A 57,671-nucleotide genomic window follows, 5' to 3' on the forward strand; every position below is an offset into this window, starting at 1 on the left:
ACCTGGAGCGTCCTCAGATTGAACAGAGTGAGGCAGATAAAATTGAGACAGTAAATTAGCAATCAGTTTTTAAACTGATTACGCTTTTTATTGGCCAATGATTACGTTTCTGGAATAGTATAAATGCCGTCCGAAATGAAACCTATTCATATCAACAAGGGAAAGTTACAATCAGCAGAAAATAGAACTAGTCTTCTTCTATTTTGTTCTGGATTTTTTTTGAAGTAATAAAAATAAGCAGCAAAACAATGGCACAAAGCGCAGCTAATATGCCAATTATTGCAATGATGCTGTTGCCTTCCAATGGCTGCTCAAAGTCTACTATAGTTATATTATAGGCAATAAGCAAAATTGCGAGTATAATGAGTACTACCGTTACTGTCTTGTTCATTCTTGAAAACTATGATATTAAAGATGTACAAATAACCCCCTAACTTTAATTTTAAGGCAAATGTACATTTAATTATATGCTTTGAAAATACTGGTTGGGAAATTATTTGATCTACAATCTTCTTAAAAAAGTATATTTGCGGCAATAAAAAACGGAAATGTTTCAGCTGGGAGATACTATTGTTTCGGAAGAGATTATTGAAAACGACTTTGTATGTAACCTCAATGCGTGTAAGGGTGCGTGCTGTATTGATGGTGAGGCAGGAGCCCCGCTTGAAGATAAGGAAACCGAGATTTTGGTAGATATCTACAGCAAGGTGAAACCTTTCCTAAGGAAAGAAGGGGTTGCCGCTATAGAAGAACAAGGCGCTTTTGTGAAGGGCGAAGATGGGGAATGGGAAACGCCACTGGTGAACAAGAGCGAATGTGCCTACGTCATATTTTCCGATTCCGGAATTGCCAAATGTGGATTGGAAGAGGCTTATAACAAGGGAGCCATAAGCTGGAAGAAACCTATTTCCTGCCATCTTTACCCGGTGCGTGTTAAAGAGTACTCGTCATTAACCGCTGTTAACTACCACAAATGGCAAATATGTGATCCGGCCTGTGCCTTAGGGGATGAACTCCAGGTCCCGATTTACAGGTTTGTGAAGGAAGCATTAATAAGAAAATTTGGAGAAAAGTGGTATGCGGAATTAGAGAAAGTTGCGCAGGAACATACTAAATAGTTGGGACGTGCAGCACTACCTTCGTTCCACTTGGGGTGCCATTATCGTCAAAAAGATCTATAATCTCAACTTCAAAGTTGTTCTGGAAATCTTTTGAGAAATTAGCTAATCTTTCCTTGGTAATATCTATTCCTACAGACTTCCTTTTAAGTACCTTGCTTTCCTTTAGCTTTTCGGCCATGGCTCTTCCGACTCCATTGTCGGTTATAGATATTGTAATAAACCCATTTTTCCCTTTGCCTACATGAAGTTCAATTTTCTTTTCACCCTCTTTAGATGATAATCCATGCCACAAGGCATTTTCAAGGAAAGGCTGAAGGATAAGAGACGGAACTTTTACCAGATGGGGGTCAATTTCCTCATCAATATTAGTTTCAAATATTATTTCATTAGAAAAACGAATATTTTCAATATTCATGTACAAACCAACGGTCTCTAATTCCTCTGCCAAAGGGATTTCCTTAAGCGAAGAGGCTTCCAGAATTTTACGTACGAGTTTCGAGAACTTATTGAGGTAATGAACGGCATTTTTCTTTTCGTTATTAATGATATAGAGCTTAATAGAATTCAATGAGTTGAACAAGAAATGAGGGTTCATCTGACTCCTTAGCATACTCTGCTCCAGGGTTAACATCTTTTTATCGCTCTTAAGCTGGCTTTGTCTGTATAGGATGTATAGCAGAAAAGTAAACAAGGCCAATAACAATGCACTTATTAATAACGTATTTTGATTTCTTCGCAGCCTTAAGATTATTATTTCATTCTCTTTAGCGAGCACGTCAATCTGATTGCTCTTTTTTTCGGACTCCGATAGCGCTATCAAATCGGCTACGTAGCGTCTATTTCTATCATTGGAAATTTTCTTCTCAACATTTCCAGCCTGGATAAAAAATTCTTTAGATTTTTTAAAATCATCCTGCGCTTCCCATAAATCAGCTAAGAAAGAGTATGCCTCTTCCATCTCGCTAAGCAGATTGTATTTTTTGGCCAATTCCAGCCCTTGATTTAAATTGTAATTGGCTTTTTCAGGGTTGTTATTTTGGATGTGTGCCCAGCCTATGTTTATATGTATGGCCGCGATAATCTTCATATCTCCAAGACTTTTAGACAACGCGACTAAGGGTTCAAAGATTTCAAGGGCTTCCTTTATTTTGCCCTGATGTACATAAATATGCCCGATGCCCAAATTTGATAATAAATGAATTCGATCAGAGTTGGCCGCTTCATTGTAAGCCAGCGATTTTTCATAATTTTGATACGCTTCTTCAAGCTTGGCCTGAGCCTCAAGACATTCTCCAATGGCCATATAATTCATGGCGAGCTGCAGCGGATTGCCCAATTCCTCCACAAACGCATTTGATTTCTTAAAATTGGTAATTGCCAGGTCAAATTCGCCTAAAGTCCTATAGATATGGCCAATATTGTTTAGAGAAAGATTTAAATTACTTCTTATATCCACATTGGGGTTCTCAATGTTCTCTGCGAACGTAATGGCTTTTTGGGCACAGTCCAGGGCAGACGGGATGGCCTCTGTTAGCCTATAGACGGCCCCTAACATGGTTAAGCTGTATATTTGAAATTCTGTATTATCACTAGTCTCGGCAATCTCTAAAGCCTTTTTATGCAGGTTAATGGCCTTGTCATATAGTGAATAATCCCGATACGAAACACCTAGTTTATTATAGGCATAAGAGGCACCATGGGAGTAATTTTCATTTAATGAAGCATTAGCAAAATAGCGCATCAAACTGGTGTCTCGTTGTATGTGACTAAGGACAGTTTCGAGTTCATTGTAGGTCTTCGGACTTTTGGAAATAAGGTTTTCAGTGATTTCCTTGAAGTTTTCTGAGTTCTTCTGGGCACCAACTACGTTTACAAAGAGCATCAGAAAAACTAAAAAAGCCCATGAATAATTGGCAACAACAAGGGGTATAAGGGGGAGGTAAGAATTCTTTAACATTTGTAATTCTAGAATTGATTAGAGCAAATCTAAAAAATCGGATTTCTTTTGACGTGAAACGGGAATCTTATGGTTAGATTGTAAAACCACATACCCATCCGTTTTAAGAAACTCCTTAATTTTTGTCAGGTTGATAATATAAGAATTATGAATCCTAAAGAAAGAATCACTAGGGAGTAATTCATTAACCTCTTTTAGTTTTTTGGTCAGAACAATTTTTTGACCATCGGCAAGATAAAGCGTACTGTAGTTCCCATCAGATTCAGCATATAGTATCTCATCGTTCTCCAAAAACAATAATTTGCCATCTGTATTTAGAGTAATTTTCTTGTGTATTGAGCTAGAATTGAAATTAATCAGGATTTTTTCTAAACGTTCAGCGGTATAATTCTTTGCGTTGTGCTTTTTAATTTTAACGATAGTATCTTTTAGGTCGTCCGTGTCTATTGGTTTAAGAAGATAATCTATCGCCTCATTCTTCAGCGCTTTTATGGCGTATTGGTTATAAGCGGTGGTGATCACTACTGGGAAATCCTGGTTTTTCAACTTTTGAATAAATTGAAAACCATCCATGGTGGGCATTTCAATATCTAAAAAAAGACAATCCGGCGTGTTATTATCCAAATAACGCAATGCTTCAAAAGGGTCGGTGAAGGATGCGCCAACATTGATTTCATCGCTGAAATTAGTCAATTCCCAGGAAAGACTTTGCAATGCTTTTATTTCATCATCTACAATTACTGCTTCAATCATTTGGCTGAGAGCTATATAAGGTAATATAACCAAAATTAGTAGTATTGAATGTTAAGGAGACAAAAAAATGTACCAATAGGGTTGTTTTGCGTGTGATTGGTAAAAAATGGATTAGGATTGGAGTTATAGCTAGAATCAGTTAATATTTGTAGTATTTATACTACAAAAAACTATAATAAAAAACATAGGTAACAACATGAATATCAATTACTTATGATTTTATGAATTAGGCGTCAAAAAAAGTCATACCGTTTATACAAAAATTCTTACCAATTATACAAATACTATATGGTTATCAGGGCGAACACTTTACTTTAGAGATATGAATTAGTCCTAATTATGTAGGAAGTTCATATGTTTTTAAAACACCAAGTCATGAAAAAATGCCTCATCTTTTTCACCCTTCTTCTCCTGACTATTGCATTTGCCATAATTATGCAGCAAAATGAACGTCTTCCATCTATTGATGAAGTCGTGATAAATGATGTTGCTTCGGATGATTTGTTGGTTGAAGATAAAACACTTGCCTTAGATTATACCTACTAACCTTCTGAGAACACATTATTATGCCCCGAAACTTTATTAGATCTGTCCGATTAGCAGTTTGGTTTGTAATGCCTTTTGTCTTTACATCTTTTGTTTCACCATTTGAAGAGGGGAATGATAGGGCCCTGGTTGAAGGCAGATATCATCTTACTACCTCAGATAGTAAATCGAAGTTACTGGAAGGGGCCGTCTCATTTAGTACTGCCATAGAGATTTCAGCAAAGGGTAAACCTTTTTCTGTTATCAGACTGGATCTTGAGAATAACGAAAATAAAAAGGCCCACTCCATGGGTTTTCTGATAAGTAAACAGAATTGGAGTAAAGAACTCAGACGGGGGAATTATAAGGTCCCTGTAAAAATAAAAGGCCTAATTAAAGATTTTGAAGGAGTATTTGGATTTGCCGATATAAAAGAGATTGGTGAGCTTCCTTTTTTTGCTGAAAATGGGAATATTAATATTTCTTATGTAGGCCCCGAGCTACTTATAGGTAGTCTGGAAATAGAATTGAAGAATAGTGAGGGGAAACTACTGAATATTAATGGGGAGTTTACCGCCACTAGAAAATAAATAGATTAAAAGAACAGATTTTAACAAGACTAAAATAACACTGTCAGACCTTAAATTCGGCTCTATTGGGAGTAATGTTAATTTTAACATTCCCTCGTGTAATAACGATCTCAAAGGTGTAGATGCTAATTGAATTGCCAGACCAACATGTTGGCCATGGAATTTGCTAGATTATCAGGTTTCGGGGGAACTACCTAGATCAGCATATTATTATGATTCAAAATATTTCTCACCTCAGAGTCGAAAGGTTTGGCGGTATTTTTTTTACCAGTACCATTTCCTTTTTTAGAAACATCCCTATTTTTTAGTTATCTATATTTTAACTTAATTCTGTATATAAGGTAATTTGTAATCACAAACCAGGAAGATTTCTTTTTTATACTTCTTGGTTTATTTTTTTGATTATTTTTTTATACAAATTTTTAAATTTTGGCAAGTCCAGTAAACATCTATTGCCAACCTACATTTCAACATCCCATGTTAAAAACTTTGAAGGCTAATTCAAAAAACTGCCTTTACATTTCGATAACATTTTCCAATCTTTGTCAGTCCCAGCCGTAAGGTAATTTTCATCCTACAGAATAAATTCATTAACAATTAAAAATATATAACTATGTCTGCACAGATTGAACCCATTTTAGAGGAAAACGATGATCGTTTTGTGATTTTTCCAATACAACATCATGATCTCTGGGAATGGTACAAGAAGTGTGAGGCCTGTTTCTGGACTGCGGAGGAGATAGATTTACACCAGGATTTGACAGATTGGTCTAATAAACTCAGTGCAGATGAGCAGTATTTTATAAAACATATTCTGGCATTTTTTGCAGCCTCAGACGGCATTGTTAATGAAAATCTGGCGGAAAACTTTGTAAGTGAAGTGCAGTACACAGAAGCCAAGTTTTTCTATGGTTTCCAGATTATGATGGAGAATATTCATTCCGAAACTTACTCCCTTCTAATAGATACCTACGTAAAAGATGAGAAGGAAAAAGGAATTTTATTTAAGGCCATAGAAAATTTCCCGGCTATTAAAAAGAAAGCAGATTGGGCTTTAAGATGGATAGATTCTCCAAGTTTCGCAGAACGGCTTATTGCATTTGCAGCTGTGGAAGGGATTTTCTTTTCCGGAGCTTTCTGCTCTATATTCTGGTTAAAAAAGAGAGGTCTGATGCCTGGACTTACCTTTTCAAATGAGTTGATTTCCCGAGATGAAGGAATGCACTGTGACTATGCCGTACACCTTCATAATAAGCATTTGATCAATAAGGTGCCAAAATCCAGAATAACAGACATTTTAACCAACGCCTTAGATATTGAAAGGGAGTTTATCACAGAATCTTTACCAGTAAGCCTTATTGGAATGAATTCTAAGTTGATGACACAATACCTTGAATTTGTAACCGATCGTTTGCTGGTAGAACTAGAGTGCGAAAAGGTTTATAATGCGACGAATCCGTTCGATTTCATGGATATGATCTCTCTTCAGGGAAAAACCAATTTCTTTGAAAAAAGAGTTTCTGAATATCAAAAAGCCGGGGTTCTCAACAAAGAGAAAGATACAGATTCGCAGAAGATCAGCTTTGATGCAGATTTCTAACAGATAAATTAATAATTACAAAATTCAAAGGCTTTATAGCCTTGAAGATCAATCATTTACAAGTATCTTTTGTCTTAGGACCTCAAAAGATACGATAACCGACGTATAACCAAAAAATAATTGTAGCAGCATGTTTGTAGTAAAAAGAGATGGAAGAAAAGAGCCGATAATGTTCGATAAGATCACGGCTAGGGTTCGAAAATTATGTTACGGACTCAACGAACGCGTAGACCCTATTAAAGTATCTATGCGGGTTATAGAAGGGCTTTATGATGGAGTTACCACATCAGAGCTGGATAATCTGGCTGCAGAAATTGCGGCTACCCTTACCACAGCTCATCCTGACTACGCCAAACTAGCTGCACGTATTTCTGTCTCAAACCTTCATAAGAATACTAAAAAGTCTTTCTCAGAGACCATGAAGGACCTTTATGAATACATCAATCCCAGAACGGGGAAGAAAGCTCCGTTATTGTCGGATGAAGTGTTTAAGGTAATTTCCGAAAATGCAGATAAATTAGATTCTACTATAATCTATAACCGAGATTTTGGCTACGATTATTTCGGTTTTAAAACATTAGAACGGTCCTATCTTTTAAAATTGAATGGTAAAATTGCTGAAAGACCTCAGCATATGCTAATGAGAGTCTCCATAGGTATTCACCTTGATGATCTGGATGCTGCTATTGAAACCTATGAGTTGATGTCTAAAAAGTATTTTACACACGCTACTCCGACGCTTTTCAATTCAGGAACACCAAAGCCACAGATGTCTTCCTGCTTCTTACTCGCCATGAAAGATGACAGTATAGATGGGATTTACGATACCCTGAAGCAGACAGCAAAAATATCTCAGTCTGCAGGTGGGATAGGATTATCTATCCATAATGTAAGAGCGACAGGCTCTTATATAGCAGGAACAAATGGTACCTCTAACGGAATTGTTCCCATGCTAAGAGTATTCAACGACACGGCCAGATATGTGGATCAGGGTGGTGGAAAACGGAAAGGTAGTTTTGCTATCTATGTAGAACCCTGGCATGCAGATATTTATGATTTTCTGGATTTAAAGAAGAATCATGGGAAGGAAGAAATGCGGGCAAGAGATCTCTTTTACGCAATGTGGATTCCCGATCTTTTTATGCGTAGGGTAGAGGCAAACGAAGAATGGACCCTTATGTGTCCTAATGAATGCCCGGGATTGTTTACTAACCACAGTGAGGAGTTCGAGAAGTTATACCTAAAATACGAAGAAGAGAACAAAGGGCGTAAAACTGTTAAAGCCAGAGAGCTTTGGGAAAAGATCCTGGAATCTCAAATAGAGACCGGGACACCTTATATGCTTTATAAAGACGCGGCCAATAGAAAGAGTAATCAGAAAAACCTGGGAACAATCAGGTCTTCTAATTTGTGTACGGAAATATTAGAGTACACTTCTCCGGATGAGGTTGCCGTATGTAATTTGGCGTCTATTGCCCTGCCTATGTTCATTAAAAATGGAAGTTTTGATCATAAAGAACTTTTTAAGGTAACCAAGAGGGTTACTAAAAACCTGAACAGGGTGATAGATAGAAACTACTATCCTGTTAAGGAAGCTGAAAACTCCAACATGCGTCATAGACCAATAGGGCTTGGCGTTCAGGGATTAGCCGATGCTTTTATCATGCTAAGACTTCCATTCACCAGTGATGAGGCTAAACAGTTGAACCAGGAGATATTTGAAACTTTATATTATGCTGCAGTTACTGCTTCTATGGAAGCTGCAAAAGAAGAAGGATCGTATTCCTCATATGAGGGTTCTCCAATTTCACAGGGTGAGTTTCAACACAATCTGTGGGGTATAAAAGACAACGAACTTTCCGGAAGATGGGATTGGGAAAAATTGCGAAAGAATGTTAAAAAGCACGGGGTGCGTAATTCCTTGCTAGTAGCTCCAATGCCAACAGCAAGTACTTCTCAGATTTTAGGGAATAATGAGTGTTTTGAACCTTATACCTCCAACATCTATACCAGAAGAGTGCTTTCAGGAGAGTTTATAGTAGTAAACAAGCATCTGTTGGAAGATTTGGTAAAACTTGGATTGTGGAACGAAAACCTTAAGCAAGAGTTGATGCGGGCAAATGGTTCTATTCAGCACATAGATATTATTCCTGATGATATTAAAGAGCTTTATAAGACCGTTTGGGAATTGAGTATGAAAGACATAATTGATATGTCAAGACAGAGAGGCTATTTCATAGACCAGAGCCAGTCGCTCAACCTATTTCTGGAAAATGCCAACTACGCCAAACTTACTTCAATGCATTTTTATGCGTGGAAAAGTGGTCTAAAAACCGGAATGTATTATCTGAGAACCAAGGCCGCTGTTGACGCTATTAAATTTACTCTGGATAACACTAAAAAGAAAGAAGTGCCAATTAGCATAGCTGCTGAAGCGGAAGTTACCGCTGCTTCCCCGGAAGCCGCTGCAGCTTTACCGGTAGAAACCACCCCTATTAAAGCTCAGGAGACAGAAGTTGAACCTATGTCTCCGGAAGAGATGAAACAATTGATCGCTAAGGCCAAAGAGGGCCAGGCAGATGATGATTGTCTTATGTGCGGATCATAGTTTCATATACCTGGTAATGAACTTGCCAGGCTAGTGTTTATTGTAAAAAGTACCTCGGAATATACCACCCCACGAATACGGTAGATTTCGGGGTATTTAATTTTAGTAAAACTTAAGATTTAATCAGCAGGCATAAAAAAATTACACAAAAAGCAAGTTGCAATCAGTGGTAATTATGTGAAGCCCGTCTATTTATTAAAATAGGGCCTCAAGACATTATAGGAAATAACAAATAATGCAGAATAGATAAGTAATAGAATGACGTAATTGTCCATATCAATGCCCCTAATGATAAGGTTTTTTATATATACGCAACTTATCAAGAAAAAGATTACGGGAACCTAAATATTTTGTCAACTTAATGTTAAAGTTTGCAGAAAGAACTTAAGTTGGGGAAAAGACAGATCAATTTTTTACGAATTGACGATAAGCCATCCTTACCGCTACCAGTAGCAGGCAATAAACGACGAGTATGTATAGGTAGGTGTCCATTTGGGTTTAGACGCTTCCCAAATAGGGAAACTTTCATATACAACGTTAAAATTGTCGATTTATTGAACGAACATCAAAAAAAAGTAATAAAAAACCTACAGTAAATATGTCTGTACGGCTTATTACAGCTGTTATTAGTATTCCGGGAAGTTTACTGATTAAATTATTATAGAAAGGAATCTACTTCTTTGTAAGCAGCAATTACGGCCTGTTCACCGGCTTTATCCGCTTTAGAATTTCCGTGTTCCATGCCCATTATTCCGTTGTATCCTTTTGAATGGATATATCGAAAAACATTTTTATAATTAATCTCTCCTGTGGTAGGTTCTTTGCGACCCGGATTATCCCCAATTTGGAAGTAGGCAATTTCATCCCAACACGCCTCGATATTCGGAATTAAATTACCTTCCTGAATCTGCTGATGATAGATATCAAAAAGGATCTTACAAGAAGGAGAATTTACTGCCTTGCAAATTTCATAAGCCTGTGGAGACTCGGTAAGGAACAAACCAGGATGGTCTCTGAAATTCAATGGCTCTAAAACCATTATTAGATTGTGAGGCTCTAAAATGGCAGATGCCTGTTTAAGAGATTCTACGACATTGGCAGTCTGATATCCCATAGACAATTTCAAATCTACGTGTCCGGGAACCACGGTCATCCACTTTGCATTAACTCGCTTGGCCACATTAACGGCCTTGTGGATATCATCAAGGAATTCTTTGCGTTTATCTTTATCCCCTGAGGTTAAATTGGGCTTGGTCCAATAAATCTTATTTGCGACAAATACCCCCATTTCCAAACCTCTGTCTTTCATTGTTTCAGCCATCTTTAGCTGAAGCGCCAAATCTCTTCCGCCCATACCATTATCTTCGAGGGCTGTAAAGCCCTGATCCGCCATAAAATTTAGCTGATCAATAGGATCTGCCCCTGCATGATGTTTAAACATGCCCAAATGAGGAGCGTATTTTAAGTTGAACTTATTGGGATTCTCAGGAGAATTATTTTTAGATAAAGCTCCGTAAGCAGATGCACCGGTCAGCGAAATAGCGCCGCCTGAGAGTGCAGTATTACGTATAAAATTTCTTCTTTTCAAATGATTTAATTTATAGAGACCATGCCTTACCTCCAGTAAGTTCTTCTACATCACCACAGGCAACATACTCGCCTGGTACCGGTAAATAAGCCAGGACATTTTCACCAACGTATTCGGAAGTTTTATACCCCCAGATGGTCATGTTTCTTATGTTGTCCGCAAAAGCGTAGATGGCCGCAGTATCATCCAGACTAGCTGTTTCACCTTTAGCCGCCGCCTCCATAAATTCTCCAACAGCTTCCTGGTTGGCTTCTCTCTGCTCTTTACTGATTTTGAGCGTTGCTGCTAATGTAGCTTCAAGATCTGCTGATTCCAATTCAGCTGCATTCTCTTTACCTGAATCCTTAACTGCCTTTTCTATAAACTTTCCGGTGATCATCTTAACAAAATCTTGCTGCTCTTTTTCCATTACCTGATCGGCAAAACGGTCTATAAACAGATTTACCTGAACCTCTGTTGCCGAAGGCGTATCTGTTTTTGGTAAAATGATATCTACGAGTTTCGTAATTACTTCCCCCTCTTCTTTACTAAAGAAATCTGGCGTCCAGGCCAGCACATCTTCATTTTTACAACTTTGAACAAGGCTTAGTAATGTTGGCGTAGCAACAGTATATCCAAGGGCCAGGCCCATATTTCTCAGTGCAATTCTTCTATCCATTATAGTAGTCCTTTTTTAAGTTGTTCTGCAGCATGGTTTGCAGCCCTGGCCGTAAAGGCCATATAAGTTAATGATGGGTTTACACAAGCAGAAGAGGTCATAAATGATCCGTCTGTAACATAAACATTAGGAACATCATGTACCTGGTTGTTGCCGTTGAGTACAGATGTCTTACGATTTCTACCCATACGGGCAGTTCCCATTTCATGGATACCCAGACCCAGAGCTACTGGTCTGTCAAAACCTTCAACATCCCTTAGACCAGCCTTGGTGAGCATCTCAATGGCCGATTCCTGCATGTCTTTTCGCATTGCCCATTCGTTTTCCTTTAAGCCTGCATCAAAAGTAACTGTCGGTAAGCCCCATCCATCTAGTTTGTCATAATCCAAAGTCATCCGATTATCTTCATAAGGAAGTACCTCTCCAAATCCACCCATTCCAAAGGTCCATCCCCCTGGTTTTAGAATAGCGTCTTTCAGATCTTTACCATAAGACATTTCTGCCACAGCCTCATCCCAGTTTCCTCTGGCAGCGCCGCCCTGATAACCAAAACCTCTTTTGTAATCTTTTCTATCCGAAGCACCTCCTAAATTTCTAAAGCGGGGAAGATAGATACCACCGGGTTTTCTACCCTTGTAATACTTGTCTTCAAAGCCATCAAATTTACCTGAAGCCCCAACACCAAGATGGTGATCCATGATATTTCTACCCAATTGATCTGAGTCGTTCCCCATTCCATTAGGAAAGCGATCCGACTTAGATTGCATAAGGATAGAGGTTGATGCAATGGCCGAAGCACAAAGGAATATTACCTTGGCCTTGAACTCAAAAGTTTCTTTGGTAAGTCGGTCTATCACCTTAACCCCCGTAGCTCGTTTGGTGTCCGGGTCGTACATGACCTCATGAACAATAGAATCTGGTCTTAACGTCATATTGCCAGTCTTTTCTGCGGCGGGTAATGTAGACGAAAGGCTACTGAAATAAGCGCCAAAAGGACAGCCTCTGATACAGCGATTCCGGAATTGACAACGAGTTCTTCCCTCAAATTTTTTGTCACTGTTTATATGTGCAACCCGGCCGGAAGTAATTACACGGCCATCAAATTTTTCAGCTACCTGTTCCCTGACATGTTGTTCTACACAGTTTAATTCCATCATAGGTTCAAACTGTCCGTCTGGTAGTTGAGGTAATCCCAAAAGTTCGCCGGAAACCCCAATATAGGACTCCACTTTATCGTACCATGGAGCAATATCTTTGTATCGAACCGGCCAATCAACCGAAATCCCCTCTCGCTGGTTTGCACCAAAATCGAGATCACTGAATCGGTAGCTATGCCTACCCCATTGCAAAGACCTTCCGCCCACATGATAGCCTCGCATCCAGTCGAAACGTTTAATTTCATTATAAGGATGTTCTAAATCATTTACAAACCATCTGGCACTAGCCGGTCTGGTAGTATAACCCGTTCTGTTTTGTTTAGGTTGTTTGGCAATATCCTCACGTGTGGGCTGATTGGCATTGGGAAAATCCCAGGTATCCAAATTTGCCGTTTCATAGTCCTCAATATGCTTTACCATTCTGCCCCTTTCAAGCACCAAGGTCTTGAGACCGTTCTCACATAATTCTTTTGCAGCCCATCCACCACTGATCCCTGTGCCAACAACTATTGCGTCATAGGAATCTTGTGGTTCGTTGTAATAATATTTGCTCATTTATAAAATTGTTTATCCTTTAAATTTATTAAATATAAAATTAATTTTCTACATTTAGCTTTATACTTCATATGAGAGTCGTACTATAACGTTGTAGTAGTTCTAGAAATAAAAATTCAACTAACTAATCATAAAAATGAACAGAATAAATTTAGTCCGGGCGAGTTCCATCTTTGGGATAATTGTATTAATTGCGGTTTTCGTTTCTTGTAAAGAGGCCAAAAAGACCGAGGAGGCAACAACCGAATCTAGTGAAGAGGTTATGAGTTCTGATGAGCCCTTCTTTGAAATTTCTTTGGCCCAATGGTCCATGCATAGGATGATATGGGAAGGGGAAGCAGATCCTTACAATTTTGCGAAAATGGCAAATGAATGGGGTTTCACCGGTTTGGAATATGTCAGCGCCCTCTACAACCCGGAACTGGCAGATGCCAATTATTCTGAGGAGGCCATGGCTGCATTTGTAAAAAGATCTAACGAAGAGGCCGAAAAGTACGGCATGAAAAACCTTCTGATAATGATTGATGGGCAGGGAAACCTGGCGGTTAGTGATGAAAAAGAACGGAATGAAGCGGTTGAGCGCCACCACAAATGGGTAGATGCGGCCGCGGCTATGGGATGCCATGCCATAAGAGTTAACCTTGCCGGCAGCGATGTTCCTGAAGAATGGACAGCGAATTCTATTGACGGCCTTACAAAATTGGCTACTTACGCCAAGGATAAAAACATCAATATTATTGTAGAAAATCATGGTGGGCTATCTTCGAATGCGGCAATGGTCGCCGAAGTAATGAATAAGGTAAACATGTCTAATTGTGGAACACTTCCTGATTTTGGTAATTTTTGTATCAAAAGAAAAGATCCTAAAGATTACGGGGCAGGTTGTGCTGAAATGTATGACATATATAAAGGTGTGGAAGAACTTATGGTGCATGCCAAAGCAGTCAGTGCCAAGTCGCATAACTTTGACGCCGATGGCAACGAGACCGAAATAGATTATGTGAGAATGTTGCAGCTGGTAAAAGATGCTGGTTATTCCGGACATATAGGAGTAGAATATGAAGGAAGTGAGCTTAGTGAAGAAGAAGGGATTCTCGCCACTAAAGAACTGCTCTTAAATGCTGCTAAAAAAGTCAACTAAATCTAACCAGACATCGTGGTATGAAGGTTTTTTTTAACCAACTTTTTGATTACAATTTTTATTGCAATAAGAAGCTTATTGAAGAATGCAATAAGCTCGAAAATGTGTCCGAGAAAAGCATATCTCTCTTCAGTCATATACTGAATGCACACCATATTTGGAATGCCAGAATTCTTGGAAAACCTGCGGAGTATGAGGCATGGCAGGTTCACCCTATTAAAGACTGGGGAGACATACACTATGAAAATCAGCGGAGTTCTTTTGAAATAACGACAAACGCTGATGATTTTGAAGAACGTATCGACTATGAGAATTCAGAAGGAAGACTCTTTACCAATACCTTACAAGATATTTTATTTCACATTATAAATCATTCCACCCATCACAGGTCACAAATATCAATGGACTTTAGAAGCAATGATCTTGAACCTATCCCATTAGATTTTATATTCTATAAAAGATAAATTACACTATGAACAACAAGACGCGTATCCAGCTATCCATAATGATGTTTTTGGAATTTTTTATATGGGGAGGCTGGTTTGTAACTCTTGGATCATTCCTTGGAAATAATTTAAGTGCCACAGGAGCAGAATCAGCAATGGCGTTTTCCACACAATCCTGGGGAGCCATTATTGCCCCCTTTATTATTGGATTAATTGCCGATCGCTATTTTAATGCTGAGAAAATACTTGGAATACTACATATTATTGGTGCCATCCTGATGTACCAGATGTCACAGACAACAGAATTCAGCACGTTTTATCCGTATGTGCTGGGTTATATGATAGCCTATATGCCCACCCTGGCACTGGTAAATTCTGTGTCATTTAATCAGATGTCGGACCCTGCAAAGCAATTCCCATTTATTCGTGTTTTTGGTACCGCCGGATGGATCATTGCCGGATGGATAATAAGTTTTGGTTTTAAGTGGGATGCAATAGAAAATATTCAACAAGGCGCCTTGTCCAATACTTTTTTAATGGTAGCAGTGGCATCAGCATTACTGGGGCTATTTAGTTTTACATTGCCAAAAACACCACCAAGTGTAGACAAAGGACAAAAAGTGGCATTATCGGATATCCTGGGCCTTGATGCTTTAAAACTTTTGAAAGATCGCAACTTTCTGGTCTTTTTTCTCTCCTCGGTATTAATATGTATTCCGCTTGCGTTTTACTATCAGAATATCAGTTTATTTCTTACAGAATACAAGGTTGAAAACTCTACCACATGGGCTACTTTAGGACAAATGTCTGAAGTATTGTTTATGTTATTATTGCCTTTTTTCTTTAAAAAATACGGTTTTAAAAAAACCATTTTGTTTGGGATGCTGGCATGGGTGATAAGGTATGCCTTATTTGCCTTCGGCGATGCGGGAGAGCTGTTTTTTATGCTTGTCATTGGAATTGCACTACACGGCATTTGTTATGATTTCTTTTTTGTCTCAGGGCAGATTTATACAGATTCCAAGGCAGGTGAGAAAGTTAAGAGTGCGGCACAAGGTCTTATTACTCTTGCTACATACGGTATAGGAATGCTTATTGGCTTTTGGGTGGCCGGGAAAATATCGGATAAATATCTAATCGCTGAAAATACCCATAGCTGGCAAGAAATATGGATATTCCCCGCCATTTTTGCAGCAGTAGTATTTGTGTTGTTTGTACTTTTATTTAAGAACGAAAAGATAGAATATAAAACATAGTTAAACATAGAATCTAAAGATTATGCCTAAAAAAATCAGACTTGGAATACTTGGAGGAGGGGGCGACTCTCTGATTGGAGTGCTGCACAGAGTGGCCTCACATATCAATGACAACTATCAAATTACCGGTGCAGTGTTTAACCCGGATTTTAAAATGAATAAGGCATTTGCCAGGGAGATAGATATTCCTCTAAACAGGGTTTATAAAGACTTCGACACCTTTATTGAAGAAGAGATGAAACTCCCGCCAGAGGAACGTATCCAGGTATGTTCGGTGCTCACACCTAACTTCCTGCATTTTCCTATGGCAAAGACCTTACTAGACAATGGATTTCATGTAATCTGTGAAAAGCCAATGACCACTACTTATGCAGAAGCCAAAATACTTCAAAAGGCCCATAAGAAAGCAGGAACGGTATTTGCTCTTACACATACCTATACGGGATACCCTATGGTAAGGCAGATGAGAGAAATGATTAAGGCCGGAGCACTTGGGAAAATACATAAAGTAGATGCCAGATACTACCAGGGCTGGATCAATACCATAATTCACGATAAGAAAAAGCGCTCTTCTGTCTGGCGCCTGGACCCTAAGAAAGCGGGTATTAGCTCTTGTATGGGAGACATTGGGGTGCACGCCTTTAATTTAGTAGAATATACCACTGGTTTAAAGGTAAAGTCTTTATTGTGCGATTTTAATTATTTGTATAAAGACAACAAGATGGATATAGATGGTACCGTACTCATCCGTATGGACGAGCATATTAAAGGGGTAATCAGGGGAAGTCAGGTAGCCACAGGTGAGGAAAACGGATTGGCCATTGCTATTTATGGGGAGAAGGGAGCATTTCGCTGGGAACAGGAAAAACCTAACTTTTTATATAAATTAAGCGATACTGAACCAGTACAAATATATAAGCCTGGTCATGGTTATAATTCCAAATTATCTCTGGATGGCACCAAACTACCAGCCGGGCATCCTGAAGGGATTTTTGATTCCATGGCTAACATATATTTAGGTGCCGCCAAGGCCATTAGGGGCAGAAAGTACAATGATGGAGAATTCCCTACCATGGAAGACGGAGTTCGTGGAATGGATTTTATTGAAGCCACAGTGGCATCCCATAAAGGGGGTAATAAATGGGTGAGATTAAAAAAGTAGGCCTGAAATAGACCCTTGACAAAAACATATCCCTCTATAAAATTCAATGAGTATTTTATGGAGGGGTAATTAATTTTAAAGGTGTTTTATAGATTTCTATTTAACCGGTGTTATTATAAAACTGTAAGACAGATCTGTGGGTAGAATTTGATATTCCTTATGCGGCATTAATCCCCAGCTGTTATCACCTCCAACACCCATTTGTTTATAATCTATATTTATATTGATAAGATCGCGTTCCGGGATATCGTAGGTATGTCTTTGGTTTTTTGTCGGGCCCTCATCAAAATCTGAATTGTACTGATGGTGTGCACTAAACTCAAATGGTTGCCCCGCACTTATTATAATTCCTTTGCCATTGTCATTGGTAAAAGAGACTGTTCTTATATCAGTTCGATTGCCATTTTCCTGCGGCCTGATGTAAGGATAGTACAGCTCTTTAACTTTTGCATTGTAAAGTCCCACTAACGCAGAAGTATTGCGATCCTGGTAATTTTCATGTGGCCCCCTGCCAAACCAATTTACATCATCGTATTGTTTAGCAATAATAAAGTTGGTTCCGAATTTGGGTAAAATGGGAAGGTTCTCTTTAATATTCATCAGTTGATTCCTGACCAAAATCTCACCTTTGTTATTGATACTATAGGTAATGGCAACTTCGCCTTCCACCGCCGGTAATTTGTAAGTCGCAACTACATTTAAACTGTTTTTAACCTTAAAAGGATTCCTGCTTAATTTTATAAGGTCAAGGGAAGTTTCCTGTTCATCATAATTTAATTCAAGGCTGGCAAGAGGCTGTGTCGTTGTAGCCAGCTTCCACTTCTTTAAGAGCTCCGGCATATTATATCCATAATCATTGTCGATTGGAGCACGCCAAAAATTGGGCTGCATCCCTTTAATTATCAAATTTCCATTGCCATAATCCAAAGATACCACACTGCCGTTTTCACTATTAATACCCACTTCAAATCCCTCCCCACTTATGGTAATAATCTCGTCGTTCTTTGCCACTGAGATGCCCTCTGTAGTATTGGTAAATACTGATGGGACAAAGGCTGTGAGCTGAAACTGCTCATATGCTACCAGATGACCTTTTGGCATCAAAGGTGCCGCAGCTTTGGTTTTTGCATAAACGGTTAAATAGTATTCTGAAAACGGGTTCCGGAGAGCAGGCAAACTTACCTGAACAACTTTAGTTGCACCAGGAGTGAGTGCTACCGATGATAATTCACCTTCTTCAACGGGGATACCATTCTCTGTTAATTCCCATGAAAAATCAAAATCGGACAGATCGGTGAAATCGTAGTTATTTTGAATTCTGAGCTGGCCTGTTTTCAGATCCTGATTGTGGAACTTAATATATTGATATACTTTTTTCACTTCAAACAATGAAGGGTGCGCAGACCTATCCGGATTAACTATCCCGTTAAGACAAAAGTTATTATCGTGCTGCAGATCATGACCGCCAAGATCACCACCAAAGGCGTAAAATTCAATTCCATCTTCGTTTTTAGACTTTAACCCCTGATCTACCCAATCCCAGATAAAACCACCTTGCAATACATCGTATTTCTCAATAACATCCCAATAATCCTGCAAATTTCCTACGCTATTTCCCATGGCATGAGCATATTCACATTGTATAAAGGGCCGTTTGGGACTATTTTCGGCATAAGCTACCATATCTTCTATTGTGGCATACATAGGGGCTTGTATATCGGTATTTTCATATTTAGTAGCTCCTTCATACTGTACTGGCCTGGTAGTATCATGCTCCTTTAACCATTCATAAGTGGCCACAAAATTGGCGCCATTACCCGCTTCATTCCCTAGAGACCAGGTGATAATGCTTGTGAAATTTTTATCTCTTTCAAACATCCTGATCGTCCGGTCCAGATGCATAGCTTTCCATTCCGGACGATATGCCGGATGCATCTCTTTTGCCTTCTCATTGTAGTCCAGTCCCTGGTTTGTAGTCCCCATCCCATGTATTTCAATATTCGCCTCATCTACTACATAGAAGCCGTATTTATCGCATAGGCGGTAGAAATATTCATTTTTCGGATAGTGGCTGCATCTGATGGCATTGACATTATTCTGTTTCATGACCTCCAGGTCCTTAAGCGTTAGTTCCTCAGATACAACATGGCCTGTAATTTCATCGTGGTCATGCAGATTTACGCCTTTTAAAAGTACGGCCTTTCCATTGACAAGAAACTGATTGTTTTTTATCTCCACCTTCCGGAATCCTATTTTCTCGGCAATGGCCTCCCGGGTATTCCCTTTTTTATCTGTAAGGGTAATTAAAAGGGTATATAGATTGGGATTTTCCGCATCCCAGGTTTTAATATCGGGCAAGAATTGTTTAAATGATATTTGCTGCTCCTGTTTCTTTAAGGTTTTACTTTGATTCCAAATGGTACTTTCCCCATCTAATAATTTAACCTCCACGGCAAGACCTCGAAGTTTTTCTCCGGCTAGTTTAACATCTAGTGAAAATACTCCATCCTTGTAATCATTTTCAAGGTCACCTACAACACGAAAATCTTTGATGGTATTTTTGTTTGTCGCATAGAGATATACATCTCTGTCTATACCGCTTAAGCGCCAAAAATCCTGATCTTCCATGTAACTGGCATCAGACCACCTGAGAACCTGAACTGAGACTGTATTTAATCCGGGTTGTACATAGTCGGTTATGGCAAATTCTGCCGGGGTTTTACTTCCCTCATTATATCCTACCATTTTACCGTTAACCCATATATACATTGCGCCACTAACGCCACCAAAATGGAGGTATATTTCTTTGTTTTCCCAATCTGCCGGAAGTTCAAAGCTGTGTTTGTAACTACCTACATTATTTTCTTCATGTGGGATAAAGGGCGGATTTTTAGGAAAAGGATAAACAATATTGGTATAAATTGGAATACCGTATCCTTGTAACTCCCAGTTGGAAGGCACAGCTATGGTTGGCCAATCTGCAGTGTCAAAACCGTCTTGATAAAAATCTAATGCTCTCCCCGCAACATTTTTAGACCAGTGAAAACTCCAATCCCCATTGAGCGACATATAAAATGATGAATTCTCCCAGCTGTCATTTTGTAAAGCCTCCCCGGCATTAGGGTACCGATAAAAACTGGCAGTAGGAGCTTCTCTATTTATTTGAAATATCTCTGGATTCTCCCATTCCGGATCTTCCCAGACAGCCGTTTGCGCTAAAGTTACTGCAGTACACATTGTAAAAAAGAGGAGTAAAAAAGATGGCAGATGGTTACGGAACATAATATAAACTTTAATATTTTAAATGATATTTTTTGACAAAACGCTCTCTGTAGACCGCTGTTGAATTAAACAAGTACAGAAAGGTAATTAGGATCTTTCAAAAACTTTCTCAAAAACTTCACATACCACAATCATACTTTCTCGGGGAACCCGCCCAAATGCTGCTAATTCCCTGGTATAGTAATCCCAGTGAACTTCCTTCCAATAGTCTAAAGATCCCTTTTTTTCCCCTTCGAGTTTCGCATAGGAAGATCTGATTGCAAAAAAAGGCTTTAACCTAACAGCCACGGTACGTACAATGCAATTTGCATTACCATCCCAATCTGTTAATACGGTAAAATCACCAATCTTAGGTAACGCCTCTTTCCTGTATTGAAGGCCTAATAAAGAGTGTGAAATTGCTCTTTTTTTTCCAGCCAAAACTAATTTAAGAAGTCTGTTGGCGTCCTCCTCATTATCTCTCAAATGAGTAACTCTTGGTTCATCTGTAAAAGCATATTCCAGATGTTTATCCAGGTAATCGCCCCACATATTTCTTGCTGATGCATTCTTCATAGTTTTTAGTTTGATTTAGGACAATTAATCTGTTTTAAATTGTTCAGTGGCATGATTTGCCACCCTGGTAGTGAAAGCCATATATATAATTGAAAGATTAACACAGTTTGCTGATAAAGAAGAATTCCATGGAGGCCCATCTCCGTATAATTCCTGTTTCCGCAACTCTTACATCATACAGGTTATTTTGATTCATCCTACTATTTTTATTTTTATTCTAAGGTATTTCCTATATTTATGACTGGACTTTTTTTAAGTATACCTTAAGTTATATGCGCCTTTAAATATAGGGCTTAATTCTTAAAATTTGATAAAACATTAATTTCAATAATCCAACTAAACACAAGAATGAAAACAATAAAAGGACCTGCCGTTTTCCTGGCACAATTTGTAGATAGTAAGGCCCCTTTTAACTCTCTGGATGGTATGTGCAAATGGGCTGCCGACCTGGGGTATAAAGGAATTCAAATCCCTACCTGGGAGAGTTTTTTAATAGATATAGATAAGGCAGCGGAAAGCCAGACCTATTGCGACGAGTTAAAGGGAAAAGTAAACTCCTATGGTCTGGAGATTACAGAACTTTCTACTCACCTGCAAGGGCAACTGGTTGCGGTTCATCCTGCATATGATCTGATGTTTGACAATTTTGCACCTGATAGTGTAAAGAACAACCCCAAAGCAAGAACGGCCTGGGCAGTTGATGTGGTTAAAAAAGCCGCTACGGCGAGTAGAAGATTGGGGATTAAGGCCCATGCAACTTTTTCAGGGGCCTTGATATGGCATACCTGGCACCCCTGGCCACAACGCCCACCAGGACTGGTGGAAATGGGATTTGAGGAACTGGCAAAAAGGTGGATGCCAATACTTAATCATTTTGATGAGGAAGGTGTGGATGTTTGTTATGAAATACACCCGGGTGAAGACCTTCATGACGGCGATACTTTTGAGAGATTCCTGGCGGCCACCGGAAATCATAAAAGGGTGAATATCTTATATGACCCAAGCCATTTCGTTTTACAGCAGTTAGACTATATAACCTATATAGACCATTACCATGAATTCATTAGATCTTTCCATGTAAAAGATTCTGAGTTTAACCCTACAGGTAAGAAAGGTGCTTTTGGAGGGTATAATGACTGGGGAGACAGGGCCGGAAGGTACAGATCATTAGGTGACGGCCAGATAGACTTTAAAACTATTTTCTCCAAACTTACTCAATATGGTTGTGATGTATGGGCAGTAATGGAATGGGAATGTTGTATTAAAAGCCCGGAACAGGGAGCCCTGGAAGGCGCCAAATTTATTCAGGACCATATTATAGAAGCCACCGAAAAAACCTTTGACGATTTCGCAGGCGGAGATATAGATAAGGAGATGTTGAAGAAGATATTAGGAACATAAAAAACCACCCGATGAAACGATTGTCCTTAGTTTTATTTATTCTTGTTATAGGCTTAAGTTGTAAAGAGAAAAAAGAAGATAAACCAGTTGATGCTGAACCTCTGGCAAAGGCTGAAGAACAACCGCCACCTCAGGAAGAAGACTGGATAGTTTTATTTGATGGCACTTCTTTTGATAACTGGAAGGGCTATCTGCGAGATGATATTCCGGAAACCTGGAAGATTGAAGATGGCGCAATGGTATTTTACCCTCCGGAAGACAAGCCAAAAGGAGAAAGCTATAATCTTGTCAGCAAAAATGACTATACCAACTTTGTACTTTCCCTGGAGTGGAAAATAGCTGAAGCCGGAAATAGTGGTATTTTTTGGGGGATAAAGGAAGATGAGAAATACGGACAGCCTTATCAAACCGGACCTGAGATACAGGTGTTGGATAATGAAAAGCATCCCGACGCAAAAAACGGGACCACCCATCAGGCAGGTTCCCTTTACGATATGGTGGCCCCATCAGAAGATGTGACCAATCCTGTAGGGGAGTGGAATACATGTATCATCACCATAGACCATAATCAAAACAAAGGGAGTGTGCAGCTGAACGGTAAAGAAATAGTTGCCTTCCCATTAGCCAATGACGCCTGGAATGAAATGGTTTCCAAATCGAAATTTGATGGATGGGAGGGATTTGGAAAATTCACCACTGGAAAAATCGGGGTGCAGGATCATGGAGATCAGGTTGCATTTAGAAACATAAAAATAAAAGAGTTATAGGATGAAGTTAAACCAATGTATTTATATTTTCACTTTGGGCTTTTTAGTTGTGGCTTGCAAAGGTGAGGCACAGGAAGCAGAAGTAAATCAGGAAGCAACCGAAAGTGAGGTTATTATTCATACGGAGTATAGTGGGGAAGAACCTACCAAACCAGAAGGAACAGAATTTTATGAACCCATACCTCCGGTAGTTAATCCAACTGGGAATAATGGGGCTCCAAGTGATGCCATAGTCCTTTTTGATGGTAGTGGTTTTGATCAATGGGTAATGACAAACGACAGTACTGAAGTTGTCTGGCATCTGAATGATGACGGTAGTATGACGGTAAAAGACAAAACAGGAGATATCCAGACCAGCCAGAACTTTGGGGATATTCAATTGCACATAGAGTGGAAATCTCCGGCCGAGGTACAGAGAGACGGTCAGAACCGTGGGAATAGTGGGATCTTTTTATCCGGTTTATACGAAATACAGGTGTTAGATAATAATGATAATGACACTTATGTCAACGGGCAGGTTGGATCTATCTATAAGCAACATGTTCCCCTGGCAAAGGCTTCTGTTCCTACCGGGGAATGGAATACTTATGATATAGTATATCATGCTCCTGAGTTTAACAGCGATGGTCAAAAGATCAAGTCCGGAACAATTACGTTAATCCATAACGGGGTGTTAGTTCAGGATCATGTAGAAATTAAGGGCACAACGCCTTATATTGGATGGCCTAAAAATCCTGTACATGGGGAAGGGCCACTTAAACTGCAAGATCACGGAGATAATAGTCGGGTTAGTTATAGAAATATTTGGATAAGAGAATTGTAGGCCAAATATCGGGATTCAAAAAAGTCAGTACCATTATTTAACTACCTTTGCCCAAATTCACATAGACATTATGATCCAATCCATGACAGGGTTTGGGAAGCACGTGATACAGCTTCCATCAAAGAAAATCACTATTGAATTAAAGTCCCTCAATAGCAAAAACCTAGACATTAATGCACGTATGCCTCCTTCTTATCGAGAAAAGGAATTGGAACTGCGCAAGACAATAGCCAGCTCTTTACAAAGGGGCAAAATAGACTTTAATCTTTATGTTGAAATCACTGGAGATGCAATTAGTGCGGGGATCAATGAGGGGGTGGTAAGGCGGTATATGGAACAGCTCAGAACTATTGCTGAAGGGGAAGACCTTAAACTCCTTGAGATGGCCGTAAGATTACCGGATGCCCTGAAAACAGATAAGGCAGACATAGATGAGGAGGAGTATATGACCATAAAGCAAACCTTGGAATTGGCTTTAACTGAAATCAACAGGTTCAGAACCGAAGAAGGCAAGGTGCTCGAAGAGGATTTTTTGGTTAGGATTACTGCAATAAATCGTCTGTTAGATGAAGTAGTGAAAATAGACCCGGATAGGTTAGCAACCATTCGGGAAAGATTAGATAAGGCAGTTGCCGATCTGAAAACAGAGGTAGATGCAAACAGGTTTGAGCAAGAGCTTATTTACTATCTGGAAAAATATGACATAACGGAAGAGAAGGTGCGATTGAAAAATCATCTGGATTATTTTTCAAATACTTTGAATTCTGATGATTCTAACGGTAAAAAATTGGGGTTTATCTGCCAGGAAATAGGAAGAGAAATCAATACTATTGGTTCAAAAGCAAATTTTGCTCCTATGCAGCAACTGGTTGTCCAAATGAAAGATGAACTGGAAAAAATTAAGGAACAAATGCTTAATGTGTTATAATGAAGGGAGGCAAATTGCTCGTATTCTCTGCGCCCTCCGGCAGTGGTAAGACCACTATCGTAAGGTATTTGTTAGAACAGCCAGAATTAAACCTGGCTTTTTCTGTTTCAGCAACCTCGCGCCCCAGAAGGGTTAAAGAAAAGCATGGAGAACACTATTATTTTATGTCTATTTCAGAGTTTAAAAATCATATAAAAAAAGGTGATTTTTTAGAATGGGAAGAGGTATACAGAGATAATTTTTATGGGACCCTTAAAAGTGAAGTGGACCGTCTTTGGGCAGAAGGGAAGAATGTCATTTTTGATATTGATGTTGTCGGAGGCCTTCGCATTAAAAAGAAATTTCCGAAAGAGACACTGGCAGTTTTCGTAAAACCACCAAGTGTGGACGAGTTAAAAATAAGACTTAAAAAAAGAAGTACAGAGAGTGAGGATAAGATAAATATGCGAGTTGCCAAGGCATCAGTAGAACTTGCAACCGCACCTCAGTTTGATAAGATTATTAAAAACTATGATTTAGACGAAGCTCTGGAAGAGGCCAGGAAGTTGGTACTAGACTTCATAAGTACTCCAGCCACTAAGTCTAATAGTGATAAATGAAAAAAGTAGGTCTTTACTTCGGCACCTTCAACCCAATTCATATAGGGCATCTGGTCATTGCGAATTATATGGTGGAATTCTCAGATTTAGATGAGGTATGGTTTGTTGTTACTCCCAAAAGTCCGTTTAAGACCAAGAAGACACTATTAGATAACAATCACCGCTACCAAATGGTTTATGAGGCCGTGAAGCACTACCCCAAATTAAAACCCAGTAAAATAGAATTTAATTTAACTCAACCCAACTATACCATTAATACTCTGGTTCACCTGGAAGAAAAATATCCTGGAGAATATTTGTTTTCACTCATTATGGGAGAGGATAATTTAAAGAGCTTCAACAAGTGGAAGAACTATAAATTGATATTGGAAAATCACGATCTCTATGTGTACCCAAGGGTATCTGACGGGAAGCATATTGAAGAATTTAGCGGACATCCCAGAATTCATAAGGTAGCTGCGCCAATCATGGAGATTTCATCCACCTTTATTCGCAAAAACCACAAGGAAGGGAAAAACATCAGGGCCATGCTGCCCGAAGGGGTATGGCAATATATGGATGAGATGAATTTTTATCGCTAACGTCTTTCTGATTAAATGGTTATTGACAAGCGATCACTGTTTTATGGTTACTTGTCTGAAAAGAATTTTTTTGTACTCATCTGTTTCGTAAAGTACACCAAGCGTATTACCATCCAGTTGTACCATATCTGAATAGGCCGCAAATCCATTGTGGACTTTAAACACTGTTTTCCAACTCTGGCTCTCATCCGTGCTCAACATAATTATAAGATGCTCTCTTTTTTCTGGGTTGGAAGGGGTAGAGAAGAAGATCATGTTCCTAGCTGTGTTCTCTCTGGGGTACCACCTTAAAAGTGCCGATTGGACAATGGGACTAGGAAATTTATCAGATTCAATTATAGGTTCCTCAAAAGATAGCCCTCCATCAAGGCTGTAGGTTTCCCCTCTGTTTTTAAGATGAGAGCCGCCTAGATGATCCCGGGTATTTACATAAATACGTCCGTCTAGCAATTCAACAATGGTAGTTTCATTGCTTTGCACCGCATCATTTAGATTATTGTCTACCGCACCTATTTTCCAACTATTGGCACTATCATCAGAATAAATAAGTGCCATGCAATAAGCTGAGCTTCCTTTCTTAATACTTATAGCTACTGGTACAACTATCCTGCCCTTATTTGCGCCGTGGCGTAGTTGTATGCCGTGAACAGGGCCCAGGGCATGCCACCGCCAGTGTTGTTGTTTTACAGTCTGGGTAATTTCCCTGGGTGTAGACCAACTAAGGCCATCATCCAAAGAGCTGGTTATATACGCCCTTCTTTGATTTTCTTCCTTGTAATCGGTATGTAGAATGTCATGTTCACTCAGGGTGGTTGTATTGAATAGCAGAATTATTTTGTTCTCCTGTTTCAGGTAGATGGGTACAGGGTTTTGTACCGCCATGGTATCCTGGTCATAAATAAGCTGCAGTGGTGCCCAGGTTTGGCCATTGTCTTCAGACCTTCTTACAACCAAATCTATATCTCCAAAATCGCTGGTAGAATTTTTTCTGCCTTCTGCAAAGGCCAATACAGTTTTATTGGTTTTAATAAGTGCAGGGATACGAAAAGAAAAGTAACCATTTAAACCAGAGAAGTAAGGCATCGAGGTAGATGAGATACTTTGAGAGACATCTTCAAAAGAGAGTTTCTCGCTTGCATCCTCCTGAGAAGTAGTGGTAAACACCACCAAGGTTATTAACAAAAACAATAATTTCCCGTTCATCTCTATTCCTTTATATCGGGAAATTAATGAAAATACCAGCACCGCCAAACAGATACAAAGGGATAAAAAAAACCAGCATCCTTACTACTCAGTCAGGATGCTGGTTTTGGTATGCAGGAATTAATAAACCTACATAAATTCACCATCTTCATTAATCTTAACTCTCATGGTTTTATCGCCATTTTTTAATCTGAGCTTGTAAGTTTGCTTAGCACCTTTGTTATCATTGTATTTTACTCGGTATACATCGCTGACTATCTCCCAATTTGGAAAACGTTCTGCTACTGCATCCCTGACAACAACCGGCAAGGCAACATCTTTGAATTTTTCAATAGTTCTAAGGACATTTCCTTTATCGTCGTATGCTGCTACAATTTTACCTTCGGGAATAAAAAATGATACGGTATAATAATCATAATCATCCTGATAAAAATCTGCTTGTGTTACATCATAAGAAGCAACTTTCCTTTCTAGAAGTTTAACCGGAACAGGAGCTAATCTGGAGTCGACCTGATTTAAATACTTGTAATTAATAGGTTTCACGATAACTTCTGATAACTCTATCGGTTGAGGGTCCTGACAAAAAGCTTGGCTGGCAAAGCCAATAACCATTAGGCCTAACAAAATTTTTTTCATAATATTTATTTTTTAATTTTTAGAATGCTGTTATTGATAATTAACAGTCGATAAAGCTATTGAATCAATAAGTCGTAGGAAATGACATTGCTCAGTTATGCAAAAAACATGCAATGCGTGAGATTTTAATAAAAATCTTTCTTGAAAAGGTTAATTGGCCTTATTGGGTGCTCATCAGCAGCTTGGAGGCCCAAATTTTAGCCTCTTCAATGCTATAGAAAATGTTCACAGGACAATCCATAAATTTTTGCTCCAAAAGTGCAATCCTGTAATTCATCTCGTCGTAAACCACAACGCCATATCCTTTTAAATTGGAGTATACTGTCTTTGCTTCGAGATGCAGGGTAGGATCAAAAGAATACGAATTTATTCTATTAGAGATATAAATCAGGGGAGTATCTGTAGTATAATACTCGAGCGCCTTGATAAAAAGCGGTAAACAATTATCAAAATTAACCACCACCCCTTCTTTCATTTCGGAGACCACCAGATTTGGATAAAACCGGAAAAAACCAATATCCAGTTCCAAGGTCCCAAGCTGCTTATCTGTTAGGGGATAAATCACTTTAAATATGTTTACTCCTGTTAAGTTACGATTTCTGGAATTAAGTTGTTACTGGAAAGGCTTTTTATTTTTGGGAGAACCGAAAATAATCAAATAGGTCTCCCAAAATACCTGGAAAAGAGAAGGAGTAATTGTATTATCTCAATGGCCTTTTATTGATTGGGGAATTACAACTGCCTAGTTTTTATAAATTTTACCGGCGTTATCGTTGTATAATTTTTTAAGCACCTTATCGCTGAGATCTAATCCATAGAGCGGCCAGTGATAAGAAAAGTGTTCCTTTATATAGAAGTGTTCGTCACTACTTTCCAAAATTCTAAAGGTAGTCTGATACATTGAGGAGGACATCCCCATATCGGTGCCGTATAGTAGCCTGTCCTGATACTTTTCAAAAAAAGCTTTGGCATGTCTTGGAATAGGGGCTAGTTCTGCATACCTGGCGCCGATTTCCGCAAATAAGTTGGGATACTTGTCTAGCATCTTCCCGATGATGTTGAGGTCATGACTACAATTTGCCAGATGACAGGCGATAAAAGTTGTCCCCGGATTATCCCGTACTGCATTCTCCAGGGTACCCATAAGCTCCTTATGAAGCAATAAATCCTCATTTGAGGTATCTATTTTCCAGGTGTATGCATTCATTAGACCGTCATTGTGTTTGTCCATAGGAAGGTACATCCAATAGGGGTCTGCAACATGTATACTCACAGGCATCCCTAATTCTCCACATTTGGCAAGAAGTGGTTTCATTCTCGTATCGTCAATATGCATGCCCGGGGCCTCGGTGGGTTTAGAATAAAAAAGACCAGCTCCTTTATCGCCCAGCTCTCCTACTCCTTTGGCGCCGATGGAGAAACAGCGCTCTAATTCCTTAACTGCTTTTTTACTCCACCCTTTGTCATTATAGCCCGTATAATCAAAGCCGCACCAAATTTCAAAACGCTCCCCGAACTTGGAATAGAGGTTATAAATACTGTCAAATGCTTTGCCTGTAGTATAGGTCAGTAAAATAGACTTTTCTACCCCGGCTTTATCCATATTGGAAATCCATTCCAGAATTTCAGATTCGGATTTGGCATATGGGTGTGTATGCACATCTATAACGGGATATTTGGCTGTGACAATCTCTGTTTTTGAGGTATTATAGGCAGAGACTGGTTGAAAATCTTTTAAAAGTAATTCTTCCTGAGCTGCCGCAAGGCAGGGTAGACTGGCAATAATACATATTGCAAGACACTTTTTTTTGATGAGATTTACTTTATAGTACCACATAGTCAATAAGCTATTCTTCCCAATTATCTGTCCTGAAAGGGGAGGCTGGCAAGCCCTCCTTATTGTATAAGTTAGCTTTGTCCGGATTATCTGCCCAGGCATATCTTACAGCTACGGGTGATGCAACATCGGGCGACCAGACTTCTATGGTGTTCCCCTCTATTTTGGCCTCTGCCCATACAAATTTCTTGTCGGCACCCGCAATTGCAAACCCTTTTAACGGGCCATTATCTTTGGTAACGAGCCCACTTCCAATATGATCAAAATGCAAAGTAATTTTGGAATTGGAACTGTCCGTTTTATTTAATTGGGGACCTGAGTAAACCACTTCCTTGTTGTACGCCATTTTTTGAGCGGCCAGTGCAAGTCGTTTGCCAACATCCTGTTTGTTTCTGGGGTGAATATCATTGGCTTCTCCAATATCTATGATTACTGCCTGCCCGGTATATGGCAATTCCAGGGCATTACTTTGTGATTCTCTTAATAATGCCCAATTACTTGGTCCCGGATGGTCCTCGGCAGCCATAAAATTTGCCAATTGGACATATAGAAACGGAAAATCTCCCACATTCCATAAAGTTCTCCAACTTGAGATTAAGGTTTTGAAATGTGTTGTATAGGTTTTGGCATCAACGGCATTACCAGCGTTAGATTCTCCCTGATACCAGAGTGCCCCTTTAATTGGGAACCTGAGTATAGGATGAATCATTTTATTGTATAACAAAGTAGGTTGCTGATTGGCGCCCTGGACGGCAGCATTCATGTTTATCATGCCTACTTTATACTTCCAATCCCCGTGCAGCGCAGTTTTTACTTTGTTAGCTTCGAAGAACATGAGCCCGGAATCTCCGTAAATACCTCCACCGCCACCAGTGTCGTCTACCCTGACAGTTATGGTATTCTTCCCCTCTCTGAGATATTTAGAAGGAACTTCATATACCCTGTTTTCATTATAGGCATTTGTGCTTCCCACCAAATGGCCATTTACCCAGGTTTGATCATTATCATCTATAGCTCCCAGACTTAAAATGCCATCGGAGGCAGTTACTCCTTTTGGAAGGAGAATTGTCTTGCGGAACCAGAAAATACCATCTGTATTTTCCCAGCCCCTTTCTTCCCAAAGGCTTGGGAGTTCCATAGCTTCCCATTGGCTATCGTCATAATTTTTTTTAGCCCAGAGTGCATCTTCATTTTTCATTCCCAGGTCTTCTTCCGGGATGGTAGATAATTTCTCTTTTAATTGTGCGATAAATTCAGCTTTTTCAGCGGCTATTTTGGCTTCTAGTTGAGCAGCCATTTCCTCAGGATCATCAAAGCCCAGATCTTCGGCACGGATCCAGGGCTCTATTCTGCTGCCGCCCCATGAACTGTTTAAGAGACCGATTGGGACATTTTCACTCTTTTGAATTTCCCTGGCAAAGAAATAACCCACTGCGGTGAAATTGCCTAAGGTTTCTGAACTGGCAGTTTCCCACTCGCCATCGGCCAGTTTATCCTCTGGAAATGATGCTGATGAATGCGGAACCTTAAAATGTCGGATGTTAGGATGATTTCCATTTTTTATTTCCAATTCTGAATTGTTGGAGTTGGCCACTACCCATTCCATGTTAGATTGCCCGGAACACAACCATACATCTCCAATCATGATATCAGTAAAGTCTACTGTAGTAGTATTGCTAACGATACTCATTTCATAAGGACCCCCGGCCGGTAGCTTTGGGAGTGTAACTTCCCAATTGCCCTTAGGACTGGCCTTGGTTTTAAATTCTTTACCATTAAAAAAAACACTTATGTTCGAAGACGAGGCCGCTTCTCCCCAAACCGGGATGTTGGCATCTCTTTGCAAAACCATATGATCCGAAAATATTTTTGCAACCTCAAAAGTCTGAGCTGAAATCCCAAAGGGTAACAACCAAAAGGCAAGTAAATAAGAGGTCTTTTTAAGGCAATAGCTGATATCTTTACAATAGGTCATTCCTGTATATTTTGAATCAACCTAAAGTAAGAAAAAATGGGCAGTTATAAGATGTCGTCCTAATTGTCCGGGTTAAATAAAATTACCTCATAGGTGTAATCTCTGATTTCTCCTCCAACATCTACATCTTCTAAGGTGACGGTATATAGTGTATCTTCAGAAACATTGGGAGTAATACCCTCTGGAACCCATACTATGGTACGATCTCCATATTGATTATCCAGAGCTTCGATGTCTAGAGAAATAGATGAACCACTTCCGTCTTTCATGCTAACTTTAGTATTTGTAAAATCGGCATCTTTAATAGAGAAAGACCATCTTGGGAATGCAAACATATCAGGGATATATCCTTCTGGGGGCCATGAAATAAATTCCGGGGCATCTACTGGTGCCGTACCTGCATTGCCTATTACCCATATAGCGTTAGAACTGTCGGTATTGCCGACTCCAATTTCCTGCAACCTGGGCCATAATAACCATCTTCTATGCCCTACCGGACCATTATTAGCACCCTGATCCCGGATATAGGAATCCATGGCCTCAGCATTTTTAGACATGGTTAACAAAGAACTTCCGGCACCATCTTTACCATCTTGAGTAAAGCATTTCCAGGTATTCGGCGGATTGTGTTCTAACCTATTATTTGCCTTCATCATTAAGGCCGCCTGTTGGGCTTTATCACTTTTAGTAGCATCTTCCGCAATGGTATTATGCAATCCAACTGCCATACGGTAATATGAGAGTCGCATATATATTTTATCCTTAATGTCCTGGGGTACATTGCCTGCATTACAATTGGGTTCGTTCCCGGTCCATTGTGCTTCCTGACCATTACTTTTTGAAGGAAGATAATAGTCTTCATAAAGTTTTTTTGCAGCAAGGCGTGCGATATTGTCTGTGGGAATTATAGGTGTGTCGCTCTCTTTTATACTGTCTTTACTGCAAGAGATAAACAAGGTTAAATGTAATAGAGCTGCAGTGCAGAATAATGAAAATAACTTTTTTGAGCTACGCATAGATAAAGACTTGGTAACTCAAATAACGTTCCTTGCATTAAAAAGTTATATAATTTTCGATGAATGGTAGCGGGCTACAACGCCTTTGTCCTGGTTAACTTGTCTGTTCCCAGATAGGTATCGCCTTTATTGTAATACCATGCTCTGATTTTAGGCATTTTTATACCCGATATATTTTCCTCTCCGCTGAGAAGAATATACTCCCCGTCATTTTTAGATTCGTCATGGTAAAACTGGTAGACCTCCATGGCATAGGAAGTAGGATCAAAATAGAAATACCAGGTATCACCCCCAACAGCTTCCTTGTAAGTTACTTTTAAAACCAGGTATTTTTTTCCCTTAAAGATCTTAGATGTTACGTTTGGGTCTATTATGGTGCCAGGGTCTTTAAGTTTCATAGGAAGGCCATAGAGATAGGTATAGTAATCTCTCATTGTTTTGGCCCTGTCACAACTAAGTCTGTATTTTGATGCCTCCTCCTCGGAAATATCCTGAGAGCCATTAAGAGACAATGTACACTCGCCCCTATTCAGAATTTGTACAGTGGTAGTATTATCTCTGCTTGCCTTAAGTTTAAAATATTCCTCAGGCAGATTCATAACGATGTCACTTATTCTATCGCTCTTATCAGGGGCTTCCATAGTGATCGACAGCTCTCCGTGAAAAGAAGGCCACTTATTATTGGGGTCGTGATACTGGATGGCTTTATCAAGTAGTTCTGACCCTGATAGTTCTTGCCCAATTGCACAGGCGGATGACAAGATTAACAACAGGAACAATTTTCTTTTAATCAAATCTTTCAGAATTTCTTAATGGAAAGATACACATTATTTAAAATTTACATTAAATTCATGTTTACTTAACATTCAACAAAAAAGCACCAACAAAAAGACATGCAATACGGACTTACAGACATACTTCAATTAATTGGTGCCCTGGGGCTTTTTTTATTCGGAATGAAAGTAATGAGCGATGCACTGCTGTTGTTAGCCGGAAATAAAATGCGAAGTATACTGGCTACAATGACTTCGAACAGGTTTTTGGGAATAACTACCGGCTTTCTAATAACCTCTATCATCCAGTCGTCTTCTGCCACCACCCTGATGGTGGTTAGTTTTTCAAATGCTTCTTTACTCACCCTGGCAGAGTCTGTAAGTGTAATCATGGGGGCAAATATCGGGACAACCATTACCGCCTGGCTGATTACAATTCTGGGATTTAAAGTTAGTATGAGTTCAATTGCACTCCCTCTGGTGGGTTTCGGTTTTCTTTTTACATTTTCTAAGAAACAGAATAACAAAAATTGGGGAGGGTTTATTATTGGCTTTGCCCTTTTGTTTATCGGGCTGCAGTTCTTAAAAGAGGCCATGCCTAATATTAATGAGAATCCCGAAATCCTTGAATTTCTTGGGCGCTATACAGATATGGGGTTTCTATCGGTATTGTTGTTTTTATTTATAGGCACTTTATTAACCGTAATAATACAATCTTCAAGTGCTACAATGGCCCTTACTTTAATTATGACTGCCCAGGGATGGATCCCTTTTGAATTGGCTGCGGCCATGGTTCTTGGGGAGAATATTGGTACTACAATTACAGCGAATATTGCAGCTTTTGTCGCAAATTATCAGGCGAAGAGAACGGCCAGGGCCCATCTTATCTTTAATATTTTGGGTGTTATATGGATGCTTATTCTCTTTTATCCTTTTTTAAGTATGATAAGCTGGCTGGCGGGGCAGATGGGCTCAGCATCACCTTATGTAGATGCAGCGGCTATTCCTGTTGCCATCTCATTGTTTCATACTGTATTCAACATACTCAATACCTTCTTGTTGGTTTGGTTCATTACCCCAATTGTAAAAATAGTAGAGAAAATTGTCCCTGAAAAGGCTATTGAAGAGGTGCCTATGGAAGTTCCTAAATTTTTGAATAAGAGGATTTTGCGTTATCCTGAAACTGCCATTTCTTCCCTGGAGAAAGAGGCTAAATACCTTTTCGAAAACGCCATTTTTGAAATTGTTGCACATGCCTTAAATTTTCATAGAGGAGATATTATATCCAGTAAAAAGCCAAAAAAAGTGGTCAAGAAATCCACAGAAGATTTTAAAACGGATGTACGGGCACTTTACCTTACCAAGGTCAAAACAATTTACGGTAAAATCATTAAGTATGCCACCACATGCCAGAGTGCCTTAAAGCTTTCAGAGGCACAGAACAGACGTGTTATGGAAATTAAATTTGCAAGTAGAAATATGGTGGAAATCATAAGGGATGTTGGAGAGTTAAGCAGGAATGTTTCACTTTTCTTAAATGCGGAAAACCCTTATATCCAAAAGGAATATAGTAAATTCAGAAAAATGGTAGTAAAGGTACTAAGGGTTATTTATTTGTTCAGAACAGAAGAAGAACCAGATGTATACTATCAGAAACTCCTGGAAATAAGACGTCAAGTTAAGGAGAATAGCCGTAAAGGTAATAGGCAAATAGATGAATTGATTAGAAAAAACCTGATCACCACAGATATGGCTTCTTCTTTGTTTAATGACAACGATAATTTAAATGATCTTGTAAAAAAGCTAATCTCGGTAGCTGAGCTATTGTATGGTAGTAGAGATTCTCTAACAGAAAATGGCGTAAAAGACAAAGATGCTACTGCATTAAAATCAGCCTAATCATAACCTTAGTGCACCCTATTATGAATTTTATTGGAACACATTAGGTTTTCTATTCAACTGTAGCCCTGGGTACGCGAACATCATGTGCTTCATAATACTTTTCCAATAGATTCATGGTTGCTATTACAAAATCTTTGGTCTCTAAAAGCAGAGAGAAGTACAATGTGGTATTTTTAGGACTGGACTCTTCCGTTCTTGTTCTGGCCACCTGCTTCTCTATCCGTTGTGAAACCAATTCGAAAAGTTCCGTTTTACCTTCAAGAAGGGTTCCTATTTGTTCAAAGGATCGTTCATCAAATGCTTTTTTAGTATTTACTAGCAGCTCATCCAATTTGTAATCTATTTCTTTGAGCTCTTTTATTTGGTTGTATTTTAATTTTTTATGATTATTATTTACATGCTTGTGAGTAACCTTTCCAATATATTCCAGAGATTGTGCCATATCTTGCAGATAACCCAGGATATTGATATAGAAATTACTGGCACCTACACTGCCTTCGTCCAGGTTCTTGATAAAATAGAATATGCTATCTCTCAGGTCGTCTATTTCAGCAGCTAGTTTAGCGCCCTGTTTTTTGTTTTTCTGCAGGAGGTCCAGATCTTGTTTGGCGAGACCATTCATGGCATTGGTATAGATCTTATTGCTTCTTTTCAGCACGCTCGAAATGTTTTTGGCGCTTTCATCAATTACTCCTTGAATAGAGCTGCTTTCGGCCCTGTTAAGACTATCTTCTGCTTTTAACACTCGGGATTTCTTGGTGTAAGAAATGTAATTACGGGCAAGTAAAATCACAGCTGCGAACAACAGTATGGCAATTGCTGCACCTTTACCAAAACTGATGATGGCCAGGATGGTACCCGAAGCAATAAATGCAATTATAGCCGTAGCAAACCAACCTCCTATTACATTAAGCACTCCTGCAACCCTGTACACTGCACTTTCACTCCCCCAGGCCCTGTCTGCCAATGAAGTACCCATAGCCACCATAAAGGTGACGTAGGTAGTAGATAAAGGTAATTTATATGAGGTGGCAATAGAAATAAGTATACCGGCTACCATTAGATTGACGGCTGCCCTGACCATATCAAAAGCGGGTAACTCGTGAGTCTTTCCTTTTGGAAGTTGCACTACAAGTTTCTTAAATTGATTATCTACTTTGGCTTGCCATGAAATTGGGGTTACAATTTTGGTATACTTGCCAATAAGAATAGAAAATCTCACCAAAGTCCGTGATAAAAAGTTAGGTTCAAATCGTTCCTTTGCCTCTCCTTCACGGGCCAGATTAATTTCGGTATCTGCAACATAGCGCGCCTTTTTAGACAACCATAGGGTAACCACCATTATAATCCCTGCTAAAAATAACAATAGGGTTGGTGTTGGTACCTTGGTGGCCAATATTCCCATACTAAATTCTGAAGCTGGCACTCCCGAGACTATCCAGGCTTCATAAGATTGCCAGGCCGCTATAGGAACACCAATAAAATTTACAAGATCGTTACCTGCAAAGGCAAGAGCCAATGCAAAGGTCCCTACTCCTATAATTAATTTATAAATATTGGTTTTGGCTGCTACAATTAAAGCATAAGAAAGTAGTGACCAGAACACAAAGCTCACTGCTACAATGAGTAGCACCTGACTTTCCAGGAATTCTGAAATTTTCATTCCCCCGATTATATCAAAGGTCTGCCCTGCATAAGGGGTTCCTTTAATTCCTTTCATAAAAATGAAATAGGTGATTGCAGATAAAGCGGCACCACCAAAAATGGCCCCTACCCATTTCGCCTTTTTCTCAAAGTTAAAAGACAATAGCAACCTGGAAATCCATTGCACAAAAGCGCCGACAGAAAACGCAACCACTACTGATAACAGTATTCCCATAATGATCTGGAAAGCCTTAGCAGTGTTTATATAATTCACCACCTCGGCGAAGCTTCCACCATCGGCGGCGATTTTTATTAAGGACATTGCCACTGCCGCACCCAATAGCTCAAAAACTATGGATACCGTTGTGGAGGTAGGCATTCCGAGCGTATTAAAAAAATCGAGCAGTAATATATCTGTAATCATTACTGCCATAAAGATGAACATGATTTCATTAAAGTAGAACTCACCCGGGTTAAAAATACCTTTCCTGGCCACCTCCATAAGTCCGCTCGAAAAAATGGCACCGCAAGCCATTCCTAAGCTTGCAACTATCATAATCGTTCGGAACGAGATAGCCTTGGAACCAATAGCTGAATTCAAAAAATTAACAGCATCGTTGCTTACACCAACCACTAAATCCGCCACGGCCAGAGTAGCCAGGGCTATAATCATTAATAAGTAAATATTATCCATTGTTGGGTACAATCAAATATTAAACAGCGCTCAGAACAAGTACTATTATTTCAAGGAGTATTATTCATCAATTTCTTTGTCCTGTATGTTTTGGGAACGATGAAATTCCTCATAATACAGATTCAAAATATTCATATTGGCCATAATCAGATCCTTGGTTTCTAATAGGATGCTAAAATATAGTGTAGTATTCTTTGGACTGGATTCTTCTGTCCTTGTTCTCTCTACCTGTTTTTGGATAGACTCCTGAACATTGGTTAAAAGCTCCTGTTTCTCATCTCTAATTCCAGGTATAATTTTATCAAAGGACCTTGAATCAAACACACCCCTAATATCGTCGAAAAGTTGTACCAGTTTATGATTTATATTCAATAACTCTTCGGCCTGTTTTTTCTTGAGAGCTTTATGGTTATTGTTAACATGCTTATGACTTACTTTTGCAATAAGGCTTGAAGATTGTGCCACATCCTGAATACTACCAATAACGTCTATATAGAACTTACTTGCGCCCAAATAGGAATCATCCATATCCTTAATCAGATAGAAGATGTCGTTCTGTAATTCTTCAATTTCAGACTCTAATTTTGTCACTGTAATCTTGGCTTTTTTAAGCTTATCAAGATCCTGATTTACCAGACCATTTATGGTGATATCATTTATTTTACTTACCCGTTTCAGCGCTTTAGAGATATTATCCGCGCTTTCTTCTATAACACCCTGAATAGAATTGCTCTCAGCTCTGTTTAAACTATCTTCTGCTTTTACTTCCCGGGATTTTTTCTTGTGTTGAATGTAATTTCTTGCCAGAAGTAGTACTGCCAATAATAGCAATACCCCAATCATAGCACCTCCGCCTAAATGGATTAGATAGGCAACGGTACCGGCTGCAATAAATGCCATAATTGCGGTAAAAAACCAGCCGCCAATTACGTTTAATACTCCAGCCACACGATAAACAGCACTTTCACTACCCCAGGCCCTGTCTGCTAATGAGGTACCCATTGCCACCATAAAAGTCACATAAGTGGTAGACAACGGCAGCTTCATGGAAGTGGCAATGGAAATCAATACACTGGCAACCATAAGGTTTACCGCGGCACGTACCATATCAAAGGCTGGCAATTCATGGGTCTTCCCTTTGGGTAATTCAATAACCGGTTTTTTAAATTGGCGTTCAATGCGCTCCAAAATGGGATTGGGAATGACTGTGGCAGTATATTTGGAAGCAAGCATAGTAAAACGCACCAGGTTTCTGGACAAGAAATTAGGATTAAAACGCTCTTTAGTTTCTTCCTGTCTGGATAAGTCTATAGATGTTTTTACTACTTTTTTTGCTTTACTGGAGAACCAGAGGGTCAATACCATAACCAGTCCTGCAATCAATAAAAATAAAGTAGGAGTAGGTACTTTTTTACCCAGGGCATCCATTGCAAATTCTGTTGCAGGGACACCAGAAACTATCCAGGCTTCGTAAGATTGCCATGCCGCAATAGGCACTCCAATAAAGTTAACAAGGTCGTTACCGGCAAAAGCCAGGGCCAAAGCAAAGGTACCTACAGCAATGATCAGTTTATAAATATTCTTTTTAAAGACCTGTACAAAGATATAAGAAAGAAAAATCCAGATTAGCAAACCAATTGCTACTATCTCTAATGTTTTTCCTTCAATCAGTGGCTGAATTTCAGCGTAATAATCGGTTCCTTTTAATCCCTTTATAAAAATGAAGTAGGTAATTGCAGTTAAAGCTATGCCGCCAAATACGGCACCCACCCATTTGGCTTTCTTATCAAAATTAAACGACAAAAATACCCGGGAAATGTATTGCACAAGTGCACCCACAGAAAATGCGACCACAACAGACAACAGGATCCCCAAAATGATCTCTGTAGCTTTTTTGGTGTTAATGTAAGTGCCAAGTTCGCCCAGTGAGCTACCATCTGCACCTATTTTAATAAGTGCAACTGCCACTGCTGCCCCTAATAGTTCAAAAACGATAGAGACCGTTGTTGAGGTAGGCATCCCCAGTGTATTAAAGAAGTCTAAAAGTAAAATGTCAGTGATCATTACCGCCATAAAAATGATCATGATTTCACTGAAGTAAAATTCTCCGGGAACAAAAATTCCTTTTCGTGCTACTTCCATCAGGCCACTCGAAAAAACTGCACCTACAGCTATTCCCAGGCTTGCTACGATCATAATCGTCCTAAAAGAAATCGCCTTGGATCCAAGAGCTGAATTCAAAAAATTGACAGCATCGTTGCTAACTCCTACAACAAGATCTGCAACGGCCAGAGCAGCCAGTGCAATCAGCATTAAAAAGTAAATATTTTCCATAATTTTTAGTAGTTGGCTATTGGCAAATATCTATTCTAAACTTACTTCAGATGTTACCAAAATGTTATTTCTGTTTTAGAAATGAATGTCGAATTGTAATCTGTACATTAATTCGTCCCCTCCATTATCAACAGAAAGATAGCTTAAATCTGTCTGAACTTTTAATTTATGTCCTACAATATATTTAGATAACCCTAATGTGTATTGTGTTTCCGGGTTCCTTCCTGTAATGTTTTCATCTAATTTGATATTGGTATATCTCCCGGATATTTCCCAGTCTTTCCGAAGAAGATAGCCGGTCTGCACATTAAGACCATTACCTACCTGGACTACGTCTCCGGTTGCAGTTCCATCAGAGTTTTTTGCAATGGGATCATCGGCGTCCCGATCTGCATATTCAACCATTAGAGAAAATCCCTGATATTTAAACATTGCATCCAAAAATAGGGTATTAATTGTAGTTTCATAAAACCCGATATCATTGGTCATGTAAGAACCCTGATTACTTCTGTTTTTTACAGCATTGTGGTTAGAATCATATGTGGCCGCAAGCATTAACTTTGGCGTTTCCTCTCGCTTTAGATCACTACCGCTATAATCTCCTTTACTTTTAAAACTTCCAAATGGGAGCAATTCTAATCTTGCAGTGTATTGATGCCCTCCTAAATTTCCTATTGTAATATTTCTTCCTTCCCCCTGTGAGATAGCTAACTTTTCTCTTACAAGGAACTTATCTGAAAAGTTGATATGGTGCCTTAGTTGAACGCCCATATCCCGGTCTATATTAAATCTACTATTTACCAGCGACCGGTCTACCTGCTGCAAATTTCCCGAGGATATAACCCGTTCTATATTTCCCGGCAGCTTGGTCTGACCTACCCAAAGTACAAAGTTCTCATAGAAATTATACATGATCACGGCATCGAGTATATATTTGGGTCCGTTACCGGTAAATGCAGAAGCGCCTCCAATATCCCTGTTAGATAACCCCAGCTCCATTTTGTATTTGAGTTTAGGTGTAAAGGCAAAACCATCAAATTTGAGACGTGCCCTGCGCACCAGGAAATTTTGTTCAGGATTGACAAGACCTCCATCCGCCCCTTCTTCCCAGTTGGCGATGCCTAAAAATTGCATTCTTGTTGCAATTTTCATGGTCCAGGTACTGTCTTTGCCCACCAAATTAAAGAGGCCCTTGCCAAATTCTGGGGCATTGGGTTCCTGAGATAAAGCAGTAAGACAAATAGTTAGGGTTAATACTAAAGAAAGTAGTTTAGTTTTCATAGAGGTTATTAGTTTTTGTCATTGCAAATAACCAATATCAATGTTAACTAAATGTTGTCTGAATGTTATATCTTGATGAGGAAGTAGTTGCCAATTCTGTCAAGGAATAATTTGAATGAAAGCCAAAAAAAAACTGCCTTGGCCAAAGGCAGTCATTAGAATTCATGATAATATAGTTGACAAAAACTAATACATTATATGAAATACCTAATTGTTGTGTTTAAACACTTTGCAAAGTTGTGTTATCTACGTGAGTTTAGTGTAATGTGAACATTAAGTAATTATTAAAAATTTCTTTTTTGTTTAACGTAGAGCTACATACTAATTAATCTCGGCAAACGTTCTGAATGTAAATTTAATGTTAAGCAATAGTTGATTTTAAGTTAAAAAACTGTAGTTTTATACTACAAAATTGCAATAAATATGCGCATCATGAATAAATTGGTTTTAGTATTGGCGGTTTGTCTTATGACCTCAATTACCTACGGACAAAAGGAAAAAGAAGTTAAACTAAATAAGGAAACCCAACTTGTAGAAGCTACTTATTATCATGATAATGGAGAGGTTAGCCAGGAAGGAACATTTAATCTTGCCGGCAAACTCCACGGAGAATGGGTAAGTTATAATGAGGAGGGAGTGAAAATTTCCATAGGGTCTTATGCAGACGGTATTAAAACAGGAAAGTGGTTTTTTTGGAATGATGGAATGATGAAGCAAGTAGAATATAATGACAATGTAATAGCAAGTGTTATAAGTAAAGAAATCGATTCTGGGATCACTAATAAACATTAAAGATATTTATATAAATAAAAAATCCGCTGCCTGACTCCAGACAGCGGATTTTTTTATGCCTATTTCTCTTACAAGTATTATTCTTTGTCTTCCTTTTCTTCTTTAGCAAACAACTCTTGACTCGAATTATTTTTTTCACTTAGCAAATCAGCTATGTCTATATCCAATGTTTTGGCAGCCAAATCCGTGACCACATCCGATACCGTATTTTCTTTCACCTCAACCGGGATTTCCTTGCTGTCATAGCCAGCGAAACTAACAGTTAAAATATAATTTCCTGGAGTTACACCTGTAATTTCAAAATTGCCATGAAGATTAGATTGTACTACCGTACTACTACCTTTTATATGAATACTAGCCATCATAAGTGGTTCGTTGTTTACTTCACAATCTGCAATATGGCCCTTTATCGTGCCTAAATCTTGTGAGGACAACACCGCGGAGAACAACAGTGTGCTTAGCAGCAGAAAATATTTCATATACGATTGCTTTTGAGCACAAAGAAATGGCAGCTATGTAAATTTACAGTTATGGGCAGATTAATTATTGGTAAGTTTTATGTTAACATTAAATCCACACAAAGTATTCATAGGCACCTGGCCCTTAAATATTCAATTCAAAAAAAAGAAAACCCCGCGAAAGCGAGGTTTTTACTTTATGAGGTAAATACTATTTTAAAGATTAATTAATTCCTATCGTCCAACCTGCACCCCAGGTAGAAATGTCTGTACCGGTTCCATTACCATCACCAGAAATAAAATCGGCCTCTGTAAATGTATACTCAGTGTCATTTTTTAGTTTGGTAGTAACATTGTTAAAAGTCACATCCATGATGCTGAGGTTTCCGTCTAATACGCCCTGCCCGGTAGGATTATCTCCGGTATCTCCGTCAAGATCAAAGCCTTCATCAAAATCGGTAAGTACAATATTGGTGAATATGCCCTGGGTTCCGGCTCGCAGGCGGATGGCTTCACTTGCATCATTAGCACCTATAACAGTAACATTTGTGATATCCGGCGCAGAATAATATGCCCCCTCATTACTAAAATCAGTATTGTACCCATCACATTCAAAAGCTTTGTCATGAGAAGCTCCATGTTGTACATATACGTCTGTAAGCGTACCTACAAATCCCTCTGTCCAGTCAATAGAATCGTCCTCGGCGTTTACCACAACCAAATGGCTCGCATTTACTGTTCCTCCAAAAAACTCGAATCCGTCATCAGAGCCTTCATAAACCTGAACATAATCTATCGTAGTTCCGGATCCTACTCCGTATACAGACAAACCATTTAACTCCGCATTACCATCAATAGCACCTCCAGCGTATTCAATTCTAACATACTGCAGGGTTCCTGAATTATCTGTGGGGGTATTTCCACCATAAGATAATCCACCTATCTCAGAAGTTGCAGTATCTTCAGAACCATCGGCAGTAGAATTTATAGGTGCTCTGCCGCATATAACAAGTCCACCCCAATCCCCGGAAGAACGATTACCTGCGTTAGAAGTCAGTACTATTGGGTTACTAGCTGTCCCTACAGCGTTAATTTGGGCTCCCTGTTGAATAGCAATATAAGCATTAACCCCAACGGGTTCTGCCTTTATGGTCATCCCTGCCGGGATGGTCAGGGTAGTACCGGCAGCCATGAGTACGGGTCCTGTAATTATATATTCAAATTCAGCATCCAAGGTGAGATTTTCGGTAAAAACCCCACTTAAATTAACTGTGGTATCTCCAGGTTCTTCATTGTCGCCCGAAATATTATTGGTGACACTGTTATCATTTATAACAATATCCGGGGTATCGTCCTTCTCGCATCCGAATATAAGTGAGGCGGCTATACCTAAAAATAAAATCTTGTTTTTCATTGTTTTAAGATTAAATAGAATTAAAATTTATATTTGAGGGTTAGCCCAATGTTAACCCCAAGGTTATACTCTCGTATTGTAATATCACCTACACCTGTGTTTTCTCTAATGAATGAAATATCAGGATTCAGGATATTTTCGACAGACATATTGGCTTCAAAATGTTCGCCTATTTCATTTCTCCAAATAAAACCCAGTGAGGGGACACCTTTTTCTATAATGTTGCCCAGACTACCGGCGCCCAGTGAAAATATTCTATCCGAAAAATAGGAGAACACTGCAGTGGCCTTTGGTTTATACTTACCGAACTCCGGGCTATAGTTAATATCAGCGTTAATGATAAAAGGTGAAGCTCCTTCCAACTCATCCGAATCCCTGTCAAAAGAGGTCCCAAAAGTATTGTCAGAACCTGCGGGAATGTCTTTTAAATCTTGTTTAGTATTGGTATATGCAGCATTAAGGCCAAAGGATAAAATAGGATCGTCATCGGAATTGGATAACACATTTTTACGCAATTCAAGTTCTACACCATAAATGTCTGCCTGCTCCCCGGTTCTGAAATAGCGTTGGGTACCTGTTGCATCTGCTGCTACCACCCTGTTTACAGGATTTTTTATTGTTTTTACAAAGGCGGCTAATGAAATGATTTCGCCTTGTTCCAAAAACCATTCGTACTTCAGGTCATAATTATATACATCTGAATATGTGGGTCCTGTGCCATTTAAGCCACCTAAAAGGTCCGGATTACCACCAATTCTTTGTGTTACTGATTCATAGACAAAAGGTGCAACTTCTTTAAATTCGGGAAAAGATGCAGTTTTGCTAAATCCAAATCTCAAATTGGAATCCTCATTTAATGCATAACGTACATTTAAACTTGGTAGATAAATATTCTCATAAACATTACGAGCACCCGGGTCGTCCGGTCTAATGTTGATAACATCATAGGCCACTTTCTGCGAAAACGACTCAACTCTGAAACCAGGAACCATAGACCATTTTTCTCCCATATTTAATTCTGCAGAGGCAAACACCCCATGAATATCCAGATTTCCTGTATAGCTGTTTTCTGGAAGTCCCGGCCGATTTTTATTGCCAATTTCATTACTGATAGGGTTGAGAACAATTAAATCATATAATCCAGTTTCCTTTGGAATATTAATGTTAGACACATTAAAAATGGAATTAAAATCACTTACGTCCGTTACAGGGGTATTATTCCTGTCTAATATTTCATACCCATACCTGATACTACTAAATCTGCGTTCTTTTGTTCTGCCATTATATCCAAAGTTTAATTTTACATTGTCAGACAGTTCATAGCCTAATTTTATGTAGCTATTTAATTCATCATCATTTATACTCTGAAAGAATCGCTGATTATCAAAAGGAATATTTGTATAAAAAACGGGGTTAGTGGCGTTGTCTCCATCCAATGCAAATTGATAATTTTCCAGGGTAATTCGTTTTCTGTCTGGTTCGTCTGAGAAGACATTATTATAACCTATACCCCAGTCCAATTTAATTTTATCATCAAAAGTATGTAAGCCTGTTAACTGATTAACAAAAATCATATCCTGATTAAACTGCACATTCATAACATAGAAGCCCTCATCGGTATTAATAATTGCGTCTCTGTTTGTTCCTAAACCATTAATCCCATAGTATCCAACGGCATCGGTGGAATTATTAATAAATAAGGAACTGAATTTAATTGAATTGTTGGTGTCTATTCTATATCCGATATTGGATAATGCAGTGGTTGTTGTCCCGTATGCATATTCTCTTACATTCGGAAAGTCTGTTTTAAGTACATTGGTAAAATCCCGGGCAGGACCTTCCTGGATAGCATAGCTGTTTTCAAAAGACGCTGCTCCAAAAAGGCTAATACGAGATTGCTTCCCAACGGTAAAAGAATAACCTCCTTCAATAGCTCCGGAAAAGTTTATGGGTTCCCATGCAGCCTGTGGGTCTAAACCATGGGCCAATATTATGGCAAAAGGATTATTGCTATACCTATTGTAGAAACCAAAATCGCTTGGTCCTTCACTTCGCACAAAATTTTCTCCAGCTGCGTTCGAATTCAGACCACTTCCCAATTGAACTTCAAAGTAACCATTACCCGTGTACTCCTTCGAATCAATATTGACGTTTCCTGCCGCAAAATCTCCATAAAATGAAGAGGAATACGCCTTACTTACAGATACATTTTCTATGATACCCGATCCGAATATATCGAGATCGATATTCTTTTTATTTACGTCATTTGAGGGTAAGGAGAGGCCATTCATTGTTGTATTTTGATATCTGTCGCCAAGACCTCTTACATAAACATTGCTTGAGCCTTGTTGCTTAGATATCCCGGAAATCTGCGAAACTGCTGCGGCCGCATTATCAATACCTTTTAGTTTTAGCGCTTCTGCGCTAATACCCTCTTGAATAACAAGAGCATTTTTTTGCTCCAGTAATAATGCTATTTCTGAATCCTTAGATGTTGATATGGTAAGCACCACCTCGTCTAGTGAAACACTTCCGGCACCCAGTGCCAAATTAACCTCTGTTACTTTGCCGCTCTCTACAACTACATCAGGAATTTCAAGGGTTTCATAGCCCAAAAAGCTAAACACCAAAATATACTTGCCAGGAATAACTTCTGCTATTTCATATAAACCATCAAAGTCTGAGGTGGTACCTTTAGTAGTGTTCTTAATGAGAACATTTGCAAATGCCAGAGGTGCGTTATTTGCCTCTTTATCTGAAAGTAAACCTACGATACTTCCATTTTCCTGTGCATGACCTATTGCATTAAATAGTAATAGAGTAAGTAGTATACTAAAAACTTGTTTCATTGAATAGAATTACGTTTTCAGCCGCAAAGAACGTCAGGCATTGTAAATGTCAGGTTATCTAGATATTATTGAAGTATTGTATTAGTGTTAGTTAATTGTTAGCAGGTTAATTAAATGTAAAGGAGAAGGAATGCGCTTTAGATGCATGCCTGGAGTAATATGGATAAAGAACTGGCTATTTCAAATATGCAGTAATTAATTACTGCTGAAAAGCACTATCTTGCGCCGAAAATCAACTGTATATGAACTGGGAAAAACTCCTTTCCTTAAGGCGTTTTGGGGATACGCATAAAAGACTGCGAAAAGAGCAGGATGAAACCAGATTGGGGTTTGAGGTAGATTACGACAGGGTGATATTTTCCTCAGCATTCAGAAGTTTGCAAGACAAAACTCAGGTGATTCCATTGTCAAAAACAGATTTTGTGCATACCAGGTTAACTCATAGTCTTGAAGTTTCTGTAGTCGGCAGAAGTTTGGGAAGATTAGCTGGAAAAAAAATACTGGAGGTTCATCCGCATATAAAAGAAATTCATGGGTATGGGGTGAACGATTTTGGTGCTATTGTAGCGGCGGCTGCATTGGCGCATGATATAGGTAACCCACCTTTTGGCCATAGCGGCGAGAAAGCCATTGGGGAGTTTTTTACTATGGGAGCAGGTAGGAAATACTGCTCAGAACTTACCGAAAAAGAATATCAGGATATAATAGATTTTGAAGGAAATGCTAATGGGCTAAAGATATTGACCGAGTCTCGTGAAGGGGTGAGTGGAGGTCTTAGGTTGAGTTACGCCACCCTGGGTGCATTTATGAAATATCCCAAGGAATCCCTGCCAAAAAAGCCGAGTAAACATATAGCAGATAAAAAATTTGGTGCCTTTCAGTCGGAACGTGATTTTTTGATAGAATTGGCTGCTGAACTTGGATTAAAACAAACAAGAAAGGGAGATGCTGTTTCATTTTCCAGACATCCTTTGACTTATCTGGTTGAGGCGGCAGATGATATCTGCTATACCATAATAGATTTTGAGGATGGCATTCACTTAGGGCTTATTCCCGAAGATTTTGCCCTGGAATATTTGATCAATTTGGTAAAAGACAATATAAACACAAAGAAATATAATGGAATGGCCCTGAAAGCAGACCGCTTAAGTTATCTGCGTGCATTGGCTATAAGCACATTAATAACAGATGTAACTGCTGTCTTTATGAAAAATGAGGAAAGCATACTTAGCGGCAATTTTGAATCCTCCTTATTAGATAAAAGTATTTATAAGCCCCAGGTTGATGATATTATTAAATTGAGTGTAGAGAAAATATACCGTTCACAGGAAGTTGTGGAAAAGGAGATCTCCGGTTACAGGATTATATCAGACATTCTTGAGGTGTTTACCGCTGCACTTGTAAGGAAAAAGGAGGGGAGGGCCTCTAATTATGATAAGCTGATGATAAGTACATTACCAGAACACTATAGAGAATCCAACAACTCGCTCTACAATATCTTATTAAATACATGTTGCTTTGTTGCCAGCCTGTCTGATGGTGCGGCAGTTCATATCCACAATAAAATTACTGGCAAACAGCTTTAGATTCAAAAACTGTAGGCCATTCCAATGCCCAATGTTTGTTTAAATTGAATACGGGGTTCTCCGGGATCTATTACAGTTCCGTCAGCGGCTTTTTGTTCGTCAAACAGAATATCATCGTCATAGATGACATGGGTGCCGACAGTTGCACTGATATACTCGTTAACGGTAAACTTAAAATTAAGTTCCCAATCGACATCCACGTTGCCAAACGATCTCAAATAATCAGAATAAAGACTTATGCGATGCGTCATAAGAACATTTTTGGTCAAATCTGTCTCCCATTTGTTTGTGATGAGAAAGCCCAGTTCGGCAAATACATTTTCACCTTCCTGTATTACATTTCCATCGTCATCCAACAGCGCTTTCTTGACTCCGAAAGCCCCTTTGTTGGCTAAGGTCTGATCCAGTACATAGGTAGATTTATGTGTAAACGGGGAGATATAAAGATTAAATTTCCCGGCTTCGGTTATATAAGAGGCACCCCCACCAATAAATAAATAACCCGGTGACATAAATCTTGATATTGGCGTATCGCGGTTGGGGTACTTAAACCCGTCGGCAAATTGTGTGTTGAAATTAAGTTTAGCCGAGTAATACCAATTGGTAATGGTATCCTGCCTGTAGCCAAAAGTAGAACTAAGGCGGATAGCATCATCAGTTTTTCGCCATTTACGACCCTCCTGGGCATTCCATCCAAACCTCAATACAAGGTCGTTATTCCATTGAACATATCTGAATTTGTAGTTTCTGACAAAACGCATACTGCCCAGCGCTGACACCGAATTATCCCCACCGGCGTTCCAGTTGACAAAAGCCACTTCACTTAAACTCAGGCCCAATTCATTTTTGTTATCCCAGAAAGAAGGGACCCTAAAGCGCTTAATAGGCTTCAATAAAGGTTTGGTGCTATTAAATGAAATGACCGGATGATAAAGATTAACCCCTCTGGGAACAATTTTTATTTTATCCTGAACAGCCCTGATAACAATAGTGTCTATTGCAATACTATCCAAGTCAACACTGGGCGGAATTGAATCTTGGGCAGTCAAAAAATTGCAAATAGTAAAAACGAGACTAAAAAGAATGCATTTCCCGAGAGAGCAGTTAGGCATAAAGAATATTGTTTATATGTTTTTTTAAGGTTTCAGTATCTATTCCTGCTATTTTGTGTAATTCCCGGACCGAAGCATGTTCAACAAATTGGTCGTCTACACCCAATATGGTAATTGATGTTTTGTATCCAAAATTATTGGCAAATTCTAAAATAGCACTTCCATATCCGCCTATTTTACAACCGTCTTCAATAGTTATGACATGTTTGTAGGATTTAAAAATCTGATGCAGCCTTTCTTGATCCAGGGGCTTTACAAATCTCATATTGTAATGTCCCAGTTTATTCATCTCTTTGTGATCTTTGACAATATCAGCAACCATATTTCCAATATGCCCAATACTGAGAATTGCTATTTCCGTTCCTTTATAGATTTCTTCTGAGGATCCGATAGCTATTTTCTCAAAAGGTTTGCGCCAGGACAAAGTTGTCCCCCTCCCTCTCGGGTATCTAATTGCAATAGGTTGAAGCATCCCCAGCTGTACAGTAAACATGATGTTCCTAAGCTCTATTTCATTCATCGGAGCAAAGATAATAAGGTTAGGAATACATCTGAGGAAGGCCAGGTCAAAAACCCCGTGATGAGTGGCCCCATCCTCGCCAACAAGTCCTGCCCGGTCCAGACAAAAAACAACTGGCAATTCCTGAAGCGCTACATCGTGAATTACCTGGTCATAAGCGCGTTGCAGAAATGTAGAATAGATATTGCAAAAAGGAATCATTCCTGCCGAGGCCATCCCCGCTGCCATGGTCACGGCATGTTGTTCAGCGATGCCAACATCAAAGGCCCTATCGGGGAATTTTTCCATCATGAATTTTAATGAACTTCCGGTGGGCATGGCAGGGGTAATCCCTGTAATTTTGGGATTTGCTGCTGCCAGTTCCACCAGAGAATGCCCAAATACATCCTGATATTTTGGAGGTAAATCATCTTCAGATTTCGGAAGGAGATCACCGGTTTGCTTGTTGAACTTACCAGGGGCATGGTACACTACCTGATTTTCCTCTGCTTTTTTTAATCCCTTGCCTTTTGTGGTAATAATATGTAGCAATTTAGGTCCGTCAACCGCTTTTAATCTGTTTAGTTCAGTGATTAGGGTTTCCAGGTCATGACCATCAATTGGACCAGAATAGTTAAAATTGAGACATTCAAAAATATTCTCATCCTTAGCTGTACCCTTTTTAACATTCGTCAGATATTTTTTTAAAGCTCCTACACTGGGATCAATACCAATGGTATTATCGTTTAAAACAATCAACAGGTTAGTATTGGTAACCCCGGCATGATTTAGACCTTCGAATGCCATGCCGCTGGCAATAGAGGCATCCCCAATTACTGCAATATGTTGATATTGCTCTCCTTTTAGTTTAGCTGCCAGGGCCATTCCCAGGATAGCCGAAATAGAAGTGGAGCTATGACCTGTGCCAAAAGCATCATAACTACTTTCTTTCATTTTAGGAAAGCCACTTATTCCTCCTAATTGCCTGTTGGTAGTAAATACCTCCTTTCGCCCCGTCAAAATTTTATGCCCATAGGCCTGGTGGCCAACATCCCAAATGAGCTTGTCATCAGGGGTGTTAAATACATAGTGCAGCGCAATGGTAAGTTCTACGACTCCCAGACTGGCTCCTAAATGCCCTTCTTTGGCAGCTACAATATCAATTATGAATGCCCTTAATTCTTCGGCAACAGCAGCTAGTTCTTCCTGTTTTAAATTCCGAAGCTCTAGAGGAGAATTAATTATGTTAAGGTATTTCATAACAGGGCATAAAGGTACGTCAAATCAGTATCCTTTCTCCTGTATCTATGGCTGAAAATTGTATTTTTGGCCCTATGGAGATTATTTTGGACGATGCGTACTTTATGAAAAAAGCGCTTGATGAAGCGGAAAGAGCCTACGAAAGAGGGGAGGTCCCCATAGGAGCTGTAGTAGTTGTAAAAGATAGGATTATAGCCAGGGCACACAACCTAACAGAACAATTGAACGACGTTACTGCCCATGCAGAAATGCAGGCCATTACTTCTGCAGCTAATTTTTTGGGAGGGAAATATTTATATGATTGTACGCTTTATGTAACTCTTGAGCCTTGTCAGATGTGTGCAGGGGCCCTTTACTGGAGTCAGCTTCCAAAAATTGTTTTTGCAGCCTATGACCACCAACGGGGGTATAAAAACATGGGAACCAAACTCCATCCAAAGACTAAGGTAGTTGGTGGGGTTTTGGAAAAGGAGGCAGAAGCTTTGCTAAAGCGTTTTTTTATACAAAAGCGCAACCTCAATTAGACTCGTATGACCAAAGAAATATATAAATAAAAAATCCCGCAAAATGCGGGATTCTAACATCTTAAAAGTACCAAATTGTTAGCCAATTACCTGTACTTGTGCGGCAACCATTCCTTTTCTTCCTTCTTCTTCCTGGTATTCTACTTTGTCTCCTTCGTTCAGTTCCACCCCGTTTAAGGCCGTGGCATGAACAAAAATGTCCTTTCCGGTGTCGTCGTTGGTAATGAACCCATATCCTTTAGATTCATTAAAAAATTTTACAGTTCCAGTCATTAAAATAAAATTAAATAAACAAAATATTACTATTCAAAAGTATGATATTTTGATTAAATCGATATAGAATGAAGGGTAAAATTGAGTAAAATCACTGATTTTCAGGCTTTTCGGAATTTTTGCCTTGCATTTTCCTGATATTTTCGTCGGTGAGCATATAGTCTTTAATTTTCTTCCCCTTACTCTCTTTATACAGGAACATGGGCATTGCAATCAGGAAGAGTCCGACCGTACCAAAACCTATACATTTATTGGCCAGTTGCTCGTTATCCTCTTTTATAGAAAAACCGTAGATGATGGCAGCAGCGGAGATTAATACTATGGCTACAATTATATATTTAGTTCGTACTCTCATTTTACTTGCTAAAGTTAATCAACTTTCTTCTGTATGCCGTCAGAAGTTTAGATTTTGAGATAAAACCATGGTACTTACCTTCTTTGATTACAGGAAGGTTCCATGCACCGCTGTCCTGAAATTTCTGCATCACCTCCTGCATGCTGTCAGTATCATAAAATATGTGTTCCGGGGCATTTTGCATAAGGGTTTCAACGCGCATTTTATCGTAAACTGAGGTGTCGAACATAAATTCTCGTATATCATCGAGAAGTACAATTCCTTTTAGTACCCCTTCGGTATCTATTACTGGAAAAATATTCCGCTGAGATTTCGCTACAGAGGTGTGTAACATTTCACCGAGTGTCATGCTTTGCCTTACAGGCTTGAAGTCTTTTTCTATAACATCGTCTAATTGCATCAGAGTGAGTACTGTCTGATCTTTATTGTGAGTAAGCAAAGCTCCAATTTTGGCCAGTTCCCGGGTATAAATGGTATAATCAATAGCATTTTTGGTAATGAGATATGAAATAGCGGCTGTGATCATCAATGGAACAAATAGTTCGTATCCTCCGGTGATTTCAGCAATCAGGAATATTGCTGTAAGCGGAGCATGAAGCACTCCGGCAATAAGACCCGCCATCCCGATAAGGGTAAAATTGCTCTCGCTTACCACTATATTCAGACCGGAGTTATTAATAACCTTTGCAACAACATTTCCCAGGGCACTGCCCATTACCATTGTTGGAATGAATATTCCGCCGGCTCCACCTGCTGCAAAAGTTGTGGTCATTGCAACAGCTTTAAAAATAGTTATTCCAAAAAGCAGGGCGATAACCACCCATATGTTATCTATATATTGGTCGAAGGGGGTAGTTCCCAGGGCCGCCAGGTGATCTCCTTTTAAAAGATTATTGATAAAACCAAAACCTTCACCATAGAGGGGTGGAATAAAATATAGCATAACACCAATGGCCAAACCCCCTACCAATAATTTGTACTTAGGGCTTCTGAATCTTTCAAAAAACTTCAGGATACCAAAGTACATTTTGGTAAAATAAATGGAGGCGAAGGCAGTACCCACGCCAAGTACAATATAAAAGAAGGTATCCCTGATTTCGAACCTGTCGGTGATATTAAAATTAAACAAGGTTTCATCGCCCAGAAAGAAGTAGGATGTAAGCACCCCGGATATTGAAGCCAGTAATAATGGCAACATAGATAACATGGTAAGGTCCAGGCTAAACACTTCCACTGCAAAAATAATTGCCGCAATAGGAGACTGAAAGATAGATGCTATAGCTCCTGCAGAGGCACACGCAATTAACAAAGAGCGGGTCTTTGAGTTCACATGTAAAAGTCTTCCAAAATTGGAACTGATTGCGGCTCCTGACGCAACCGCTGGTCCAAGAAGCCCCACAGACCCTCCAAAACCAACCGTAAGGGGAGCGGTAATTAAGGGGGTGTACATCTTTTTGTAGTTTATGATTCCTTTCTTTTTGGATAAGGCATAAAGAATAGATGAAATAGCATGTTCCAGTTTTGCCCGATGCACAAATTTCACATATAGGTAGACCAGGGTAAGTCCGAGTATAGGAATAATGAAATAGAGTTGATTATTAGAGAACACAATTCCTTTCTCTAATAGGGATGCTATGAAATAGGTGCCATTTTTTAGCACCACAGCCGCCAAACCTGCAAGAAAACCTACAATTACACTTAAAATTTGAATGAAGGTCTTATTAGAAATATGTTTGTACCTCCACTTGAGAAATTTAGTAAACAAAATACTGCTTCGGTTAGGCATGGCACAGGTATACAACTAAAGGTACAAAAACCAATAACTTTGGATGGGTACTTTTAAATCTTCTGCAAATTGGTTTTTCCTCATTGAGAATTTTACTCCTCGGATCGGATGTCAAGTTTTAAATTCAGTTCTTCCAATTGTGCATCATCAATAGTGGCCGGGGCATCGATCATTACATCCCTTCCACTGTTGTTCTTTGGAAAAGCAATAAAATCTCTGATTGTTTCCTGTCCGCCCAATATGGCAACAAGCCGGTCTAACCCAAAAGCAATTCCCCCATGTGGTGGAGCTCCGTATTGAAAGGCATCCATTAGGAAACCAAATTGGGTATTTGCCTCTTCGGGTGAAAAGCCTAAGTGCCTGAACATTGTAGCCTGCACTTCTTTATCATGAATTCTGATAGAACCTCCACCAATCTCGTTTCCGTTCAGTACCAGGTCATAGGCATTGGCCCTGACAGCTCCCGGATCTGTATCTAATAATTCTAACTGACCTGGTTTTGGTGAAGTAAATGGGTGGTGCATAGCATGGTAATTTCCACTTTCCTCATCGAGTTCCAGCAGGGGAAAATCTACTACCCATAGCGGAGCAAATTCTTCGGCCTTTCTCAGGCCTAACCTTTCTGCCAATTCCATTCTCAAGGCGCTTAGCTGACTTCTTGTAGCATTTATTTCACCAGACAAAATACAAATCAGATCTCCTGCATTGGCGTTGGTAATCTCTGCCCATTTTTCAAGGTCTTCCTGATCGTAGAATTTATCTACTGACGATTTATAGGAACCATCCTCATTGCATTTTACATATACCATTCCTTTAGCACCTACCTGAGGCCTTCTTACCCAATCTACAAGCTTATCTATCTCCTTTCTGGTATAAGAAGCACCACCCGGCACAGCGATACCAACAACAATTTCTGCGTCATTAAAAATTCCAAATTCCCGGTGTTTGGCTACTTCATTAAGATCGCCGAATTCCATTCCGAAACGTATGTCGGGCTTATCATTCCCAAACCTTCTGAGCGCTTCATCGTAGGTAATCCTTGGAAAATCTTCGCATTCTATTCCCTTGAGTTCCTTAAGCAAATGTTTTGTCAGACCTTCAAAGGCATTGAGGATGTCTTCCTGTTCCACAAAAGACATTTCACAATCTATCTGAGTAAATTCAGGTTGCCTGTCTGCCCTTAGATCTTCATCTCTGAAACATTTCACTATCTGGAAGTACTTATCCATGCCACCAACCATCAGGAGCTGTTTAAAGGTCTGGGGAGATTGTGGCAACGCATAGAATTGTCCCTGGTTCATCCTGCTTGGTACCACAAAATCTCTTGCTCCCTCAGGAGTAGACTTTATTAGGTAAGGAGTTTCCACTTCAATAAAACCCTGACCAGATAAATACTTTCGTACCTCCATGGTTACCATGCTTCTGAAAATTAGATTGTCCTTTACCGGATTTCTTCTAATATCCAGATAGCGGTATTTCATACGTAAATCTTCCCCTCCATCCGTCTGGTCTTCAATTGTAAAAGGCGGTAATAAGGCCTCATTTAAAATATGAAGTTCTGAAACCAGAATTTCAATATCACCGGTGGGAATATTAGGATTTTTAGAGCTCCTTTCTGTTACAGTCCCTTTAACCTGCAGCACAAATTCCCTCCCTATAGCACGCGCCTTTTCCAGTAGGGCCTTGGAAGAACGCTCCTCATCAAATACAAGCTGAGTTATCCCATATCTATCTCTAAGGTCTATCCATACGACAAATCCTTTATCCCTTGTTTTATGGGCCCATCCGGCCAGGGTTATTTCGGTTTCAATGTGCGATGATCGCAATTCACCACAGTTATGGCTTCTGTACATATTATGTTTATGGTATTACAGCCGCAAATGTAAGAATATATGTGTTGAACCCATTCAATTACATACCAATTTTACAACTAATAATTGCCCTTCTTTTTGATGATTTCATAAAAATAAACCTCAATAATTATGGATATTGAAATAAACTTCTTTAAATTGGGAAAATAATAGCTAATTCAAAACTTACAGACATGAAAAAAATTCTTTTAGGAAGAACATTCCTATGGCTATTTCTTGTGGTACCAATCTTAGGGTTTTCGCAAGGAGTAATCGATGGGAATATTACAGACGCTTCTGATGGTACACCTTTGCCAGGCGTTAATGTGGTAATCAAAGGAACAAGTTCGGGGACTACTTCGGATTTTGACGGAAACTATGAAATTAATATCAACAGTTTTCCGGCAACATTAGTATTCTCCTCGCTAGGCTATGCGGAACTTGAAATGGATGTTACCGGTCCAAGAACTTTAAATGTTTCTCTTAACCAATCCGCGACAGGCCTTGAAGAGGTTGTTGTAACTGGTCTGGGATCATCTATTAAAAGAAGTAACCTAGCCAATGCAGTGGCCACAGTGTCATCTGACGAACTGGTAGGTACAACTGCACAAACTACATTAGACGGTGCCTTATATGGTAAGCTGACAGGTGTAAACATTACATCGTCTTCAGGTGCTCCTGGGGGTGGGTTTGCATTAAGACTTAGGGGAATTTCTTCTATTAATGGAAATAACCAGCCGCTTTATATTGTAGATGGAGTTTATGTAAACAATACAGAAATTCCTTCAGGATTGCGTTTTGCTTCGGGTGCCAACAGGGGTAACGAAGAAAATTCGGCCAACAGAATTGCAGATCTTGATCCTAACGATATTCAGAACATTGAGGTATTAAAAGGAGCTTCTGCGGCTGCCATTTACGGTACACGTGCAAATGCAGGGGTTGTTATCATAACAACAAAACGAGGAAAGCAAGGTAAAACAGATATCAGTTTTAGCCAGGATACCGGTTTCAATAAAATAATTAAGAGCCTTGGACTTCGTCCCTGGACGGCACAGGCAGTTGAAGATGCTTTTGGCGCAGCTGAGGTTACCCTATACAATCAGGCACTTGCTAATGGAGGCCTAATCGACTATGAAGATGCAATTTATGGGGAAACAGGTCTGATAACAGATACAAGAATAAGTGCTCGTGGTGGTGGTGAAAAAACGAAATTCTTTATTGGTGCTTCCTACAGGGATGAAGAGGGTATTATCAGAAATACCGGATTTGACCGATTTTCCATTAGAGCCAATATTGATCATGAGATATCAAAAACTTTTAGTTTTTCGTCCTCTTCTAATTATGTTCGCAGTAATTCGAGTAGAAGTTTTACGGGGAATGAGAATGAAGGTGGTTTAAGTTATGGCTATACCCTGGCGTTTACAAGACCATGGATCAGCCAGTATCCTAATTCATTAGGAGTCTATCCAGACAATCCCAATTATACAGGGAACCCTATATTTGTGAGAGACGAAGCAACAAACGAAGATTCTAATAACAGGCTTATTCAAGGGATCAAGTTTACT

48 protein-coding genes (2 of these 48 running past the window's edge) are annotated in these 57,671 nt (G+C 39.3%); 21 read left to right on the forward strand and 27 right to left on the reverse strand.

Going from position 1 to position 57,671, the window contains the following annotated elements; translation table 11 throughout:
• Positions 1-59, forward strand: the final stretch of a protein-coding gene (locus tag J1G40_RS09095; RefSeq protein WP_265242314.1) for a S41 family peptidase. 1,564 nt of this gene lie to the left of the window's left edge; the window shows 59 of its 1,623 coding nt (coding positions 1,565-1,623); its start codon lies off the left edge, out of view; the stop codon is at positions 57-59.
• A gap of 128 nt (positions 60-187) precedes the next feature.
• Here J1G40_RS09095 and J1G40_RS09100 read toward each other — a convergent pair whose 3' ends face one another.
• Positions 188-391: a hypothetical protein gene (locus J1G40_RS09100; RefSeq protein WP_265242315.1), complete on the reverse strand. Its 204-nt coding sequence runs from the start codon at positions 389-391 to the stop codon at positions 188-190.
• 157 nt (positions 392-548) lie between these two features.
• Between J1G40_RS09100 and J1G40_RS09105 the strand changes: the two genes are divergently transcribed.
• Positions 549-1,118, forward strand: a complete 570-nt coding sequence (locus J1G40_RS09105; RefSeq protein WP_265242316.1) for a DUF3109 family protein — start codon at positions 549-551, stop codon at positions 1,116-1,118.
• On the opposite strand, the gene J1G40_RS09110 is transcribed toward J1G40_RS09105, so the two are convergent.
• Both J1G40_RS09110 and J1G40_RS09115 read right to left on the reverse strand, forming a co-directional pair.
• Positions 1,111-3,078, reverse strand: coding sequence for a tetratricopeptide repeat protein (locus J1G40_RS09110; RefSeq protein WP_265242317.1), 1,968 nt, complete (start codon positions 3,076-3,078; stop codon positions 1,111-1,113). The genes J1G40_RS09105 and J1G40_RS09110 overlap by 8 nt on opposite strands.
• An 18-nt stretch (positions 3,079-3,096) precedes the next feature.
• Entirely contained in the window at positions 3,097-3,831 is a 735-nt protein-coding gene (locus tag J1G40_RS09115) for a LytR/AlgR family response regulator transcription factor (protein ID WP_265242318.1), read from the reverse strand.
• A 375-nt stretch (positions 3,832-4,206) separates the two neighbouring features.
• Between J1G40_RS09115 and J1G40_RS09120 the strand changes: the two genes are divergently transcribed.
• The 4 genes from J1G40_RS09120 (at position 4,207) to J1G40_RS09135 (ending at position 9,154) form a co-directional block, all read left to right on the forward strand.
• Positions 4,207-4,377, forward strand: a complete 171-nt coding sequence (locus J1G40_RS09120) for a hypothetical protein (protein WP_265242319.1) — start codon at positions 4,207-4,209, stop codon at positions 4,375-4,377.
• A 20-nt stretch (positions 4,378-4,397) separates the two neighbouring features.
• Entirely contained in the window at positions 4,398-4,946 is a 549-nt protein-coding gene (locus J1G40_RS09125; RefSeq protein ID WP_265242320.1) for a hypothetical protein, read from the forward strand.
• Positions 4,947-5,559: 613 nt separating this feature from the next.
• A complete protein-coding gene (locus J1G40_RS09130) occupies positions 5,560-6,546 on the forward strand; it encodes a ribonucleotide-diphosphate reductase subunit beta (protein ID WP_265242321.1) in 987 nt (328 codons plus the stop codon).
• Positions 6,547-6,676: 130 nt separating this feature from the next.
• Positions 6,677-9,154 (forward strand): ribonucleoside-diphosphate reductase subunit alpha, encoded by a 2,478-nt coding sequence (locus J1G40_RS09135; RefSeq protein ID WP_265242322.1) that lies wholly within the window; start codon positions 6,677-6,679, stop codon positions 9,152-9,154.
• Between the two features lie 658 nt (positions 9,155-9,812).
• On the opposite strand, the gene J1G40_RS09140 is transcribed toward J1G40_RS09135, so the two are convergent.
• The 3 genes from J1G40_RS09140 to J1G40_RS09150 are packed head-to-tail and all read right to left on the reverse strand — an operon-like array spanning position 9,813 to position 13,112.
• Positions 9,813-10,742 (reverse strand): hydroxypyruvate isomerase family protein, encoded by a 930-nt coding sequence (locus J1G40_RS09140; RefSeq protein WP_265242323.1) that lies wholly within the window; start codon positions 10,740-10,742, stop codon positions 9,813-9,815.
• 10 nt (positions 10,743-10,752) lie between these two features.
• Entirely contained in the window at positions 10,753-11,400 is a 648-nt protein-coding gene (locus tag J1G40_RS09145; RefSeq protein ID WP_265242324.1) for a gluconate 2-dehydrogenase subunit 3 family protein, read from the reverse strand.
• The gene (locus tag J1G40_RS09150; protein WP_265242325.1) at positions 11,400-13,112 is read right to left on the reverse strand and encodes a GMC oxidoreductase; all 1,713 of its coding nucleotides are present in this window, start codon (positions 13,110-13,112) and stop codon (positions 11,400-11,402) included. Before J1G40_RS09150 ends, J1G40_RS09145 begins: the two co-directional genes overlap by 1 nt.
• A gap of 136 nt (positions 13,113-13,248) precedes the next feature.
• Between J1G40_RS09150 and J1G40_RS09155 the strand changes: the two genes are divergently transcribed.
• From J1G40_RS09155 to J1G40_RS09170, 4 genes are read left to right on the forward strand one after another with little or no spacing between them, the layout of a single operon-like run.
• Positions 13,249-14,253 (forward strand): sugar phosphate isomerase/epimerase family protein, encoded by a 1,005-nt coding sequence (locus J1G40_RS09155; protein WP_265242326.1) that lies wholly within the window; start codon positions 13,249-13,251, stop codon positions 14,251-14,253.
• Positions 14,254-14,273: 20 nt separating this feature from the next.
• A complete protein-coding gene (locus J1G40_RS09160; RefSeq protein ID WP_265242327.1) occupies positions 14,274-14,717 on the forward strand; it encodes a DinB family protein in 444 nt (147 codons plus the stop codon).
• Positions 14,718-14,725: 8 nt separating this feature from the next.
• On the forward strand, positions 14,726-15,955 hold the full coding sequence (locus J1G40_RS09165; protein WP_265242328.1) for an MFS transporter: 1,230 nt from the start codon (positions 14,726-14,728) through the stop codon (positions 15,953-15,955).
• A gap of 22 nt (positions 15,956-15,977) precedes the next feature.
• Entirely contained in the window at positions 15,978-17,117 is a 1,140-nt protein-coding gene (locus J1G40_RS09170; RefSeq protein ID WP_265242329.1) for a Gfo/Idh/MocA family protein, read from the forward strand.
• 96 nt (positions 17,118-17,213) lie between these two features.
• On the opposite strand, the gene J1G40_RS09175 is transcribed toward J1G40_RS09170, so the two are convergent.
• Together J1G40_RS09175 and J1G40_RS09180 are read right to left on the reverse strand one after the other, a co-directional pair.
• Positions 17,214-20,399, reverse strand: a complete 3,186-nt coding sequence (locus J1G40_RS09175) for a glycoside hydrolase family 2 TIM barrel-domain containing protein (RefSeq protein ID WP_265242330.1) — start codon at positions 20,397-20,399, stop codon at positions 17,214-17,216.
• Positions 20,400-20,486: 87 nt separating this feature from the next.
• On the reverse strand, positions 20,487-20,954 hold the full coding sequence (locus J1G40_RS09180; protein ID WP_265242331.1) for an ASCH domain-containing protein: 468 nt from the start codon (positions 20,952-20,954) through the stop codon (positions 20,487-20,489).
• Positions 20,955-21,302: 348 nt separating this feature from the next.
• Here J1G40_RS09180 and J1G40_RS09185 point away from each other — a divergent pair, with 348 nt between their 5' ends.
• The 6 genes from J1G40_RS09185 (at position 21,303) to nadD (ending at position 26,053) form a co-directional block, all read left to right on the forward strand.
• Positions 21,303-22,355: a sugar phosphate isomerase/epimerase family protein gene (locus J1G40_RS09185; RefSeq protein WP_265242332.1), complete on the forward strand. Its 1,053-nt coding sequence runs from the start codon at positions 21,303-21,305 to the stop codon at positions 22,353-22,355.
• An 11-nt stretch (positions 22,356-22,366) separates the two neighbouring features.
• Positions 22,367-23,122, forward strand: coding sequence for a DUF1080 domain-containing protein (locus J1G40_RS09190; RefSeq protein WP_265242333.1), 756 nt, complete (start codon positions 22,367-22,369; stop codon positions 23,120-23,122).
• A gap of 1 nt (position 23,123) precedes the next feature.
• Entirely contained in the window at positions 23,124-23,945 is an 822-nt protein-coding gene (locus J1G40_RS09195; RefSeq protein ID WP_265242334.1) for a DUF1080 domain-containing protein, read from the forward strand.
• Between the two features lie 70 nt (positions 23,946-24,015).
• Entirely contained in the window at positions 24,016-24,873 is an 858-nt protein-coding gene (locus tag J1G40_RS09200; protein WP_265242335.1) for a YicC/YloC family endoribonuclease, read from the forward strand.
• Positions 24,873-25,472 carry a guanylate kinase gene (gene gmk, locus J1G40_RS09205; RefSeq protein ID WP_265242336.1) on the forward strand — a complete coding sequence of 200 codons (600 nt, stop codon included), beginning with the start codon at positions 24,873-24,875 and terminating at the stop codon, positions 25,470-25,472. The genes J1G40_RS09200 and gmk overlap by 1 nt, the downstream gene beginning before the upstream one ends.
• The gene (gene nadD, locus J1G40_RS09210; RefSeq protein ID WP_265242337.1) at positions 25,469-26,053 is read left to right on the forward strand and encodes a nicotinate (nicotinamide) nucleotide adenylyltransferase; all 585 of its coding nucleotides are present in this window, start codon (positions 25,469-25,471) and stop codon (positions 26,051-26,053) included. Before gmk ends, nadD begins: the two co-directional genes overlap by 4 nt.
• A 33-nt stretch (positions 26,054-26,086) precedes the next feature.
• On the opposite strand, the gene J1G40_RS09215 is transcribed toward nadD, so the two are convergent.
• From J1G40_RS09215 to J1G40_RS09245, 7 genes are all read right to left on the reverse strand, one after another.
• A complete protein-coding gene (locus tag J1G40_RS09215) occupies positions 26,087-27,256 on the reverse strand; it encodes a sialidase family protein (RefSeq protein WP_265242338.1) in 1,170 nt (389 codons plus the stop codon).
• Between the two features lie 129 nt (positions 27,257-27,385).
• Complete coding sequence (locus J1G40_RS09220) at positions 27,386-27,892, reverse strand: nicotinate-nucleotide adenylyltransferase (RefSeq protein ID WP_265242339.1); 507 nt, start codon at positions 27,890-27,892, stop codon at positions 27,386-27,388.
• A gap of 160 nt (positions 27,893-28,052) precedes the next feature.
• Entirely contained in the window at positions 28,053-28,457 is a 405-nt protein-coding gene (locus tag J1G40_RS09225) for a hypothetical protein (protein WP_265242340.1), read from the reverse strand.
• A 177-nt stretch (positions 28,458-28,634) separates the two neighbouring features.
• Entirely contained in the window at positions 28,635-29,729 is a 1,095-nt protein-coding gene (locus J1G40_RS09230) for an amidohydrolase family protein (protein ID WP_265242341.1), read from the reverse strand.
• A 10-nt stretch (positions 29,730-29,739) separates the two neighbouring features.
• Positions 29,740-31,704 carry a sialate O-acetylesterase gene (locus J1G40_RS09235; RefSeq protein ID WP_265242342.1) on the reverse strand — a complete coding sequence of 655 codons (1,965 nt, stop codon included), beginning with the start codon at positions 31,702-31,704 and terminating at the stop codon, positions 29,740-29,742.
• A 59-nt stretch (positions 31,705-31,763) separates the two neighbouring features.
• Positions 31,764-32,720, reverse strand: a complete 957-nt coding sequence (locus J1G40_RS09240; protein ID WP_265242343.1) for a CAP domain-containing protein — start codon at positions 32,718-32,720, stop codon at positions 31,764-31,766.
• Between the two features lie 74 nt (positions 32,721-32,794).
• Entirely contained in the window at positions 32,795-33,514 is a 720-nt protein-coding gene (locus tag J1G40_RS09245; RefSeq protein WP_265242344.1) for a DUF6503 family protein, read from the reverse strand.
• Positions 33,515-33,613: 99 nt separating this feature from the next.
• Between J1G40_RS09245 and J1G40_RS09250 the strand changes: the two genes are divergently transcribed.
• Complete coding sequence (locus J1G40_RS09250; protein WP_265242345.1) at positions 33,614-35,392, forward strand: Na/Pi cotransporter family protein; 1,779 nt, start codon at positions 33,614-33,616, stop codon at positions 35,390-35,392.
• Positions 35,393-35,444: 52 nt separating this feature from the next.
• Here J1G40_RS09250 and J1G40_RS09255 read toward each other — a convergent pair whose 3' ends face one another.
• From J1G40_RS09255 to J1G40_RS09265, 3 genes are all read right to left on the reverse strand, one after another.
• Entirely contained in the window at positions 35,445-37,733 is a 2,289-nt protein-coding gene (locus J1G40_RS09255; RefSeq protein ID WP_265242346.1) for an inorganic phosphate transporter, read from the reverse strand.
• Positions 37,734-37,793: 60 nt separating this feature from the next.
• Complete coding sequence (locus J1G40_RS09260) at positions 37,794-40,067, reverse strand: inorganic phosphate transporter (protein ID WP_265242347.1); 2,274 nt, start codon at positions 40,065-40,067, stop codon at positions 37,794-37,796.
• 75 nt (positions 40,068-40,142) lie between these two features.
• A complete protein-coding gene (locus J1G40_RS09265) occupies positions 40,143-41,348 on the reverse strand; it encodes an OprO/OprP family phosphate-selective porin (RefSeq protein WP_265242348.1) in 1,206 nt (401 codons plus the stop codon).
• Between the two features lie 432 nt (positions 41,349-41,780).
• Between J1G40_RS09265 and J1G40_RS09270 the strand changes: the two genes are divergently transcribed.
• A complete protein-coding gene (locus J1G40_RS09270) occupies positions 41,781-42,140 on the forward strand; it encodes a toxin-antitoxin system YwqK family antitoxin (protein WP_265242349.1) in 360 nt (119 codons plus the stop codon).
• 77 nt (positions 42,141-42,217) lie between these two features.
• On the opposite strand, the gene J1G40_RS09275 is transcribed toward J1G40_RS09270, so the two are convergent.
• From J1G40_RS09275 to J1G40_RS09285, 3 genes are all read right to left on the reverse strand, one after another.
• Entirely contained in the window at positions 42,218-42,619 is a 402-nt protein-coding gene (locus J1G40_RS09275; protein ID WP_265242350.1) for a carboxypeptidase-like regulatory domain-containing protein, read from the reverse strand.
• A 202-nt stretch (positions 42,620-42,821) separates the two neighbouring features.
• The gene (locus J1G40_RS09280; protein ID WP_265242351.1) at positions 42,822-44,012 is read right to left on the reverse strand and encodes a multidrug transporter; all 1,191 of its coding nucleotides are present in this window, start codon (positions 44,010-44,012) and stop codon (positions 42,822-42,824) included.
• Positions 44,013-44,032: 20 nt separating this feature from the next.
• Complete coding sequence (locus tag J1G40_RS09285; protein ID WP_265242352.1) at positions 44,033-46,861, reverse strand: TonB-dependent receptor; 2,829 nt, start codon at positions 46,859-46,861, stop codon at positions 44,033-44,035.
• Positions 46,862-47,103: 242 nt separating this feature from the next.
• Here J1G40_RS09285 and dgt point away from each other — a divergent pair, with 242 nt between their 5' ends.
• Positions 47,104-48,447, forward strand: coding sequence for a dGTP triphosphohydrolase (dgt, locus tag J1G40_RS09290; protein WP_265242353.1), 1,344 nt, complete (start codon positions 47,104-47,106; stop codon positions 48,445-48,447).
• Positions 48,448-48,449: 2 nt separating this feature from the next.
• Here the strand turns inward: dgt and J1G40_RS09295 are convergent, their stop codons facing one another.
• A complete protein-coding gene (locus tag J1G40_RS09295; protein ID WP_265242354.1) occupies positions 48,450-49,496 on the reverse strand; it encodes a DUF3078 domain-containing protein in 1,047 nt (348 codons plus the stop codon).
• Between the two features lie 55 nt (positions 49,497-49,551).
• Complete coding sequence (locus J1G40_RS09300) at positions 49,552-51,318, reverse strand: 1-deoxy-D-xylulose-5-phosphate synthase (RefSeq protein WP_265242355.1); 1,767 nt, start codon at positions 51,316-51,318, stop codon at positions 49,552-49,554.
• Positions 51,319-51,392: 74 nt separating this feature from the next.
• On the opposite strand from J1G40_RS09300, the gene J1G40_RS09305 reads away from it, so the two are divergent.
• Complete coding sequence (locus J1G40_RS09305) at positions 51,393-51,842, forward strand: nucleoside deaminase (RefSeq protein WP_265242356.1); 450 nt, start codon at positions 51,393-51,395, stop codon at positions 51,840-51,842.
• A gap of 78 nt (positions 51,843-51,920) precedes the next feature.
• Here J1G40_RS09305 and J1G40_RS09310 read toward each other — a convergent pair whose 3' ends face one another.
• The 4 genes from J1G40_RS09310 to aspS form a co-directional block, all read right to left on the reverse strand.
• Complete coding sequence (locus tag J1G40_RS09310) at positions 51,921-52,115, reverse strand: cold-shock protein (protein WP_019671237.1); 195 nt, start codon at positions 52,113-52,115, stop codon at positions 51,921-51,923.
• A 91-nt stretch (positions 52,116-52,206) separates the two neighbouring features.
• The gene (locus J1G40_RS09315) at positions 52,207-52,470 is read right to left on the reverse strand and encodes a hypothetical protein (protein ID WP_265242357.1); all 264 of its coding nucleotides are present in this window, start codon (positions 52,468-52,470) and stop codon (positions 52,207-52,209) included.
• Position 52,471: 1 nt separating this feature from the next.
• Positions 52,472-54,256: a chloride channel protein gene (locus J1G40_RS09320; RefSeq protein ID WP_265242358.1), complete on the reverse strand. Its 1,785-nt coding sequence runs from the start codon at positions 54,254-54,256 to the stop codon at positions 52,472-52,474.
• Positions 54,257-54,348: 92 nt separating this feature from the next.
• Entirely contained in the window at positions 54,349-56,109 is a 1,761-nt protein-coding gene (gene aspS, locus J1G40_RS09325; protein WP_265242359.1) for an aspartate--tRNA ligase, read from the reverse strand.
• A 191-nt stretch (positions 56,110-56,300) separates the two neighbouring features.
• Between aspS and J1G40_RS09330 the strand changes: the two genes are divergently transcribed.
• Positions 56,301-57,671: the start of a SusC/RagA family TonB-linked outer membrane protein gene (locus J1G40_RS09330; RefSeq protein ID WP_265242360.1), read on the forward strand. Its footprint extends 1,551 nt past the window's final position; 1,371 of the gene's 2,922 nt are visible here — the first part of the coding sequence; it begins with the start codon at positions 56,301-56,303; its stop codon lies off the right edge, out of view.

Origin of the sequence: Muriicola sp. Z0-33 (assembly GCF_026126425.1) — a bacterium.
Classification (GTDB): domain Bacteria; phylum Bacteroidota; class Bacteroidia; order Flavobacteriales; family Flavobacteriaceae; genus JAFMPW01.

Coding starts and splice junctions, on each gene's coding strand:
- J1G40_RS09165 (WP_265242328.1), top strand. CDS start 14,726: ATGAACAACAAGACGCGTATCCAGCTATCCATAATGATGTTTTTGGAA.
- J1G40_RS09285 (WP_265242352.1), bottom strand. CDS start 46,861: ATGAAACAAGTTTTTAGTATACTACTTACTCTATTACTATTTAATGCA.
- J1G40_RS09100 (WP_265242315.1), bottom strand. CDS start 391: ATGAACAAGACAGTAACGGTAGTACTCATTATACTCGCAATTTTGCTT.
- J1G40_RS09235 (WP_265242342.1), bottom strand. CDS start 31,704: ATGACCTATTGTAAAGATATCAGCTATTGCCTTAAAAAGACCTCTTAT.
- J1G40_RS09105 (WP_265242316.1), top strand. CDS start 549: ATGTTTCAGCTGGGAGATACTATTGTTTCGGAAGAGATTATTGAAAAC.
- aspS (WP_265242359.1), bottom strand. CDS start 56,109: ATGTACAGAAGCCATAACTGTGGTGAATTGCGATCATCGCACATTGAA.
- J1G40_RS09145 (WP_265242324.1), bottom strand. CDS start 11,400: ATGGATAGAAGAATTGCACTGAGAAATATGGGCCTGGCCCTTGGATAT.
- J1G40_RS09110 (WP_265242317.1), bottom strand. CDS start 3,078: ATGTTAAAGAATTCTTACCTCCCCCTTATACCCCTTGTTGTTGCCAAT.
- J1G40_RS09125 (WP_265242320.1), top strand. CDS start 4,398: ATGCCCCGAAACTTTATTAGATCTGTCCGATTAGCAGTTTGGTTTGTA.
- J1G40_RS09150 (WP_265242325.1), bottom strand. CDS start 13,112: ATGAGCAAATATTATTACAACGAACCACAAGATTCCTATGACGCAATA.
- J1G40_RS09280 (WP_265242351.1), bottom strand. CDS start 44,012: ATGAAAAACAAGATTTTATTTTTAGGTATAGCCGCCTCACTTATATTC.
- J1G40_RS09315 (WP_265242357.1), bottom strand. CDS start 52,470: ATGAGAGTACGAACTAAATATATAATTGTAGCCATAGTATTAATCTCC.
- J1G40_RS09215 (WP_265242338.1), bottom strand. CDS start 27,256: ATGAACGGGAAATTATTGTTTTTGTTAATAACCTTGGTGGTGTTTACC.
- J1G40_RS09310 (WP_019671237.1), bottom strand. CDS start 52,115: ATGACTGGAACTGTAAAATTTTTTAATGAATCTAAAGGATATGGGTTC.
- J1G40_RS09220 (WP_265242339.1), bottom strand. CDS start 27,892: ATGAAAAAAATTTTGTTAGGCCTAATGGTTATTGGCTTTGCCAGCCAA.
- J1G40_RS09300 (WP_265242355.1), bottom strand. CDS start 51,318: ATGAAATACCTTAACATAATTAATTCTCCTCTAGAGCTTCGGAATTTA.
- J1G40_RS09230 (WP_265242341.1), bottom strand. CDS start 29,729: ATGTGGTACTATAAAGTAAATCTCATCAAAAAAAAGTGTCTTGCAATA.
- J1G40_RS09130 (WP_265242321.1), top strand. CDS start 5,560: ATGTCTGCACAGATTGAACCCATTTTAGAGGAAAACGATGATCGTTTT.
- J1G40_RS09260 (WP_265242347.1), bottom strand. CDS start 40,067: ATGGAAAATATTTACTTTTTAATGCTGATTGCACTGGCTGCTCTGGCC.
- J1G40_RS09155 (WP_265242326.1), top strand. CDS start 13,249: ATGAACAGAATAAATTTAGTCCGGGCGAGTTCCATCTTTGGGATAATT.
- J1G40_RS09195 (WP_265242334.1), top strand. CDS start 23,124: ATGAAGTTAAACCAATGTATTTATATTTTCACTTTGGGCTTTTTAGTT.
- dgt (WP_265242353.1), top strand. CDS start 47,104: ATGAACTGGGAAAAACTCCTTTCCTTAAGGCGTTTTGGGGATACGCAT.
- J1G40_RS09135 (WP_265242322.1), top strand. CDS start 6,677: ATGTTTGTAGTAAAAAGAGATGGAAGAAAAGAGCCGATAATGTTCGAT.
- J1G40_RS09320 (WP_265242358.1), bottom strand. CDS start 54,256: ATGCCTAACCGAAGCAGTATTTTGTTTACTAAATTTCTCAAGTGGAGG.
- J1G40_RS09305 (WP_265242356.1), top strand. CDS start 51,393: ATGGAGATTATTTTGGACGATGCGTACTTTATGAAAAAAGCGCTTGAT.
- J1G40_RS09180 (WP_265242331.1), bottom strand. CDS start 20,954: ATGAAGAATGCATCAGCAAGAAATATGTGGGGCGATTACCTGGATAAA.
- J1G40_RS09190 (WP_265242333.1), top strand. CDS start 22,367: ATGAAACGATTGTCCTTAGTTTTATTTATTCTTGTTATAGGCTTAAGT.
- J1G40_RS09270 (WP_265242349.1), top strand. CDS start 41,781: ATGAATAAATTGGTTTTAGTATTGGCGGTTTGTCTTATGACCTCAATT.
- J1G40_RS09115 (WP_265242318.1), bottom strand. CDS start 3,831: ATGATTGAAGCAGTAATTGTAGATGATGAAATAAAAGCATTGCAAAGT.
- gmk (WP_265242336.1), top strand. CDS start 24,873: ATGAAGGGAGGCAAATTGCTCGTATTCTCTGCGCCCTCCGGCAGTGGT.
- J1G40_RS09160 (WP_265242327.1), top strand. CDS start 14,274: ATGAAGGTTTTTTTTAACCAACTTTTTGATTACAATTTTTATTGCAAT.
- J1G40_RS09200 (WP_265242335.1), top strand. CDS start 24,016: ATGATCCAATCCATGACAGGGTTTGGGAAGCACGTGATACAGCTTCCA.
- J1G40_RS09255 (WP_265242346.1), bottom strand. CDS start 37,733: ATGGATAATATTTACTTATTAATGATTATAGCCCTGGCTACTCTGGCC.
- J1G40_RS09175 (WP_265242330.1), bottom strand. CDS start 20,399: ATGTTCCGTAACCATCTGCCATCTTTTTTACTCCTCTTTTTTACAATG.
- J1G40_RS09170 (WP_265242329.1), top strand. CDS start 15,978: ATGCCTAAAAAAATCAGACTTGGAATACTTGGAGGAGGGGGCGACTCT.
- J1G40_RS09275 (WP_265242350.1), bottom strand. CDS start 42,619: ATGAAATATTTTCTGCTGCTAAGCACACTGTTGTTCTCCGCGGTGTTG.
- nadD (WP_265242337.1), top strand. CDS start 25,469: ATGAAAAAAGTAGGTCTTTACTTCGGCACCTTCAACCCAATTCATATA.
- J1G40_RS09120 (WP_265242319.1), top strand. CDS start 4,207: ATGAAAAAATGCCTCATCTTTTTCACCCTTCTTCTCCTGACTATTGCA.
- J1G40_RS09240 (WP_265242343.1), bottom strand. CDS start 32,720: ATGCGTAGCTCAAAAAAGTTATTTTCATTATTCTGCACTGCAGCTCTA.
- J1G40_RS09250 (WP_265242345.1), top strand. CDS start 33,614: ATGCAATACGGACTTACAGACATACTTCAATTAATTGGTGCCCTGGGG.
- J1G40_RS09185 (WP_265242332.1), top strand. CDS start 21,303: ATGAAAACAATAAAAGGACCTGCCGTTTTCCTGGCACAATTTGTAGAT.
- J1G40_RS09265 (WP_265242348.1), bottom strand. CDS start 41,348: ATGAAAACTAAACTACTTTCTTTAGTATTAACCCTAACTATTTGTCTT.